Below are 54,929 nucleotides of genomic sequence, written 5' to 3'. Positions count from 1 at the left end.
ACGCGCATCGGTGTCGGGGCCCTGCCCGACCCTGTCGTGCCGCCCATGCAGCCATACGGCGGACCGTTCACGGTGGCGCTGCGGCCCGGGACTCTCGACGCCGACGGCTATCGTGCCGCGGTCGCCGCGGCCGTCGACCGAATCTGCAACCGCGACCTGAGCAAGGTCGTGATCGCGCGGGAGCTCGTGGGCTCGATGCCGCCCGGCGCCGACCTCCGCCGCGCCATCGAGGCCCTCGCCCTCGGCTACCGCGACTGCTGGACCTTCAGCATCGACGGGTTCTTCGGGTCGAGCCCGGAGACCCTGGTGAGCGTCGACGACGGGTCAGTCTCGGCACGGGTGCTTGCGGGAAGTGCGGCACGCGGCAGCGACGAGCGGTCGGACGAGGATGCCGCCACCGCTCTCGCGACGTCGCCCAAGGACCAGGACGAGCACCAGTTCGCCGTGCAGAACGTGCTGGCGTCCCTGCGCAGTCACAGCCCGAACGTCACGGCGAGCGAGATGCCGTTCACACTCAAGCTCCCCAACCTCTGGCACCTGGCGAGCGACGTGGAGGGCGAGCTCACCGACGGCTCGACCTCGCTCGACCTCATCTCTGCGCTGCATCCGACGGCCGCGGTCGCGGGCACCCCCACCGCGGAGGCCCTCCGCCTGATCGAGGAGCTCGAGCCCTTCGACCGGGGCCGCTTCGCCGGGCCGGTCGGCTGGGTCGGTGCCGATGGCGACGGCGAGTGGGCGGTCGCACTGCGCAGCGCCCAGGTCGACCCGGACGGCACCGTCACCGCCTACGCGGGCGCCGGCATCGTGGCCGGCTCGGTGCCGGAGCGCGAATTGGTGGAGACCAGGCTCAAGTTCCGGCCGATCGTCGAGGCCCTCGCCTAGCCGAGACGCCGCCCAACCGTCAACTGGCGAGCAGCCGCGCCTTCTCGGCGTCGACGTCGAAGTCGGCGAGCGGCCACTGCGGACGGAGCGCCCGTGTCGCATCGAGCAGGATCCGCTGCACGGCGATGCGCGCGTACCACTTGCGGTCGGCCGGCACCACGAACCACGGGGCGGTCTCGGTGGACGTCTCCTCCAGAGCCCGCTGGTAGGCATCCATATACTGCGGCCAGAGGTCACGTTCGTCGATGTCGCCCGGGTTGAACTTCCAGTGCTTGTCCTCGCGCTCGAGGCGCTCGAGCAGCCTCTGCTTCTGCTCGTGCTGGCTGATGTGCAGCATGACCTTGACGATCGTGGTGCCACTCGCCGCGACCTCCCGCTCGAACTCGCGGATCAGCTCGTAACGCTGCTCGATCACCGCCGGTTCGACGAGGCTGTGCACCCGCGCGACGAGCACGTCCTCGTAGTGCGAGCGGTCGAACACCCCGATCATTCCGGGCGTCGGCAGCCTCTTGCGAACGCGCCACAGGAAGTCGTGGGAGAGCTCCTCCGGCGTGGGCTTCTTGAATCCGTAGTCCTGCACGCCCTGGGGGCTGATGCCACCGATCACGTGTTTGACGATGCCGCCCTTGCCCGCGGTGTCCATCGCCTGCAGCACGAGCAGCACGGAGCGTTTGCCCTCGAACCGGCTCTCGGCCCACAGCCGCTCCTGCAGGTCGTCCAGTTCGGCGCGGTTCTCTTCGAGGATCGCGGCGCCGGTCTTTTTGGACGCCGAGATGCCCGGTGTGGATGAGGTGTCGACCTCGGCCAGGCTGAATCCCGGCCTCACGGTCAGCAGCGGCGCGGGGTCGGAGGTCCAGGTCAGTTCCATGCGCCGATGGTACCCGCTAGCGAACCAGCGGCACCTCGACGATGGTCGGGGAGTCGGATGCCGCGAGCGCCACGTCGAGTTCACCGCGGCTGGTCGCGGTGCGGTATTCCCAGCCGTAGGCCGCGGCCAGGGCGCGCAGGTCGACCGACTGCGGGGTGTAGAGCACCCGGTCCAGCGCGTCCCGGGGGGCCGTCGAGGCGACCTCGAGCCCGTCGAAGATCGTGCCGCCACCGTCGTTACCCACCACCACCTGGATGCGCGGCCGAACCTCGCCCAGCCCGAAGAGCAGGGCTCCGGCGTCGTGCAGAACCGCGAGATCGCCGAGCAACACCCTGGTCAGGCCGAGCGTGCCGCGGGATGCCCCACCCGAGTCGAGGCCCGGCTCCTGGCTCGCCAGGGCGATGCCGAGGCCGGTCGAGACGGTCCCGTCGATGCCGGCGAGGCCGCGGTTGGCGTGCACGGAGATCTTCTTGCCCTGCACCTCGGCATCCGCCACTCGGATGAGCCTGGACGCGCCGAGCACGAGCCGGTCGTGCGGCCAGGTGAGTCGCCACACCGTCTCGACGAGGAGACGCCGGGTGATGGGCTCCCGGAAGGCGGCCAGCTGCTCCCGCGCGAAGTCGCCTGCACGTTCCTCGGCCGCCGCGGGCTCCGGTTGCGCCGCGCGCTCGGGCAGCCGCTCGCGGCCCGCCTGCACCCAGGTGCCGAGCCAGCGGCGTGCGCCGAGCGACTCGTCAGGGCCGCCCTCGTGGGTGGCGAAGTCGTGCACGCTGCTCGCCCGGCGGCCCGGGTTGTACGGCTCCGCCCCCGGCGCCCGAATCACCTGCACGGTCACGCCGTCTCGCTCGAGCAGGGCCGGCACCTCCCGGCTGAGGGTGGGATGCCCGAACACGATCGCCCGCTCCACCCGACCGCCGAATTCTGGGTCGGAGAGCAGATCGCGGTAGGAGCCCACCAGGTTCGGGCCGAACCGGGAACCGCTCGAGACCTCCGCGATCAGCGGCACCCCGATCGATCGGGCGAGCGCCTCCGCCTGCGGCCCGGCGCCGTGCCCGGCGATGACCACCGTGTTCGGAGCGTGCTCCACCTCGAGCCCGCGCCGCAGCGTTCGCTCGGGCCACTGGTGCTCGTCGAGCTGGGGCAGCCGGGCGACCGGGCCCGAGAGCGGCTCGCGGAAGGCAAGGTTCAGTTGCACCGGCCCCGGCGTGGAGGAGTGGCCGGCTGCCGCGGAATACGCCTCGTGCGCCACCTCGCCCGGGTAGTCCGGATCGAACCCGGTGTGGCTCGGCGCCTCGACATCGCGTACCCAAGTGACCGCCGGCCCGAAGATCCCCACTTGCTCGGTGGTCTGATTGGAGCCGATCCCGCGCAACTCGAGCGGCCGGTCCGCGGTGAAGAGGATGAGCGGAACGCCGGAGTGGTGCGCCTCCAGGACCGCAGGATGCAGGTTCGCCACCGCGGTGCCCGACGTCGTGATCACGAGCACCGGAGTGCGGGTCTCGACGGCGAGTCCGAGCGCGAGAAAGCCGGCGACCCGCTCGTCGATGCGCACCCGAAGCCGAATCAGGCCGGCCTGCTCGAACGCCGCGGCGGCGAGGGCGAGCGCCTGCGACCGGGATCCCGGGCACAGCACAACGTCTCTCACGCCGCGACGAATCAGCTCGCCGAGAATCGCAACCGCGAACTCCGTTGCCGGGTTCGCGCCCGGCCGCTCCGGCAGCGCCACTAGTCTTTGCTGTTGTTCTGGTCGTCGTCGAGCTCGGCGAGGCGCTCCTCGAGCTGGCGGATGCGCTCCTCGCGCTGCTTGTCCTCGCCCAGCCTGCGCAGGAATTCCGGGTCGTCGTCCGGGGCGATCGGCCCGCGCGGCTGGCGTTGGGCCGGGCTGCGCGACGAACGGTCCTTGCCGATGGTGAACCACAGGACGGCGCCGATCACCGGGACGAGCACCACGATCGCGGCCCAGAGATACTTCGGCAGTGCGCGCACGCGAGTCCCGATCGTCATGATCACATCGATCAGGGCGAAGATCGTGAACGCCAGATAGGCAATCAGGAGGATTAGTGCGAGCCGGGTCATGCCCAGATTGTAAGCCGCGATCCTGATTGCTGCAGCGCAAATCGTACAGTCACGGTGCCTAGACTGGAAGGCGTGAAATCGTCTCGCCAGTGGCTGGTCTACACCGCGATCAGGGTCGGCATCTTCGCCCTCGCGCTCGCCGTGCTGCTCGTGATCGGCGTCACCGGTTGGATCGCAGCGATCGTGGCCGCGGTGATCGGACTGTGCGTGTCGTACATCTTCTTTCGCCCCCAGCGGGACGCCGTTGCGAAGAGCATCGTCGAGATCCGCGCGGCCAAGGACCGGGACGCCGACAACGAGCTCGAGAACGAGATGCTCGACCGCCTAGAAGGCAATGGCAGCCGCCAGGCCTAGCCCGAAGAGCAGCGCGGTGAGGCTCGTGAGTTTGAGCGCGAGGATGAACTCCGGCGCCGTCTTGCCGGTGAGCGTGATGATCACGGCGGGGATCGCCACGAGCAGGGTGAAGAAGACGTAGGGCGCCTTCTCGTAGAACACGGCGAAGAACACCAGGATCACGAACGGGATCGCCACGAACACGGTGAACAGCACGCGCGAGGCGCGGTTGCCGACGAGCACCGCGAGGGTGCGCTTCTTGGCCAGCCTGTCCTGTTCGAGGTCCCGCAGGTTGTTGACCATGAGCACCGCGCAGGCGAGCAGACCGGCGGCCGCGCCGGCGAGCCAACTCTCGGTGTTGACCGTGCCGACCTGGGTGTAGGTGGTGCCGGCGGTGGCGACGATGCCGAAGAACACGAAGACGAAGACCTCGCCGAGCCCGTAATAGCCGTAGGGGTGCTTGCCTCCGGTGTAGAAGTAGGCGGCGACGATGCAGGCCGCGCCCACCGCGAGCAGCCAGTAGAAGCCCGACAGCACCACGAGAACGACGCCGGCGACACCGCCGAGCGCGAAGAAGGCGAGCGCGACGGCCAGCACGGTCCGCGGTTTGGCCGCTCCGCTCCCGGTCAGCCGCGACGGACCGACTCGGTAGCGATCGGTGCCGCGGATGCCGTCGGAGTAGTCGTTCGCGTAGTTGACGCCGACCTGCAGCGCCACGGCCACCACGAGGGCGAGAAGCGCCCGCACCCAGTGCCAGCCCGGGGTGGAGAGAAGGAACGCGGATGCGGTGCCCAGAGCGACCGGGGACACCGCGAGGGGAAGGGTGCGCAGCCTCGCCCCGCCGATCCAATCGGAGGCGCTCGCCTTGCGCACGACGACGCGGGGCGGCTGGCCGCCGGGCTTGCCGCTCTTTCCGCTCGTGCCGCCCCGCCCGGCGCGCGGAACCTTCGCCGGGTCGATGCGTTTCTGGACGGGTCTGCTCGCGTTAGCCACGCACAAATCCTACTGACGCCCCACGTCGACTCCGGCCGAGGCCGCCGCGAGTTCGGCCAGGACCACGCGGTCCGGCTTGCCGCTCGACAGCAGCGGAATGGCCTCGACTCGCACGATGGCGGCCGGGGCGGAGGCCGCACCGAGCGTCCCGGACACGATCGAGCGGAGTTCGGCGAGCGGCAGCGCTCCCGTGCTGAAGACCACCGGCACCTCGCCCCAGGTGACACTCGGCGCTCGGACGGCCACGGCATCCGCGAGCCCGTCCAGCCCGCGCACGACTCGTTCGATCGCCTCGAGCGACACCTTGACCCCGCCGGAGATGAGGATGCCGTCGATCCGCCCGGTCACGGTCAGCACGCCGTCGACGATCTCGCCGGTGTCTCCCGTGCGGTACCAGCGGATGCCGTCCGCCTCGCAGAAGGCCGCCGCCGTTCGCTCCGGGTCACCGAGGTAGCCCTCGGCGAGCATCGGTCCGGCGAGCTCCACCTGCCCGTTCTCGATCCTGGCCTGGGCAGTGCCGATCGGCACACCGTCGTACACGCAGCCCCCGGAGGTCTCGCTCGAGCCATAGGTGCGGGTGACGTTGAACCCCAGTTCGAGCGCCCGCCCCACGAGCTGCGGCGGTGTGGCCTGGCCGCCCACGAGCATCCGGTCGAAGCGCCGGAGCGCCTCGAGCACACCGAGGTCGTCCTCGGCGGCCTCGACGAGCCGGGCGAGCTGTGCCGGCACGAGCGAGGTGAACCGCAGCTCGCCGTCGAGTCGTCCGCTCGCCGCGGCGAAGGCGACGGCGTCGAAGTGCCCGGACGGCATGATCACGGGCTGGGTCTGGGCGGCGATCGACCGCACGAGCACGTTGATTCCCGCGATGTAGTGCGCGGGCAGGGCGAGCAGCCACTGGCCGGGCCCGCCGAGCGCGGCCTCCGAGGCCGCGGCGCTCGCGAGGATGGCGTTCGCCGCGAGCGCGACCCGCTTCGGGGCGCCCGTCGAGCCACTCGTCTCCACGACAAGGGCCACGCGCTGTTCGACCGTCGCCGGCAGTCCGGAGCTCGGCGCCCCGGGGAGCACCGCCGGCCCTCCGGCGAGCGCGTCGCGCAGCGCCTCGAGCACCACCGCGGCGTCGTCGGCCGGCACCACCCGGAGCGGCCTGCTCACCGCAGCACCGCGCGCACTAGAAGCCCCCGCGCACTAGAACTGCCAGGGGAACGGCGACCAGTCCGGTTCGCGCTTCTCCAGGAAGGCGTCCCTGCCCTCCACCGCCTCGTCCGTGCCGTAGGCGAGTCGGGTGGCCTCCCCGGCGAACACCTGCTGGCCGACCATTCCGTCGTCGACGGCGTTGAAGGCGAACTTGAGCATGCGGATCGCCGTCGGCGACTTGCCGAGAATCTCGTTCGCCCACTCGAGCGCCACCCTTTCGAGGTCGGCGTGCGGCACCACCGCGTTGATCGCGCCCATCTCGAGCGCGCGCTTCGCGTCGTACTCCCGGGCGAGGAAGAACACCTCCCGCGCGGCCTTCTGGCCGACCTGACGGGCGAAGTAGGCGCTGCCGTAGCCGCCGTCGAACGACCCGACGTCGGCATCCGTCTGCTTGAACTTGCCGTGCTCCGCGCTCGCGATGGAGAGGTCGCAGACGACGTGCAGCGAGTGACCGCCGCCGGCGGCCCAGCCGGGGATCACGGCGATGACGACCTTGGGCATGAAGCGGATCAGCCGCTGCACCTCGAGGACGTGCAGGCGACCGGTGCTCGTCGAGCCGTCCGCGTACTGGTAGCCGTCCCTGCCCCGGATGCGCTGGTCCCCGCCCGAGCAGAATGCCCAGCCGCCGTCCCTCGCGCTCGGGCCGTTTCCGGTCAGCAGCACCACGCCGATCCGCGCGTTCTGGCGGGCGTCGTCGAGGGCCGAATACAGCTCGTCGACGGTGTGCGGCCGGAACGCATTGCGCACCTCCGGCCGATCGAACGCGATGCGCGCCACCCGGCCCGCCGTGTCCTGGTGGTAGGTGATGTCGGTCAGCGAGTCGAAACCGGCCACCGGCTTCCACGCGCTCGGATCGAACAGTTCGGAGACCTCAGGCATGGGGCAAGCCTACGAGTTGCCCAGGGCACGGAACAGCCAGACGAGAACGAGGGGGTTCGCCACGACGCTCACGACCATCGCCGCCGCACCCCACCGACGGCCGCGGCGCAGGGCGACGCCCACGAGCCCGCCGAGGAAGGAGACGATCGTCAGCGAGATGACGGCCCACGCGAGCACGGTTGCCGCCGCCCAGTGGCCGGTCGACCCGATCGACACCGCCACCGCCTCCACCACGACGAGCAGCACGGCGAGGGCGAGCGCGGCCAGCCCGGGCCACTGCCGCCTGGCCCACGGGAACGACTCGGTCGACATGCGCCCAGACTAAGGCACGCCGAGGGGTGCAGACTGGGCACATGCTGCCGACGCTGTCTGACATCCTTTCCACCGCGCGCGTCGTCTCCCTGCCGCTGAGTTCGAGGTTTCGCGGGATCGACACGAGGGAGGTCATGCTCTTCGAGGGCCCGGAGGGGTGGACGGAGTTCTCGCCGTTCCTCGAGTACGACGACCAGGAGGCGTGCGTCTGGCTTGCGGCGGCGATCGACTTCGGCTGGACCCCGGCGCCGGCGATCTTCCGCAGCAGCATCCGAGTGAATGCCACGCTTCCCGCCGTCGCCGCCGAGGAGGTTGCCGCCGTCCTCGACCGCTTTCCCGGCTGTCGAACCATCAAGGTGAAGGTGGCGGAGCCCGGCCAGACGATCGCGGATGACGTCGCGCGCGTCGCCGCGGCCCGCAAGTACCTGGGGCCGGAGGGCCGCATCCGGCTCGACGCGAACGGCGGCTGGAACGTGGACGAGGCCGAGCACGCCATCCACGCCCTGGCGCCGTACGACCTGGAGTACGTCGAACAGCCCTGCCCGACGGTCGACGAGCTCGCCGACATCCGCACGCGGGTCAAGTACATGGGGATGCCGATCGCCGCCGACGAGAGCGTGCGCAAGTCGAGCGATCCGCTCGAGGTGGCACGGGCGAGGGCGGCCGATGTGCTCGTAATCAAGGCACAACCCCTCGGCGGCATTCGCCGCGCCCTCGACATCGCGGCGCAGGCCGGCCTTCCCGTCGTCGTCTCGAGCGCCCTCGAGACCTCCGTGGGCATCTCGATGGGCGCGTACCTCGCGGCCGCCGTGCCGGAACTCGCCTACGACTGCGGGCTCGCGACCGTGAGTCTGCTGGCCTCGGACGTGACCGAGGACCCGCTCGTCCCGGTCGCCGGCTCGATCGAGGTACGCCGCGTGGTGCCGAGCGCAGCCCTGCTCGACGCGCGCGCCGCCGACCCCGTTCGAACCGCCTGGTGGATCGCCAGACTCGAACGCTGCTACGCGCTACTGGCCGCCTAGGCTCGCCGGCGGATGCCCGCCGGGAATAGCGTTGCCCATGACGATGTTCACGTCCATGCATTCGCATACAACACGACCTCGGAGAACACCATGGCGCACCAGCTGGAACTCGGCATCGACACCTTCGGGGACGTCACCAATGGGGTGGACGGCAGCCCGGTGCCCTACGCGCAGGTGCTGCGCAACCTCGTCGCCCAGGGCGTGCTCGCCGACCGGGTCGGACTCGATTTCATCGGTGTCGGGGAGCATCACCGCAAGGACTTCGCGGTCTCCGCTCCCGAGGTGGTTCTCGCCGCCATCGCCGCACAGACCGAGCGGATCCACGTCGGCACGGCCGTCACGGTCCTGAGTTCGGATGACCCGATCCGGGTGTTCCAGCGGTTTGCGACCCTCGACGGCATCTCGAGCGGCCGGGCCGAGGTGATCCTCGGGCGCGGGTCGTTCACGGAGTCGTTCCCGCTGTTCGGACTCGACCTCGCCCAGTACGAGAAGCTCTTCGAAGAGAAACTGGAGCTGTTCGCCGCGGTTCGCGAGCAGCAGCCGGTGAATTGGTCGGGCACGGTTCGCACCCCCGTCGTCGACAAGTCGGTGTACCCGACCGTGGAGAACGGACTTCTCCCGACCTGGATCGGCGTGGGCGGCAGCCCGGAGTCCGTGGTGCGCACCGCCCGCTACGGCTTCAACCTCATGCTCGCCATCATCGGCGGAGAGCCCGCCCGCTTCGCACCATACGTCGACCTGTTCCACCGCGCGCTCGCCCAGTTCGGGCAACCCACCCCGAAGATCGGCGTGCACTCGCCCGGGCACATCGCCGAGACCGACGAGCAGGCCCGCGAAGAGCTGTGGCCCCACCACTCCGAGATGGTCGGCCGCATCGGCAAGGAGCGGGGCTGGGGACCGATGACCCGCGAGTCCTTCGAACAGGAGGCGGACACCGGATCGCTCTACGTCGGCTCCCCGGAGACCGTCGCGCAGAAGATCGCCGGCACCGCGAGGGCCCTCGGCCTCGACCGGTTCGACCTCAAGTACTCGAACGGCACTCTCGCGCACGAGAAACTCCTGTCGAGCATCGAGCTCTACGGCACCGTTGTCGCCCCCCGGGTGCGCGAACTGCTCGCCTGACCGGCGCGACCGGCAGGCCGGCATCCCGGTCGCCGGAACCCGACGTGTCAGAATGTTGACATGAAGGAACAAGATCGGGTGGGCCACCTCACCGAGTCGCTCGGCTATGTGCTCAAGCAGTCGGCCAAGGCGCTACACCTCGCGACCGAAGAGGTGCTGCGCCCGTTCGACCTCACCGTCGCGCAGTTCTCCTGCCTCGAGCTGCTCGGTCGGCATCCTGGCCTGTCCAACGCCGAGCTGGGACGCGGCGCCTTCGTCAGCCGGCAGTCGATGAACCTCGTGCTGCGCGGCCTGCAGCAGCGCGGGCTCGTGACCCGCCCGGACACGGTGGCCACCGGCTGGGCCAGACCCACCCAGCTCACGCCAGAGGGGCGCGCGCAACTGCACGCCGCCGCAGAGTCCGTGCGCAAGGTGGAGAAGCGGATGATCTCCGCCATCCCCGAGAAGCGGCGCGTGAAGCTGCGCAAGGACCTCGCCGCCTGCGCCGACGCCATCGCGCCGTCGGCCCGGTAGGCGCATCCCGCCGCGACCCGGCGCATCCCGGCGCATCCCGCAATTGTGCCCGTTTGTCGTGATCGGGCCTGCTCGACCCGGCCCAATCGCGTCGAACGGGCACAATTGCGGTGGTGGGGCTGTGGTGGTGGGGCCCAAATGCGGTGCTGGGGCCCGTGGCGGGAGCCCGGCCGGGCGAGGGGCGTCCGCTAGGACATCAGGCCGCTGTACGCGTGCAGTCCCTTGAAGAAGAGGTTGACGATCGTGAAGTTGAACATCACGGCGGAGAAGCCGATGATCGCGAGCCAGGCCGAGCGTGAGCCGCGCCATCCGCGCGTCGCCCTGGCGTGGATGTAGCCGGCGAAGATCGTCCAGATGATGAAGGTCCAGACCTCCTTCGTGTCCCAGCCCCAGTACCGGCCCCAGGCGTGCTCGGCCCAGATCGCGCCGGCCATGAGGGTGAACGTCCAGAAGACGAAGCCCACCACGATCACGCGATAGGCGAGGTTCTCGAGGGCCACCGAGCCCGGGACCGTGTCGAGGAACTTGAGGCCGGCGAACCTGTTCGCCTCGCGCCTGGACTGGATCAGCTGCACGAGCGAGAGGCCGGCGCCGATCGCGAAGAAGGCGGTGCCGAGGGTGGCGACGAAGACGTGGATCACGAGCCAGTACGACTGCAGCGCCGGCGGAAGCGGCACGACGCTCACGTAGAAGCCGACCGTGCCGAAGCCGAGCACGATCAGCGCGAAGCCGGTGATGTACGCGCCGAGGAAGCGCAGGTCCTGCCACAGTTGCACGACGATGAAGACGCCGACGATGATGGCGGATGCGGTGAGGCTGAACTCGAACATGTTGGCCCACGGCACGCGGTGGGCGGCAACCCCGCGAAGCACTGTTCCCGCGACGTGCAGGAGCCAGCCGAGGATGGTGAGCGCGTACGCGACCCGCTCGAAACGACCGGACCGGCGCTGGATCGTGGGCGCGGCCGGTGCCGCGGGGCGCTCGAGGGTGGCGGTGCCTCCGGCGCTCGCCAGCTGGCCGACCCGCGCCGCCGGCACGGCCGTCACGGCGACGGGAGTCTCCGCCGAACGCTTGGCCAGGTCGAGCGTGAACGCGATGAACGCGAAGAGATAGACGGCCATCGCGGAGTAGATCGCGACGAGCGAGAAGGATGCCAGTTGTTCGGTCACGATGTCAGCTTAAGCCCGAGGCGCTGGGAGTGCCGCTCGGCGATCTCGGCCACCGCCGCGTCGAGTCCGGGATCCTCCCCGCGGGCGAGGCCGGCGTATTCGAGCCGCAGTCGGCCGTCCTCCTGCTCGATGACCTTCACCCAGACGCGGCGACGCGGAATGAAAAGCGAGGTGAGCAGTCCGAGCAGCACGCAGATGGCGAAGAACAGCACCCAGCCCTGGGTCGGGTCGCGGTGCACGTCGAACGAGGCGAACCGCGGCACGCTCTTCTCGAGGTCCGCGGCATCCGACTTCGGCGCCTTGTTGTCGAAGGTGATCGAGCCGAGTCCGCCCGGAATCTGGGCCGTCTGCCCGGGGGTGAGCCGCAGTGCGCCAGTTCGGGAGGCGGCCCCCGGTCCGGCGACCTCGGTCATCTTGTCGCTGTCGAGCGAGTAGACCGACTTCGGTGCGCCCTGATTGATGCCGAGATCCCCGGTGTAGAGCACCAGGGAGAGCATGGGATTCCGCAGGTCAGGATGGGTGGACGAGAAGGTGCCCGCCTCATTCTTGGCCGCGGTCGGGTAGAAGAAGCCGCGCATCCCCACCTGGGTGGAGAGCCCGTCCGGGATCTTGACGATGCCGATGGAGGTGAGGTTGGCGTCCTGGGCCAGGAACGGCACCGACTCGGAGAACACGACCTTGCCGTTCGGGTCACGAACCGTGATCGACGGCGCGTAGCCGTTGCCGAGCAGGTAGATCTCGTTTCCGCCGATGCGCAGCGGGTCGTTGACCTTGATCACGTCTTTCGTGGCCGCGCCGGCCGCGTCATAGGTGGTGACGTTCGCCGTGTAATCGATCGGCTGCCCGTAGGCGTTCCGGTTCTGCTCCTCGTACTTGGCGGAGAACTTGTTGAGGATGAGCCGGTACGGCACGAGCGCCGAGTCGGTGAAGAAGCGCCCGGGGTTGAACGAGTCGTAGGTGAGCCGCACGTTGGCGAACGCCTGCCCGGTCACGAGCACCTTCTGCCCCGTGTAGCCGAATCCTCCTCCGATGCCCACCGAGAGCAGGATTCCGATCAGCGCGATGTGGAAGACGAGGTTGCCGGTCTCCCGCAGGTAGCCGCGCTCGGCCGACACGGACAGGGTGCCACCGCCCGAGGACGCCGGACCGTCGAACAACCGCACGCGATAGCCGGAGCCCCGCAGCATCGCGCGCGCCGCCTCGGTCGCCGACGCCGCCGTGATCGGCGCGCCGGCGGAATCCGACTGGTCGGAGGCGACCTCGAACGCCCGGAACGCCCCGAGCCGGTCGAGCCTGGCCGGGGTCCTGGGCGGCGCGGACGCGAGCGCCTTCAGATGGAAGATGGTGCGCGGGATCACGCAGCCGATGAGCGAGATGAACAGCAGCAGGTAGATCGCCGAGAACCACGCCGAGGTGTACACGTCGAAGAGCTGGAGCTTGTCGAGCACCGGCGCGAGAGCCTTGTTGGTGCTGAAGTACAGCGTCACCCCATTGGGGTCGGAGCTGCGCTGGGGAAAGAGGGAGCCGGGAACCGCGGCGATGGCCAGCAGCAGCAGCAGGAACAGCGCGGTGCGCATGCTGGTGAGCTGGCGCCAGAAGAAGCGCAGGTAGCCGATCGGGCCGAGCCTGGGCTGCGCGACGTCGTCGCCGCGGGGGCGCGGCGCCGGGGAGTCGATGTGATCAGAGGGCCGGGACAAAGCTCGAGATCACCGCCTGCAGGTCGGAGACGAGAATGCGCCAGACGCCGGTGACCATGAGTGTTCCGATCGCGATGAGGAGCGAGCCGCCGATGATGTTGATCAGGCGGATGTGGCGCTTGAGCCAGGCCACGCTTCCGGTGACCCAGTCGAGTCCGAGCGCGACGAGCAGGAATGGGATGCCCAGGCCAAGACAGTAGAACACGCCGAGCAGCAGACCGCGCCACACACTACCGCTGTCCGCGCTGAGCAGGGACACCGCGGCGAGCGTCGGGCCGAGGCACGGCGACCAGCCGAGACCGAACACCACGCCGAGCAACGGCGCCCCGCCCAGGCCGGTCGTGGTGCGCCACTCCGGCTTGAAGGTGCGTTGCAGAAAACCGAACTGCCCGATGAAGACGAGTCCCATCACGATCAGCAGCACCCCGGCGACCCGTGTGATGAGATCGATCCACGGGATGAGCAGGGTTCCGGCGGCCGCGAACAGCACGTTGAGCGCGATGAACACCACGCTGAAGCCGAGCACGAACAGGCCGACGCCGAGAACCAGGCGCCCGCGACCGTTCCGCTCCTTCGTGGCCGCGAAGCCGCCGATGTAGGCGAGGTAGCCGGGCACGAGCGGAAGAACGCAGGGCGACGCGAACGCGATGATGCCGGCGAGCAGAGCGATCGGCAAGGCGAAGGCGAGGTTGCCGCCGAAGACGAGCTGTGAGATCGGGTTCTGCACTACTTGCCCTCGGCCAGGGCGTCGGAGATGAGGGTGTTGAGGATGGAGGCCGACTCGAGCTGGCCCACGATGCGGGCCGCGATGCGTCCCTTCGTGTCGATCACGTAGGTGGTGGGGGTGGCCGTCGGGGCGATCGCCCCGGCGAAGGCGATGCGCACCGAGCCGCTGTCGACATCCATCGCCGAGGGGTACTGCACCTTGTACTGCTCCTCGAACGATCGGGCGGTGGCCGCCTGGTCCACGGTGTTGACGCCGAGGAAGGCGACCCCCTGCGACGCGTATTTCGAATGCAGTGAGTTGAGGATGGGGGCCTCGGCGCGGCAGGGTGCGCAGCCGGCGTACCAGAAGTTGACCACCACGACCTTGCCGAGGAAGCCGGCCATCGACACCGTCGTGCCCGTCTCGTCCTTGGACGTGAAGCTGATGGCCTTCGCCCGGTCGGACGCCTTCACGATCACGGGGGCGCCGGAGTCATCCGTGTAGCTGGTTCCCGCTCCACTGCCGTAGTCGACGGCGAGCTTGTCGGTTGACGTGCACCCCGCAAGGAGGAGCGTCGCCGCGACGGAGAGGGCGACGACGGCTGCGCGCCTCATACCGCTCCCAGGTCGATCGAACGGGCGAGCAGGTCGGCGGCCGGGTCCCGGTAGCCCACCTGCACGAAACGGTCGCCGTGCTTCTCCACCGTGGTGATGCTCGACAGGCGGCAGCGGCGTTTGCGCGGGTCGTGGAAGAGCTTCTGGCCGGCGAGGGTGCGCTGCACCATCACGATGGGCATCTGGTGGCTCACCATGACGATCTCGCCGCCCTCCACCGAGTTCCAGGCGTCGTCCATCGCGGCGAGCATGCGCGTGGCGACGCTCGTGTACGGCTCTCCCCAGCTCGGCTTGAACGGGTTGACGATCCAGGGCCACACCCGGGGCTTCCCGAGAACGGCCGGGCCGAACTCGAAGCTTCCGCCCTCGAACCTGTTGAACGGCTCGATGAGCCGCTCGTCGGTGACGATCTCGAGCCCGAACGCGTCGGCCCACGGCTTCGCGGATTCCTGGGCGCGGAGCAGGGGGCTCGCATAGAGCCCGACGATCGGATGCCCGCTCAGGCCGGCCGCGGCAGCCGCGGCCATCTTCTTGCCGAGCTCCGAGAGGTGGTAGCCGGGGAGGCGCCCGTAGAGGATGCCCTCGGGGTTGTACACCTCGCCGTGACGGACGAGGTGAATCTGGGTTGCTGCCACCGCCCCAGTCTACGTTTTGCTTCGCTGCCAGATTCCCGTGAGAGCGCCGGCGTCACCCGCCCCGCTTCCGTGCCCGTTTGTCGCGATTGGTCCACGTCGACCCGACCCATCCACGACAAACGGGCACGATCGCGGGGCGGGGCGGGTTTCCGCGGCGGCGGGGCTCTGGCTCGACCCCGCGACCGGCCGTTCTGGCATCCGGGCTAAACTCGGTGACCGTGAGCGAACGCACCCTGATCAAGAACCTTGCCGCAGCAAATGACGGCCCCGTGAGTGTCTCCGGCTGGGTCGAGACGGTGAGGGACCAGAAGAAGGTGCAGTTCGTCGTGTTGCGCGACGAGTCCGGCGCCGTTCAGCTCGTGCATCCCCGCGCCTTCGGCGAAGACGGCTCGCCCCTCGACGATGAACTGGCCGACACGATCTCCGGGCTCAGCCAGGGCACCTTCCTCACGGCGACTGGCGAGCTCAAGCACGACGAGCGGGTGAAGCTCGGCGGTGTGGAGGTCAAGCTCGCCTCCCTCGCCATCGCCTCCGTCGCGATCGCCGAGACCCCCATCGCGGCCGACTCGAGCATCGACAAGCGCATGGACTGGCGCTTCCTCGACCTGCGTCGCCCGGAGCAGAACCTGATCGCCCGCGTGCAGACCACCTTCGAGCACGCGTTGCGCGGCTACTGGAACGACAACGACTTCATCGAGATCCACACGCCGAAGCTCATGGCGAGCGCGAGCGAGTCCAAGGCCGAGCTGTTCGAGGTCAAGTATTTCGAGGGCAAGGCGTTCCTCGCGCAGAGCCCCCAGTTCTTCAAGCAGATGGCTCAGCCGGCCGGATTCGGCAAGGTCTTCGAGGTAGGACCGGCCTTCCGCGCCGACCCGAGCTTCACGAGCCGCCACGCCACCGAGTTCACGAGCGTCGATGCCGAGATCAGCTGGATCGACAGCCACGAGGACGTCATGACCATGCACGAGAACCTGCTGGTCGCCGGTCTCACCGCCGTCAAGGAGAAGCACGGCGACGACATCAAGGCCCTCTTCGATGTGGAGGTGACGATTCCGTCCACGCCGTTCCCCCGCATCCCGCTCGCCGAGGCCAAGCGCATCGTCGCCGAGCACGGCTACGAGGTCCCCCGCCACGACGACGACATGGACCCCGAAGGCGAGCGCCGGATCTCCGCCTACGTGCTCGAGAAGTTCGGCCACGAGTTCGTCTTCCTCACCGACTACGCCTCGAGCATCCGGCCGTTCTATCACATGCGCCATGACGACGACCCGGGCCTCACCCGCAGCTACGACCTCATCTTCAACGGGGTGGAGATCTCCACCGGCGCCCAGCGCGAGCACCGCGTCGAGGTGCTCGAGGCGCAGGCCCGCGACAAGGGGCTCGACCCGGAGGAGCTCGGCTTCTACCTCGACTTCTTCCGCTACGGCGTGCCGCCGCACGGCGGGTTCGGCATGGGGCTCAGCCGCGTGATGATGCTCCTGCTGCACCAGGCGAACCTGCGCGAGGTCACCTACCTCTTCCGGGGTCCCACGCGACTTCTGCCTTAGCCGGACTGGTACCGTGACCATCATGGAAAACGGATCACCAGACAGCAGGAAGACGGCAGTGGCGGCGGGCCTCGAGCTCCTCGCCATTCTCGAGCGTCACATCAAGCTTCTCGAGACGGAGAAGGACCAGGATGACGCGGCGGTCGAGGTCGACCGCCAGCTCTGGGAGGCCGTCGCGGCCTACGGCGATGCGCTCGACGAGCTCTACGACGACGAGGACGAGTCCGAGTCCGAGGCGCCGGACGAACTCACGTTCACCGTGCGCACGCGCTACGACTACACCGTGATCGACGAGAAGGCGTTCCTTTCCGCCGGGAAGGGAGTCGGCGAGGCCGTGTTCGCCTTGCTGGAGCGGGCAGGCGGCCGGCCGATCAGCGCCCTCGAGGTGCCGTCGCTCGAGACCGGCAGCGGCATCCTCACCGTGCACCTCAACAACGAACCGCTCGTCTCGGCGGACTTCCAGGCGGCGGATGAGCCCACCGACCTGCTGCTCGTCGACCCGGACGAGACACTCGCCTACGTGCTCGACGAGCCGGTCTACGACTCGCGCGCCGAGGCCGAGGCCGCCGCGAAGCTTCGCGAGGTCTAGACGACGAAGTCCACGGTGGCCTGCTCGCTGACCACCGAGCGGATGTAGGCCCCCACCTTCTTGTGCTCGGGATGCACCTGGTATTCCTCGAGCCCTGCCTCGTTGTCGAAGTCGACGATGAGCGCGAGATCCCAGTGGTTGGGCCCGGTCAGCACGCTGGGGCCGACGTCGAGGGCGCGGATGGACGGCACCGTTCCCACGAGGGAGCGGAGGCCGTCCTCGATGCGGCCGATCGCGTCGAGCGACTCGACGCTGTCCGCATCCGCGATCTTCCAGCACACGACGTGTTTGAGCATTCGCTAAGCCTCCACTAGGGCGGCGCGAAGCCGGTCGGGGTCGACGCGCCAGATGTTGTGCACGCGGCCGTTGAGCAGCAGCACCGGGACCTCGTCCGCGTACCGGGCAAGCAGGTCCGGGTCGTCGAGGATCGACAACTCCTCGACCTGGATGACGGGAGCCGACTCGTTCGAGGCGAGTTCGAGCACGACCGCGTCGATCACCTCGCGAGCCGTGTCGCAGAGGTGGCACCCCGGTTTGCGGATGAGGGTCAGGACTGCGGTGGACACGTCTCCAGAGTAATGCGCCCACCGACACAAGCTGGCCACGCACAAGAAACGCCAGACCACTCGGGTCTGGCGCTCATGTTGTGCAGGTCACTCGCTGGAGTGCTCTACTTCTTGTTGCGACGCTGATGACGAGTCTTGCGAAGCAGCTTGCGATGCTTCTTCTTCGCCATGCGCTTGCGACGCTTCTTGATTACTGAACCCATACGCACCTCATAAATTTCTGGCTTCTACTTTTCGCGAACAGACGCCCGCGCCCGTTCAGAACCGCGGAAAAATTGCCTCGGGCCATTCTACCCGCATGCCGCGGCCCTGACGAACCGCTGCCGTGGATGCGGCTCAGCCCACGTCCGCGATGTGCGAGTCTACCGCCGCGACGACCGCCGACTCCGGCACGCGGAAGGACCGGCCGAAGCGGATGGCGGGGAGCTCACCGGAGTGCACGAGACGGTAGACGGTCATCTTCGAGACGCGCATCATGTCGGCGACCTCGGCAACCGTGAGAAAGCGCACCTCGGAGAGATCGCGTGTCATTTCGGTTGTGCCCCTTTAGGTTCCAGCGAGATTGGGAACGTGCGCACTCGTAACGGGTGTTACTGGAGTGCTAGATCGTAACTGTAGGGGCTATTGGGTCTCGGCGGCAACAGTCCGGCGGTCATTGTTGCGCGACGACTACCTGTCGTTGCGACCGAGCTTCTTCTTGATCGGCTCGATCACCCGTCGTTCGACCTCATGGGAGGCGTCCTGCAGCGCAGTCCTGGCCTGGAACGACGCGTCGGCGGCGGCACGGCCCACCGCGGTTCCCGCCTCGGCCGGATGCTGCAGCGTCTCTGCCGCGCGCCGGAGCGGCTCGGGCACCGGCACTCCGGACCACGCCGCGAATACGGTGGAAGCCGCGGCCTCCGACTCGTTGTCGAAGTCGGCGCTGAGAAACGGGATCAGCCAGTCCTCGAGTTCTTCGAGCGGGCTCGTGTCGACGCTGTAGTAGCGGTGCTGCCCCTCCTCGCGCACCGTCACCAGCCCGTGGTCCCGCAGCACCTTGAGGTGCTTCGACACGGTCGGCTGGCTGAGGCCCATCTTCTCCACGATCTCGCCGACGCTGATCTCGCCGGAATCCGAGTCGGAGGTGACGTAGCGGTCGAGGAGCACCTGAAGGAGGTCGCGTCGGGTCGGGTCAGCAACCACGTCAAAGATGTCAGCCATTCCCTCAGGTTACCGGGCGACGTGCGGGTAGTACCATGACATCCGTTGCGCAGGTCTCGGCGCGCGGCGCGGAGGGCGAGGGACCACATGGCCACCAGGTCCGTTTCGCGGGTCGGTCTGGCGCAGCGCGCGCTCAACGTCGTGGGCGATTTCGCGTCAGCCTTTCCGGCCAGGTTCGCCATCGGCGTCTTCTTCCTGCTCATCGTCGCCTTCACGCTGCTGCTCTCCTTGCCCGTCTCCCGAGCCGGGGCCTCGCCGACCCCCCTGGCCGACGCGGTGTTCACCGCGGTCTCGGTGATCTGCGTCACCGGCCTGGCCACCGTCGACATGGCGACGTTCTGGTCCCCTGTCGGCCACGGCATCATCCTGCTCGGCGTGGAGATCGGCGGCGTCGGCGCGCTCACCCTCGCCTCGATCCTCGGCCTGGTCATCTCCCGCAAGCTCGGGCTGCGCGCCAAGCTCATGGCCGCGAGCGACGGCAACCCGCTGCGCATCCAACGGGGGGCTGTCGCGGAGGGGCAGGCCGTTCGCCTGAGCGAGATCGGCGGCCTGCTGGCCACGGTCGCCATCAGCACAGTGCTGATCGAGGCGGCGATCGCCGTGCTGCTTCTGCCCCGCATCCTGCTTCAGGGGATCGCGCTTCCTGACGCCCTCTGGCAGTCCGTCTCCTTCTCGGCGATGGCCTTCACCAACACCGGATTCGTTCTCAGTCCGAACGGCCTCGCGCCCTTCAGGGGCGATGTCTGGTTTCTCGGGGTGATCATGGTGGGCGTCGTGCTCGGAAGCATCGGCTTTCCCGTGATCTACGTGCTGACCCGCAACCTGCGCCGTCCGAAGCGGTGGTCCCTGCACGTCAAGCTGACCCTCGTGACCACGGGCATCCTCCTCGCGCTCGGCGCGATCGCCTACTTCGCCCTCGAGTTCGGCAACCCGGCGACCTTCGGGCGAATGGATGCCGGCCAGCGCGTACTCCAGTCGATCTTCCTCTCCGTGATGACCAGGTCGGGCGGCTTCTCGACCGTGGACATCTCTCAGCTGAACGGATCGAGCCTGCTCGTCACCGACATGCTCATGTTCATCGGTGGCGGCTCGGGGTCCACCGCCGGCGGCATCAAGGTCACGACACTCGCCATCCTGTTCCTCGCCGCCGTCGCCGAGGCGCGCGGACACAGCGAGATGGAGGCCTTCGAGCGCCGCATCCCCACCGACGTGCTTCGCGTCGCCGTGAGCGTGACGCTCTGGGGCGCGACCACCGTCGCGGTCGCCACGGCCGTGATCCTGCAGGTCACCGGCGCGCCCCTGGAGTTCGTGCTCTTCGACGTGATCTCGGCCTTCGCCACCTGCGGTCTCTCCACCGGACTGATCGGGCAACTGCCGGACCCGGCCGTCTACGTTCTCGCGACCACGATGTTCCTCGGCCGCGTTGGTACAGTGACTCTCGCCGCGGCGCTCGCGGCACGAACGCAGCGACGGCTGTTCCGCAGAGCAGAAGAGAGGCCCATCGTTGGCTGAGACCATTCCGGCCGACGCTGCGGTGCTCGTGATCGGCCTCGGACGCTTCGGCGCCGCGACGGCGGGCGAGCTCACCCGCCTCGGTCGCGACGTTCTCGTGCTCGACGACGACGCGCAACTCGTTCAGGCCTGGTCGGAGATCGCGACCCATGCGGTGCAGGCGGATGCCCGCAACATCGACGCGTTGCGCCAGATCGGCGCCCAGGACTTCTCCATCGCCGTGGTCGCGGTCGGGTCGTCGATCGAGGCGAGCGTGCTCATCACGGCGAACCTGGTGGACCTCGGCATCCCGCAGATCTGGGCGAAGGCCATCAGCAAGTCGCACGGCACGATCCTCACTCGCATCGGCGCGAACCACGTCATCTACCCGGAGGCGGAAGCCGGCGAGCGCGTCGCCCACCTCGTGTCCGGCCGCATGCTCGATTTCATCGAATTCGACGACGACTTCGCCATCGTGAAGATGCACCCACCGCGCCAGCTCTTCGGAGTGTCGCTCGCCGACTCGGCGGTGCGCCGAAAGTACGGAATCACGGTGCTTGGCGTGAAGTCGCCGGGCCAGGAGTTCACCTATGCGTCCCCGGAGACGATCGTCGCCGAACACGACCTGATCATCGTGAGCGGCGACTCGGCGAGCATCGAGAGCTTCGCCAAGCTGCAGAAGGACTGACCGCCCCTGCCCCCGCTACCCGGCGGCGAGCTCCCGAGCCCGCGCCAGGGCCGCGGCCGTCGCGCGGTCGAAGACGGCACGCAGGTCGGCCGCCTCGAGTTCGGCGATCGCGCGCTCGGTGGTCCCCTTGGGGCTCGTGACCCGCCTCCGCAGTTCGGCGGGCTTCTCCCCGGAGGCCGCGAGCAACTCGGCCGCGCCGAGGAAGGTGCCGTTCACCATGGTGGCGGCCTCCGCCTCGGTGAAACCCATCCCCACCGCCGTGGCGGTGAGCTGCTCGATCAAATAGAACACGTACGCCGGACCGGATCCGGAGATGGTGCTGAGCGCATCGATGCGGCTCTCGTCGATTTCGAGCACCTCGCCCACGGTCTCGAAGACGGCTCGGGCGATCGCCAGGTCGTCCGCGGTCGACCGTGAGCCCGCGCTGAGACCGGTCACGCCGCGTCCGACGACGGCCGGGGTGTTGGGCATCGCCCGCAGCACCGCACCCGGCACGATCGCCTCCATCGTGGCCGTCGTCACGCCGGCGGCGACGCTCACCACGATGGCGCCCGGAGCGAGGGCCGGCGCGATCTCGCGCAGGAGGTCGGACACCATCGCCGGCTTCACTCCCACCAGCACGACCCGGGCGTCGCGAACGGCCTCGAGGTTGCCCTCCGGGGCGCGCTCGAGGGCGATGGACGTGACCCCGGGCGTCCGCAGCGCGGCCGCCTTCGCCTCGGTGCGGTTGGTGACGCGGATGCCGCCGGTCACGGTGACGGACGGCGCAAGAAGTCCGGAGAGGATCGCCCCGCCCATCGAGCCGGCTCCGAGAATGGCGATGGTCGGGAGGGTACTCATCCCACCATCCTAGGATTGACCGCATGAGCACACAGGGCAGCAACCGGGCGATCATCGCGGCTTTGCTCGCCAACCTCGCGATCGCCGTGACCAAGTTCGCGGCGTGGGCATTCTCCGGCTCGAGCTCGATGCTCGCCGAGGGAGTGCACTCCCTCGCCGACACCGGCAACCAGATCCTGCTGCTGCGCGGCGGCCGACGATCGATGAAGAAGGCCGACCAGCAGCATCCGTTCGGCTTCGGACGCGAACGCTACGTCTACGCGTTCGTCGTGTCGATCATCCTGTTCAGCGTCGGCGGTGTCTTCTCGCTCTACGAGGGCTTCGACAAGCTGCAGCACCCGCACGCGCTCGAGAACGCCTGGCTGCCGGTGGTGGTGCTCATCGTGGCGATGGTCGCCGAGTCATTCTCCCTGCGCACCGCCGTGCGCGAGTCGAACCACACCCGCGGCACGCAGAGCTGGGTCGCCTTCATCCGCCACTCCAAGGCGCCGGAGCTTCCCGTCGTGCTGCTCGAAGACGTCGCGGCCCTCACCGGGCTCGTGTTCGCCTTCCTCGGCGTGGTGCTCACGATCGTGACGGGTAACGGGCTGTTCGACGCGATCGGCACGCTGGCCATCGGCGTGCTGCTCGTGCTGGTCGCTATCATTCTGGGCATGGAGACCAAGAGCCTGCTCGTGGGCGAGGGTGCGAGCGCCGCCGACGTCGAGCGCATCAGGGACGCCATCAACGCCGACGACGAGGTCGAGTCGCTGATCCACATGAAGACGCTCTACCTCGGCCCGGACGAGATGCTCGTCGCGGCGAAGATCGCGTTCTCCGGCAAGAAGAAGCTCGCGGATGTCGCCACGGCCATCAACGCGCTCGAGGCGAGAGTGCGCGCGGCGGTTCCCATCGCCCGGGTGATCTACATCGAACCGGACGTCTACGTCGCTCCGGGCGCGGGCAACCCCTCAACCGAGGCGATCATCATCAAGGCGGCGGACTAGACGATGGCCCGGGTCGCGCTTGTCATCCGGCACCTGCCGATCGCCCATCTCGGCAACCTCGAACCCGTGCTGCTCGCGAACGACTACGAGGTGCACTACGTCGACGTGACCAGCGAGGAGCTGCCGGCCGAGGCGGCGGAGGCGCCGCTGGTTGTCGTCCTCGGCGGCGACATGGGCGTCTACGAGAAGGATGCCCATCCGTTCATCGCCCGAGAGCTCGCCTTTCTCGAGCGGCGGCTCGGCTCCGAGCGCGCCACCCTGGGCATCTGCCTCGGCGCGCAGATGATGGCGGAGGCCCTGGGCGAGACCGTGCGCAAGGGCAAGACCGTGGAGATCGGATTCCGCGAGGTGCGGCCGACGGATGCCGGTCTCGATTCGCCGTTGCGCCACGTCGCCGGGGTGCCGATGATGCAGTGGCACGGGGACACCTTCGCGCTGCCATCGGGTGCCACCCGGCTGGCCAGCTCGGCCGAGTACAGCAACGAGGCGTGGAGCCTCGGCGACCGCGCGCTGGCCGTGCAGTTCCATCCAGAGCTCACCGGCGCAATGTACGAGGAGTGGATCGTCGACGGGCTCCCGGAGCTCGAACGCCACGGCATCGACCCGGACGACCTCCGGGCCCAGGCCGCCCTGCACGGCGCTGCCATGGAGCAGGCGTCGATCGCGATGTTCGGCGAGTGGCTCGCCCTGCAGCCCTGACCGCGGTCAGAGTTCCGTGCGTGCCGCCCGGAAGAAGTCGGTGAGCAACTCGGCGCAGGCCTCTTCCTCCACACCGCCGTACACCTCGGCGCGATGCGGAAGCCGGCGATCCCGCAGCAGGTCGTAGACCGAACCGGCCGCGCCAGCCTTCTCGTCCCAGGCTCCGAAGACCACGACGGGCACGCGGGCGGCGAGAATCGCCCCGGCGCACATCGGGCAGGGCTCGAGCGTCACGACCAGCGTCGTGCCGGTGAGATGCCAGTCGCCCCTCGCCTCGGCCGCCTGCCGCAGGGCGAGGATCTCGGCGTGGGCCGTCGGATCCTGCCTCAGTTCGCGCTCGTTGCGTCCGGCTCCGATCGGGGTTCCGTCCGCGTCGAGCACGATGGCCGCGACCGGAACGTCGCCGTGCTCGAGGGCGAGCCTCGCGCTCGCCACGGCCTCGAGCATCCGCCGGGTGTACAGCACGGGCACCGCCACCACGAACCTCCCGAACCGTACGCCGACGCCATGGGCCGACAAGCTAGATTGAGCCTATGCGAGTCCACGTTGCCGACCACCCTCTCGTCACCCACAAGCTCACCGTTCTGCGCGACAAGAACACCCCGTCGCCCACGTTCCGGGCACTCGCCGAAGAGCTGATGACCCTGCTCGCGTACGAGGCAACGCGCGGTGTCCGGGTCGAGGCCGTCACCGTCGAGACCCCGGTCGCCACCGCCACCGGGCTCGCGATCAGCCAGCCCCGGCCGCTCGTCGTGCCGATCCTGCGCGCCGGTCTTGGCATGCTCGAGGGCATGGTCAAACTCATCCCTACCGCCGAGGTCGGCTTCCTCGGCATGGTGCGCGACGAGGAGACTCTGCAGCCCACCACCTACGCGGAGCGGTTGCCCGAGGACCTCTCCAACCGCCAGTGCTTCGTGCTCGACCCGATGCTCGCCACCGGCGGGTCCCTCATCGCGGCCATCGACTTCCTCCTCGCCCGCGGGGCGGTGGACGTGACGGCCGTCTGCCTCATCGCGGCGCCGGAAGGCCTCGCCGCGGTGGAGAAGGCGATGGAGGGCCGGGACGTCACGATCGTGCTCGGCGCCGTCGACGAGAGGCTCAACGAGGTGGGATACATCGTGCCTGGGCTCGGGGACGCAGGAGATCGGCTTTACGGCACCGTCTAGGCGCGAAACACGCGCCGGGGCCGGGGCGAGCTTGACTTTCCGGCGGCCCATGCAAGATAGTTGCTATATGACTATGAACGCGCATGACCTGACTGCCCTCGCGGCTCCCAGGGCTGCCGGCATGATGATGCCGGTCGGCGTCGTCATGTGTTGTCGAATGTGTGCTTAAACAGCCACTCCTTGTCGAGTTCGGCCCCGTAGCGGGGCAGGAACTCCCGGATGTCCGCTCCTCATAACGGGCGACGTCCTTACAGCACCACCTGAAGTATCCCGAAGGATCACACCCTCATCATTAGAGGCCCTTCACCACTCCCAAGGAATTCGACCATGTCTCTTGCTACTTTCGATCTCGCGCACCCGCTCACCGCCCCCCAGCCGTCTTCGCGCCGGCTCACCCCGGTGGGCCCCGTCTCCACACCGGCCACGCCGGCCGCCCCGGAGTCTCCGGCCCGCATCCGCGCCGTGCCGAACGGAACCGAGGCCCGCGGCTTCGTGCTTTACGTCGGGGTGGACGAGCTCAAGGCCGCCGAGGCCGGCACCGACCTCGGCCGGATCGTCGAGGCCCTCCGCAAGCTCACCGCGGAGCTCGTGCCGACCTCCGAAACCTACGCAGCGGTCGCCCTCGCCCCCCAGGGCGCCGGGGGCCGGGATGTCGAGGTCGTGCGCCTCGCCCTGCAGGACCCGTCGGCCCTGGCCAAGCACCGCCAGCAGCCGGAGGCGACCGAGAAGGAGCGCGGCGGCGTCGTCATCGACCTCTCCCGCAAGCGCCTCGTGCTCGACGACGAGACCGCCGCCCTCACCTATAAGGAGTTCGAGCTGCTGCAGTATCTCGTGCTGCGCGAGGGCCGCACGATCGAACGCGCCGAGCTCATCGCCTCCCTCTGGTCAGTCGGCGACGACGACGCCCCGAACGAGCGCACGATCGACGTGCACGTGCGTCGACTCCGCTCCAAGCTCGGTGCATACGAGGACATCGTGCGCACGGTGCGCGGGGTCGGCTACCGCTTCGACCGTCACGCCGACGTGTCGATCCGCCACACCTCCACGCCGAGCCCGGACATCTTCTAGGCCCGCCGCACGGCCCACGACACCGCTCAGGCCGACGGCAGCACGACGGCCTTGAGCGACCTCGGGTCGCGCCGGGCGAGCGTCAGGGCGAGCTCGGTCTGGTCGAGGGCGAAGCGGTGCGTGACCACCCGGTCGGTGTCGACGGCTCCCGAGGCGATCAGGGACAGGGCGAGCGGATAGGTGTTCGCATAGCGGAAAATTCCGGAAATGGTGAGCTCCCTGCCCTGCACGAGAGGGACATCGATGCTCACCGTGTCCGCCCCCATCCCCACCAGCACCACGCGGCCGGCAGGCGCGAGGGCGTTCATGCCGCCGCGAAGGGCGGCCGGTGCGCCGGAGCACTCGAGCAGAACATCGAACTCCCCGTCGAGCTCCGCACTCGCGGACAGCGCGCCAAGCCCGAGGTCGCTGGCCACCCCGAGCCGGAACTCGCTGACGTCGGTGACGGTCACGCTCCGGGCGCCGAAGGCGCGGGCGACCTGGGCGGCGAACAGCCCGATGGGACCGGCCCCGGTGACGAGCACCCGGTCGCCCGGGCCCACCCGCGCCTTGCGAGCCGCCCACACCCCCACAGACACCGGTTCGGCCATGGCCGCCTGCTCCACCGTGAGCGGCGCGGGCGCCGGGTGGGCGAAGAATTGGTCGATCACCACGAACCGGCTTATCGATCCGTCGAAGGGAGGCGTCGCGAAGAAGACGACGTTCGGGCACAGGTTGTACCGACCGGCCAGGCACTGCTCGCAGGTGCGGTCGGGCACGCCGGGCTCCATCGCGACCTGCTCGCCGAGGCGGGCCGAATCCACCCCATCCCCCAGCCCCACGATCACGCCGGCCGACTCGTGCCCGATCACCATCGGGGCGTCCACCACGTAGCGGCCGATGCGGCCGTGCTCGAAGTAGTGCACGTCCGAGCCGCAGATTCCCACGGCACCCACCTCCACCAGCACCTGGCCGGCGGCCGGTTCGGGCACCGGGCGGTCCTCGATCCGGAGGTCTTCCTGTGCGTACAGAACCGCGCTCGGGTTGGCCATCATGGGTCCTTTCGTGTGGGGAGTCAGGAGTACGAGCGCACCGTGGCGAGTGCGCCGCGCTCGAACAGGGAGGTGAGCGCGTCGAGGTAGGCGGCGGTGAACCGTTCGTCATCCGCGAGGTCGCCGAACAGCTGACGATTCTGGATGAAGGCGAGCGGGTTCTCACGTTGGGTCCGGGCGATCGCCACGAGTTCGTTGCGCAGCGGGTCGACGACGTCGATGGGTTCGCCCTGCTCGTCGACTCCCTCCGCATAACGCGCCCAGCTGGCGATAATGGCCGCCCCGCAGACGATCTCACCGCCACTCGCCAGCTGGTCGCGAATCACGGGAACGAGCCACTTCGGGATGCGGTCGGACGACTCGGCGCACAGCCGCGCGAGAGTGTCCCGCACCTCCGGATTGGAGAAGCGCTCGATGAGGGAGACCTTGTACGCCTCGAGGTCGATGCCGGGCACCGGCCGCAGGGTCGGGGTCGCCTCGCGGTCCATATACCTGGTGAGGAATGCAGCGATGGCCGGATCGGCGGTCGCCTCGTGGGCGTAGCGATAGCCGCCCAGGAAACCGAAGTAGCACATGCCCTGGTGGCACGAGTTGAGCAGACGCAGCTTCATGTACTCGTACGGCTCGACGTCGTCCACGAGTTGCACGTCGACCCTCTCGTATGGCGGACGGCCGAGGCTGAAGTCGTCCTCGATCACCCACTGGAAGAACGGTTCGCAGACCACCGGCCACGCGTCGTCCAGGCCGATCAGTTCCGCGGTCTCGGCGATATCCTCGGCGGAGGTGACCGGGGTGATCCGGTCGACCATCGCGTTGGGGAAGTGCACGTTCGCCTCGATCCAGGCGCCGAGCTCGGCATCCTTCAGTCGCGCGTAGGCGGTGAACATGCGCTTGGCCATGTCGCCGTTGGACTGGATGTTGTCGCAGGACTGCACGGTGAAGGCCGGCTGGCCGCGGTCCCGGCGGCGACGCAGCGCCTCCGTCACGAAGCCGAACGCGGTCGTCGGCAGGGCGCCGTCGCGCAGGTCCGCCACGATGCCCGGGGTGGTCTGGTCGAACTCGCCGGTCACCCGGTCGAAGTTGTAGCCGCCCTCGGTGATCGTGAGGGAGACGATGCGGATCTCCGAGCTCGCCATCTTCTCGATCACGGCCTCCGGATCGTCGGGGGCGAACAGGTAGTCCACGATGCTGCCGATCACCTGCGGCTCCCGGCGGCCATCCGCGTGCTTCAGCACCACCGTGTAGAGGCAGTCCTGCTCGTCGAACACCTGCTTCATCCGCCGGTCGGGCTCGAGCAGCCCGACCCCGCAGATCGCCCAGTCGAAGGCGAGGCCGGCGTTCATCAGCCGGTCGAGCGCGACGGCCTGGTGGGCGCGATGGAAGCCGCCGACCCCGATGTGCACGATGCCCGCGGTGAGCTGGGACCTGTCGTAGCCGGGGCGGGCGACGGTCGGAGTGAGGCTGGACAGCGTTTCGGCACTGAGTCTGGTCATGGAGGAGCGTGCTTCCTGTTGTGGGCGAATGGTCGACCGGGAGACGGGCTTACTTGACGGCGCCCATGGCGAGGCCGCGCACGAGCTGCTTCTGGGCGACCCAGCCGGCGATGATCACCGGCAGCACCGCGAGTGTCGACGCCGCGGACAGCACGGCGAGGAACTGCCCACGCCCGTCCACGAAGCTCGCGAGGAACGGCGGGGTGGTGCGCGCCTGGAAGGTGGTGAGCAGGGTGGCCAGGAAGTACTCGTTCCACGAGAAGATGAAGCAGATCAGGGCGACGGCGGCGATGCCGGGCAACAGGATCGGCAGCACAACCCGCACGAGCTCCGTACGCAGGTTGGCACCGTCGATCTGGGCAGCCTCCACGATTTCCAGGGGCACCTCGTTGAAGAACGACCTCATCATCCACACCGCGATCGGCAGGTTCATGGCGGCGTAGAGCAGCCCGAGTGCCGTGATGTTGTCGAGCGCTCCGATGGTCTTGAGGATGAAGAACACGGGGAGGATCGACGCCGCGGCCGGCAGGAAGCGAGTGGAGATGAAGAAGAACAGCACATCCTGAACCCTCTTGATCGGCCGGATGCTGAGCGCGTACGCCGCCGGAATGGCCAGCAGCAGCACGAGCAGGGTCGAACCGACGCTCGCGGTGAGCGAGTTGAGCAGGTAGGAACCCATGCCTCGGTTGAACACGATGGCGTACTGGTCGAAGCTCAGCGCGGCGATGAACTTGGGTGGGATGGATGCCGCGTCGCCCTCGGTCTTGAGGCTCGTGAACACCATCCAGGCGATCGGGAAGAAGAATATCGCCACCAGCACCCAGGTGGCCGCGGTGATGAGGGTGGAACGGATCTTGCGCATCAGCGCTCTCCTCCATTGATGAATACCTTGAACAGCGTGCGGAGGGCGATCGTCGCCACCCCGATGGTCACGGCCACGGTCACGACGCCGAACGCGGCGGCCTGTCCGACATCGAGGCCGATGAAGGCCCGCTCGTAGAGCAGGTACGACAACGTCTTCGTGCCGCCGGTGCCCTTCGTCATGATGGCGATGGGGTCGAAGGCCTGAAGGAGCATGATCGAGCCGAGGAGCGTCGCGATCTCGATGTACTGGCGCAGGTGCGGGAGGGTCATCCACTGGAAGGTGCGCCACGGGCCGGCTCCGTCGACCGAGGCGGCCTCGAGCACCTCGCGACTCTGGCTCTGCAGCCCGGCGAGCAGGATGAGCATCATGAACGGGGTGTACTGCCAGGTCAGCATCATGATGATGGTGACCACCGGCAGGTCGGTGTTCCAGGCGATCGCCGAAAGGCCGACCAGGTGCAGCGCCCAGTTGACCATGCCGACGTTGACGTCGAGCAATGACCACTTCCAGATGAGGGCGGCGGCGGCGGGCATCACCAGGAACGGGGTGATCATGAGGGTGCGGGCCAGGCCGCGGCCCACGAACTTGCGGTCGAGCAGCACCGCGAAGAAGAGGCCGAGCAGCAGCGAGAGGATCACGGACGAGCCGGTGATCACCACGGTCGCGAACAGCGACGGAAGGAAGTCGGGACCGGTGAAGACCACGGCGTAGTTCTTGAACCAGGCGAACTTGATCTCGCTCGGCCGCAACTGGTTCCAGTTGAGCAGCGAGAAGTAGATGGTGACCAGGAAGGGCACCTGGGTGAGGATCACGGAGAAGACCAGTGCCGGGAGCACGAGCGCCCGGGAGGCCCTGGCCTTCTTCTTGTGGGCGATCCCGGCCTGGGTGGCCCGGTGCACCTGAGTCGCGGTGGGGACTTCGATTGTCGTTGTCATAGCCATTCCCTCGTCGTTGAGGTGGGGCCCGGGGCCGGCCGGTTCATCCGTCCGGCCCCGGGACTCACGATCGCGGTGCGATTATTTCTGTTTGTCGCCGGCGGCCTGGGCGATGACCTGGCCCTTGTCGAGGGCTTCCTTCACCGTGGTGCGGCCCGCGATCGCGTCGGCGACGAGCTGCGCGACCTGGTTGCCCACGTCCTGGAACTCGGGGATCGTCACGTACTGGATGCCCACCCATGGCTGCGGCTTGAGGCCGGGCTGCTTCGGGTTGACAGAGTTCATCACATCGAGCGTGATCGGCGCGAAGGCCTTGGCGGCCTCCTTGTACTCGGGGATCGAGTAGGTGGAGGTGCGCGCCCCTGGCGGCACCCGAGTCCAGCCGAGGGTCTTCCCCACGAGCTGCTGGTAGTCCTTGCTCGTTGCCCACTTCACGAACTTCTCCGCGGCGTCGGCGTTCTTCGAGGTCTTCGGAACGGCGAGGTTCCACGACCACAGCCATCCGGATTCCTTGGTCTTGTAGACCGGCGCGTGCACGTAGCCCATCTTGCCGGCCACCTTCGAGGTCTTCGGGTCTTCGAGGATGGAGGCCGCCACCGAGGCGTCGTACCACATGGCCACCTTGCCGGCGCTCAACTGGTTGAGGCACTCGGTGAAGCTGTTCGAGACCGGGTCCTTCTCGCCGGCCGTCTTGAGCAGGTCGACATAGAAGTTGACCCCCTCGACGAACGCGGGCGAATTGACCTGTGCCTTCCACTTGGAGTCGTACCAGGCGCCACCGAAGGTCTGCACGACCGTGGTCAACGGCGCGAACAGGTCGCCCCAGCCCGGCTTACCGCGAAGGCAGATGCCCGCGTGGTCTGCCGTGTTGAGGATCTTCGCGTCGGCCGCGACCTCCTGCCAGGTCGGGTGATCCGAGATGGTGAGGCCGGCGTTGGCGAACATCTCCTTGTTGTACATGAGGATGGACGACTCGCCGTAGAACGGCACCGCGTACTGCTTGCCATCCACCGAGAGGGCGTCGCGTACCGGCGGCAGGATGTCGCCCACGTCGTAGGACTTGTCGTTCTTCAGGGTCGAGGTGAGGTCCTTCAACCAGCCCTGGGCGCCCCACTGCGGCACCTCGTATGCACCGACGGTGACCACGTCGTATTGGCCGGCACCCGACGCCACATCGGCGGTGACCGCGGCGCGGAGGTCGCCCTCCTCCATCTGGACGAAGTTGACCTTGATGCCCGGGTTCTCCTTTTCGAAGGTGCCCTTGAGCTGCTCCATGTCCTTCATCTGCGGATTGTTCACCGTGGCGAGGGTGAGCGTGACCGACTGCGATTTCGCGCCGGCCCCCGCGCATCCGCTGAGTGCGAGGGTGGTGACCACCAGGCCCGCCCCCAGGATCAACAGGCGTTTCTTGACAAGCATTGGAACTCCTTTGTCTTCGTTGCTTAAGTGGTGCCCCGTGCGGAGTCGACCCGACGGAAGGGGTGGAGAAACGCGCCGGAGTCCGGCGCGAGCGCAGTGGCCAGCTGCGTGTGCTTGGTGCGGGTTTCGAGCGTTCGTGCTTTGCCCCGCGATTGAAAGCTATTCGCCACGGATCGAGAGAAACAGTCCGTACGCGCTGCGCTTCTGATACTTTCTTTCCAAGCCGGGCCGACTACCGGGGACGATGGCAACAATTGCCATCGCCGCCGCGCACCGTCCTGGCCCCATAAGTGCCGGATTGGCGGGAAACTCCCACCGGTGGCCCGCGGAACCCCGCTCGCCACATCGTTTGGACAGGACACGACGACGTGATAAAACCGTTACCGAACCCGCGCGAGGCGCCGAACCGGGTGACCAGGTGGATCGATCGCCCGGCCGCCCGGGAGGTGATCCCGCTCCTTCCCGGCGAGTCATTCCGCTGGCTCGAACACGACTATCCGAGCGAGATCGCCCGCTGGAACTACCACCCGGAATACGAGATCCACCTCATCAGGAAGGGGACCGGGAGTTACATCATCGGCGACCAGATCGGGGCCTTCGGGCCGGGCCAGGTCGCGATGATCGGATCCGAGCTCCCCCACGACTGGATGAGCGATCTCGAGCCGGACGAGGTGATCATCGGACGGGATGCCGTCGTACAGTTTGACGCCGAATGGCTGGAGCGCTGCATCGGCGTGCTGCCCGAGGTGAGCGCCGTTCGGGAGCTGCTCGAACTCTCACAGATGGGAATCATTTTCGGGGGACAAACGGCGCTCGACGCCGCCGAGCAGATAGAGCTCGTCGGCCGCACCTCGGGCTCCAGGCGGCTGTCCCATCTGTTCGCCCTGCTCGCCGTCCTCACTCACGCCCCGAAGGAGGAGAAGATGCTCGTGACGCGGGCCTGGTTCTCCGCCTCGGAGGGACGGGAAGGCAAGGCGGCGGTCGAGGCGGGCCTTGCGTACATCTTCGCGAACCTGAACGACCGCATCCGGATGTCGGAGGCGGCGCACCTCGCCCACATGTCAGAACCCACGTTCTCCAAGTATTTCAAGCGGGCGAGCGGGCTCACCTTCAGCGATACGGTCAAGAAGCTTCGCATCGCAAACGCCTGCCGGCTGCTCGCGACCTCGGAGTTGCCAGTCTCGACAATCTGCACCGAAGTGGGGTACAGCAACCTCGCCAACTTCAACCGGCAGTTCCTCGCCGAGGTGGGGATGACGCCCCGGGAATACCGCAACCTCGACGACGCGGAACGGCCGAGCGGGATGTCCCCGCGCCTGGGCCTCGGCACCGCCAACCGGCTGGTCGAGCACGCCCATCCCTGACCTCCTCCGCCTCGCCTGCCACCCACCGTCGTCGCACCGGGAGCGACCGCGGCGATTGCGGAGATTGCGCGCGTTGGTGCCCATTCGTCGCGTTGGAGCCCATTTGTCGCGTTGGAGCCCATTCGTCGCGTTGGAGCACGGGCGCCGAGGCCCAAACCTGACAAAGGGGAACAGTCGCGCGCGGAGGGGCCCTGGGCTCGCACAAAGATTCTTAGGAAAATAACGGTTTGATAACTAGCGCTCCGTTATCTCACCGTTATATAGTTCAAGAGCAGAAGTTGTTTGCTGTGGCAGCTTCTGCGGAATGTGATTGCAGGACACTCTTGGTGCAAGGGAGAGGGTCGGTTTCTAGCCTCTGAAACCGACCCTCAATCCTGTTTAAGGCCCCCGGTCCCGCCTAGAGCCCCAGTCCGTCGCCGCCTTTCTGCCTGGCGGCCTCCCCGGTCCGTAGAGTTGTGGTGTGAGCAAGTCGACAAATGCCGTCTCCGCTTGGGAGGCGCTGTTCCGGGCGCAGGTCTCGGTGATGCGCTACCTGCAGTCGGACTTTCCGAACGGCGACCTGTCGCTCAACGAGTACGACGTGCTCTTCAACCTCTCCCGCCAGCCGCAGCGGCAATTGCGCCTCAAGGACCTCAACCGTCACCTGCTGCTCACCCAGCCGAGTGTGAGCCGGCTCGTCGACCGCCTCGCGGCGCGCGGGTACGTGACGAAGCTGCATGATCCGGATGACGCCCGCGGCATCATCGTACGCTTGAGCGACGAGGGCTTCGAGCTGTTCCGCCTCGTCGCGCGCAGCCACATCGAGTCGATCGCCACCCGGGTGGGCGGTGCGCTCTCCGACGAGGAACTCGTGACCCTCCAGACCCTCTGCGACAAGCTGCGCCTCAGCGGAACCTAGGGACCGCGGCGCGGGATCGATGCCCGCCTTACGCTTGTGGCGGCGCCGCCAGCTGCTGTCGTCGGTGGCGGGCTCGCGAGCCGGCGACCACCGCGAACGATCGCGGTGAAGCGAGAAGCGCCAGCATCACCCGCTTCGGATGCCGTCGAAAGATGCTGCGGAAGCCCGCGAACCGTCGCCCGGGCGGTGCCTCGAACAGGGACACCGCGAAGATCAACGAGTCGCTCACATGCGCGATTCCGAGTCGCGCCTGGCAGTACACCACGCTCGGCAGAGTGATCTCCCCGACGCGAACGCCGATCGCCATCAGAAACGGCCGCAACGGCTCGATCCCCTCCACCTCCGAGACGAGCCGCACGAATGCCTCCTGCTCCCGGGGCGTCAGGCTCGTGCGGAACATCGACACGAAGTAGTCGATGTTCGACACGGAACGCTCGTTACGGGCGAGTGAGCCGAGCTGGTCGTGACCGGCGACGAGGACGGTGCTCACCCGATCCAGGGACGACACCGCGGTGCGCCCGAGGGTCAGTGTCGCTCGACGCGACCACAGTCGTTCGAAGACCTCGGCCGGCGGCGCATAGAACCCGGGAAAGATGTCGTAGATGTCGAGCGGACAGACCAGTCGTGGGTGCACGACCCGGGTGAAGACGGGAGGCAACAGTCCGCCGGTGTTCGACTGCGTCACTCGCGACCACCCCTCGCCCTCGAGCGCCAGAACGAGCTGGAGCTGGTGCATGGGGTCCACGATCACTGTCGCTGTGGGCGACACTCGGGGCGAGATCAGTCCGAGCTGGGCGAAGATCGGTCCGCCGGCGGCCAGGCAACGGATGTTGTGCTCTCGCGAGATCAGCTCGATGAGCGCGGCGACGCGCACCTTGTCGGCGCGGAGCCTCGCCTGGTCGGACACGCTCGACGGCCCTGCCGGTTCCCGCACTGCCGAAATTGTCATCGATTCGCCCCTCCCCGCCCCCACCGTAGTCCAGTGGAGGCTCCTCGGCGGAGACGCCGTACTGTGGAGGACGTGACCGGCACGTCAGAGCACCCCACCATCGTCTGGTTGCGGGACGACCTGAGGGTGGCCGACAACCCGGCGCTCCGGGCCGCGGTTGATCGGGGCCGTCCCGTGGCGCTGCTCTACCTTCTCGATGAGGTGAGCCCCGGCATCCGTCCCCTCGGTGCTGCCAGCCGATGGTGGTTGCACCACAGCCTCGCCGCCCTCGGCGCCGATATCGCGGAGCGGGGCGGCACCCTCCTCCTTCGCCGCGGTGCGGCCGAGACCGAACTGCCGCGGCTCGTCGACGAACTCGGGGCCGGGGCGGTGCTCTGGAACCGCCGCTATGGCGGACCACAACGACGGGTGGATGCCGCCCTCGAGTCGACGCTGCGCGAGGCAGGCCTCGAGGTACAGAGCTTCCAGGCGAATCTGCTCGTCGAGCCGTGGACCGTCACCACGGGCGAGGGCAATCCGTTCCGGGTGTTCACCCCGTTCTGGCGGGCCTGCCTCGCGAAGGGTGCGCCCCGCGATCCGGTCGAAGCACCGGCTTCGATCCCCGGGGTCGGGGGCGTGGCCGGCGACGATCTGGAGGACTGGGCCCTCCTGCCCTCCCACCCGGACTGGGCCGGCGGGCTGCGAGAGGCGTGGGCGCCCGGGGAGGCCGGCGCGCACTATCGCCTGGACTCCTTCGTCACCGACGGGCTCGACGACTATGCGAAGGGCCGGGACGAGCCGGGAACGGACTCCACCTCGCGCCTCTCACCGCACCTGCGATTCGGGGAGATCAGCCCGTTCCAGGTCTGGCAGCGCACCCAGCGCGGCGACCTGAGCGCCGACGCCGAGGGCAACGTCGGCAAGTTCCTCAGCGAGCTGGGCTGGCGCGAGTTCAACTGGAACATCCTCTTCCACTTTCCCGACCTGCACGAGCGCAACTTCCGCAGCGAGTTCGATGCCTTCCCGTGGGAGACGCCGGCTCCGCCCGTGCTCCAGGCCTGGCGGCAGGGCCGCACCGGGGTGCCGCTGGTCGACGCGGGAATGCGGGAACTCTGGCAGACGGGCTACATGCACAACCGGGCACGCATGGTGGTGGCATCCTTCCTGGTGAAGAATCTGCTGGTGGACTGGCGGGTGGGCGAGAAGTGGTTTTGGGACACCCTCGTCGACGCCGACGAGGCGAGCAACCCCGGCAACTGGCAGTGGGTGGCCGGCTCGGGTGCGGATGCCGCCCCCTACTTTCGCGTCTTCAACCCGGTGCTGCAGGCCGCCAGATTCGATCCCCGCGGCGACTACCAGCGGCGCTACCTTCCCGAACTCGGCACCGACGCGTATCCCGATCCGATCGTCGACGTGAAGGCCTCCCGGGCCGAGGCGCTCGAGGCCTACGACTTCGTCAGGCGGGGCGACCGCCGATAGTCGCGACCGCTCGCGCACCGGCGAGCACACCGGCGCGGGCCGCGCCGGCGGCGTCCCCCGTGCGAACCCACTGGTCGAGGAAGCCGGCCGCGAACGCATCTCCGGCCCCCGTCGGGTCCACTATCTCGGTGTCGATCGCGTCGATCCTGATGGGTTCGGTGACCATGTTCTCGCCGGGGTTCTGCGCGACCAGCACCCCGTCGGTGCCGAGGGTGAGAACCACGACCGCGAAGTCCTCGGCGAGCCGGGCGACGATCTCCTCCGGGGTGGCCAGCCCGGTCAGGGCGCGGCCCTCGTCGAGGCTCGGGAAGAGCACGTCCGCCCCGGCGACGGCGGAGAGAAACCGCTGGGCGCCGAAGTCGGCAAGGAATCCGGCCGAACCGGGGTCCACGGAAACGAGGACCCCGCGAGCCTTCGCCCGCGCGATGAGGGACCGCAGCGCGGTGTCGTCCGGTCTACCGAACAGGCTGTAACCGGTGAAGTGAACTATCGCCGCGGCGTCGAGCAGGTCGTCGGCGACGGCATCCGGCGTCATCGCGGCGTTCGCCCCGGTCTCGGTGAGCATGGTGCGCTGCTCCCCGTCGACGATCACCACTATCGACCCGGTCGGCAGGTCGGGGTGGCCGGTGAGGTGCGGGGTGACGCCCGAGCGGGCGAGCAACTCCCGGTGGCGCTCGAGGTCGTCGACGCCGACCATCCCGACGAAGTCCACGGCGGCGCCGAGCCTTCCCAGCCAGGCCGCGGTGTTGGCTGCCGACCCGCCGGCGCGACGGCGGATCGAGGAGGCGGTGTCGGTGTCCGCACGGATGGGGCCGCGCGGCACGACCACGACGTCGTCGATCACGTCGCCGAACACGACGATCCGCCGTCGCTCAGGCACGGGCGCCCAGTGCCCATTCGATCGCGATCTCCGCGGCGAGCCGCACGTTGTTGCGCGCCAGATCGAGGTTGACCTCGAGGCTCCGACCCTCCGAGGCGGTGACGATGAAGCCGAGCAGGAACGGCGTCACCGCCTTGCCGTGGATGCCCGCGGCGTCCGCGGCGGCGAGGGCCTCGGAGAGCACCCGGTCGTGCTCGGTCGGATCCCACTGCTGCTCACGCGGGATGGGGTTGGCCACGACGATCCCCTGGCCGTGGCCGAGCGCGTCCTGGCTGCGCATGATCGCCGCGACCTGGGCGGCGGAGTCCACCGACCAGTCGAGCTCGTGGGCGGATTCGGTGAGCCAGAAGCTCGGGAAGACGGTGGTGCGGAAGCCCACGACCGGCACGCTGAGCGTCTCGAGCCGCTCGAGCGTCGCCGCGATGTCGAGCACCGACTTGACGCCGGCGCTCACCACCGTGACGGGGGTCACCGCGAGCGTCGACAGGTCGGCGGACTCATCGAAGGTGTGGCTGGCTCCCCGGTGCACACCGCCGAGACCGCCGGTGGCGAACACCCGCACGCCGGCGAGGGAGGCGAGGTGGGCGGTGGCCGCGACCGTGGTGGCCCCGGACGCTCCGGTCGCGGCGAGCACGGGCAGGTCGCGCACGCTGGCCTTCGCCAGGTCCTCCTCGGCGATGCGGCGGACGCCGTCCGCATCCAGCCCGATGCGCGGCACGCCGTCGAGCACCGCAATCGTCGCCGGCGTCACGCCGGCGTCACGCAGAATCCGTTCGAACTCCTTCGCCGCCTCGTGGTTGCGGGGACGCGGCAGCCCGTGCGAAATGATCGTGGACTCGAGGGCCACGACGGGGGAGCCGGCGGCGAGCGCCGCGGAGACCTCGGTCGAGACGATGAAGGGCGTGGTCATAGGCACCACACTATCGGCGGGGTGCTGCACGGATAGTGCCGGTGAACCGGATGCCCCCGGCCGTCGTTTAACAGTCAATCGGGAGCGCGTGCCTCACCGCCCGGGTTGGGAGTCGAAGGATATGAAGACCTACAGGACTGCGATCATTGCGGCAGCGGCGGCGATCCTGCTGTTGGTGGCCGGATGCTCGTCCGGCGGCAGCACGAGCCCGTCGTCGGGCACCAGCCAGCCGCCCGCCGCGAGCGCTTCGGCGTCGGCGTCCACGTCGGCCGACGCCATCCTCATCAAGGACTTCACCTTCATGGCGCCGGCCTCGGTGGCGCCGGGCGCGACCGTGACGGTGACGAACACGGACAGCCAGGCGCACACGGTCACCTCGGACGACGGCGCGTCATTCGACGTGACTATCCAGGGCGGTGCGACGGCGACGTTCACCGCGCCGTCGACCCCGGGCAGCTTCGCCTTCCATTGCACGTTCCACCGAAACATGCACGCCACTCTGGTCGTGAAGTGAGCGGGCGCGGCGCGGGATCGCGGGTCGCGGATGGCGTGCTCCGCCTGCTGGTCGCCGCCGCACTAGTCACCGACGCGGCGGTGCACATCCTGCTGGCGCCGGGTTACCAGCTCGCGAATCCGGGCGGGATCGGGCAGGGGAACCTGTTCTATCTGGAGTCGGCCGCCGCCGTGCTGGTCGCCCTGTACGTGCTGATCCGGGGCAGCCGCCCGGCCTACTTCCTCGCCCTGGTCGTCACGGCCAGCGCCCTCGCCGCCGTGCTGATCTCGAGCCTGGTTCGACTGCCGGCGATCGGCCCGATCCCCTCGATGTACGAGCCGATCTGGTTCTTCGAGAAGACTCTCACGACCGTCGTCGAGGGGGTGGGGGCCGTTCTCGCTCTCGTCGGGCTGATCGTCGGCCGGCCGGGCGCTCGCCGAACGAGCCAGGACCCCGGTCAGGTGGCGCGCAGAGTCTCCGCGTGATCCGGAACGTGCCGGTGCAGCTCACGGGGCGGACGCTCGTAGTCGTCGGCGCGTGGTCGAGGCGGGATCTCCACGCTCTCCGGCTCCAGCGACTCGTACGGCACCTGGCCGAGGAGATGGTTGATGGCGTTGAGCCGCGCCGATCGCTTGTCGTCGCTCTCGATCGTCCACCACGGTGCCTCCGGGATGTCGGTGTACGCGAACATCTCGTCCTTCGCCCGGGAGTAGTCCTCCCACCGGCTGATCGACAGCAGGTCTGTTTCGGAGAGCTTCCAACGCCGCATCGGGTCGTTGAGCCGCGACTTGAATCTCGCCTCCTGCTCTGCGTCTGAGACCGAGAACCAGTACTTGATCAGGATGATCCCGTCGGCGACGATCATTCGTTCGAAGTCCGGCGCCTGCTGGAGGAAGAGCTCGTACTGCTGCGGAGTGCAGTAGCCCATGACGTGCTCGACACCCGCTCGGTTGTACCAGGACCGGTCGTAGAGCACGATCTCACCGGCCGTCGGAAGCCGCTCGATGTAGCGCTGGAAGTACCACTGTCCGCGTTCCCGCTCACTCGGCATGGGGAGCGCCACGACCCGGGCAGTCCGCGGGTTGAGGTACTGCATGATGCGCTTGATGGCGCCGCCCTTGCCCGCGGCGTCGCGGCCCTCGAACACCACGACCACGCGCGCGCCCGTGGCGTTGACCCACTGCTGCATGCTCACGAGCTCGATCTGCAGTCGCTCGAGCTCGGCCTCGTAGGCCTGCCTCGCCACTCGCCGAGCCGAGGGCTTCTTCTTCGTCTTCTTTGACCCGGCCATGTTTGCCACAGTACGCGGGATGGGCGACTCCCTCAACGATCCGAGTCGGGCGGTGGGCATGATTCGTCGCTGCGCAGCCCGTCGACCCGTGGCACCCGACCGAGGGGCGCTTCTTCGGGGGCATAGGCGGTGGAGGCCCTCCGCCGTAGATTTGATGCCACGACACAGCGGGGCGTGACCGAATGGACAGCAGGAATGGTGGGGACGACGGTTCGTCCTGGCGCACGATGGTCGTTCGCGTGTGGTCGGAACCTCACAGCGACCATGGCTTCCGGGCGAGGGTGACGATGGAAGAGCTGCCCAACATCGAGCCCTCGGTCGTCTTCGCCACGGACCCCGAACAGGTTCTGAATGCCGTCCGTGACTGGCTTTCCCACCCCGCGGAACCGGCCACGGCCAAGCCGGAGCGCGCGCGCGACTAGTTTCACCATTGACAAACTGAGGCGATCTAGCCATAGTGTTGCCGTGCGCAGAACAGTCTGCCAACCCGACAGCGCCGACTCTGTGCCCCGTCCGTCATTCGCGGTAGCGAAGGAGACTGGCTGTGATAGCACGTGCTGCACCGAGTTGGGAGCTCACCCTACTCAACTGCTGGCAGTTGAGTCTCGACGGCGAGGCCGCCAGCGTGAGCAGCCGGCAACAACGCCTCATCACCGCGCTCGCACTGGCCGGCACCCGCTCCAGAACCTACTTCGCCAACCTCCTCTGGCCGGATTGCTCCGAGTCGCAGGCGGCCGGTAGCCTCCGGGCCAGCCTGCACGCGATCACCCACCAGCAGCCCGGGCTCCTCCACCCCTCATCCAACCCGCTGGCCCTGGATCCGTCCGTCGTCGTCGATGTGAACCGGGTGCGCCGGACCATCGCCGAGATCGACAGGCTCCACTCCGTTGGCGTCGATGCCATCCACGATCTCCGGGGTGCCGACCTCCTGCCGGACTGGTACGAGGACTGGGTGCTGTTCGAACGAGAGCGGCTGGACTCCCAGCGGCTCCTCGCGCTCGAGACCCTCGCGGAGCACTACCTCGCCATCGCAGACATCGGCCGGGCGCTGGATGCGGCGAGCGCAGCCGTCGAGATCGAACCGCTCCGCGAGAGTTCCCACCTGCTCCTGGCGCGCTGCCACCTGGCCCTGGGCAACAGCGCCGCCGCCATGCGCCTCTACCATTCGCTCGAGGAGCGACTCCTCGAGGAGATGAGCATCGCGCCATCCCCGCGGTTCGCGGAGCTCCTCGACGGCGTCCTCACCAGTCGGCACGCCCGGCGCTGAGGCGCCCCCGCGCATCAGTCCCATCGCACGATCCAGGCACGACCGAACAGGAATTGAGGCACAGGAATGCTTCCCAGGAAACTGATCACCACCGCCGGCATGGTTTCTCTCCTGACCGGCGCGCTTCTGGTGGGGATGATCGCGGGCCCCACCGCCGCCGAGGGCTCGGGTCACACCGATGTCGACCGCCTCGTGGGGGTTGGCCGCTTCGACACCGCGTCGTCCGCGATTCCCACCGCGGCCCAGCCGACGGCGGCCGATCGGGTCGATGCCACGGCGCACGCCGGCCGGAACGCGCCGAAATCGGTGGCATCGGCGGTCGCGACGAGCAATTGCGACGGCTGCCAGGGCACAGCCACCACCTTCCAGGTCGTCTACTTCGACGGTTCGGGTCCGGCTCTCGCCGACAACACGGCCACCGCCTGGTCGAGTTGCGCCAGCTGCGGTGCCTCGTCGGTGTCGGTGCAGCTCGTTGTGGTTCGCCGAGCCCAGCCCATCACCGTGAACAACCGTGCCCTCGCCCTCAACGTGGCCTGCACCGGGTGTTCCACGTCGGCGGCGGCCATCCAGTTCGTGATCGCGGGGGGCACCCGCCGAGAGCTCTCCGCCCAGGCTCACGCGCTGATCGACCAGATCCAGACCGAACTGGCCGCCAGTCTCGCCCCCGCTCCGCAGTCGAATTCGCGACGCCTGGCCGCACCACAACTTGAGAGTCTCGCCACCCAGGCCGCCGACCGACTTCAGAAGATCATCGTGTCTGGCACCGGCGCCGCGAGCGTCCAGCGAAGCATCGACCTCAAACTCGGCGGGTAACGGAGAGGTAACGGCGCGATAACGCGGCCGTACCTTCGGCGGGAGTTCACTGGCCTCACCCGATTCGAATTGGAATCGCCCGAGCCCGCAAAGGGGGTGATTGAAATGGAAAAACTCACGATCAGGGAACTCGAAGGCCAGTCGGTGGAGTTGCTGCCGACGAGAGAAACGCTCTTCTGGAACTCCAACCTCAACTGGGCAGCCGTCTACGCTTCGAACTCCTCGATGGCGATCAACGCGGCGACATTGTGGTCCCAGGCCAACAGCGCGGCAATGCAGGCCATTAGCGTCTCGCAACACTGATTCTGAGTCGCGCCTGGCGTCGCCCGCGCGGCGCCGGGCACGACGGAAGGGTGAAAGTCATGAAGGCAACAACCGCCCTCAGCCCCGACGTTCTCGATCTCGAGACCGCGGAACTATTGCCTGCTCGCGAGACGCTGTTCCTTGATTTCAACATCAACGTCTCCCCCGTCATCGCAGTGAACCTCGCCCTGGCGATCAACGCCGCGACGATGGCCTCGACTGCGAGCGCGAACGCGTTGCAGCACCTCGCGTTGGTCCATCCGTAGCCTCACCGGTTCGTCTACTCGGCGGGCACGTTCTACCGGGCGTGCCCGTCGTTGACGCACGAACGCACAGACACGAATGCATAGACACGAATGCACAGAGACGTGCACCATGACATCAGACACGAAAGACATCGACCGGGCAATCTGGCGTCGCGCCCCCGGCGTGCACTCGCTCGGTCTGGTGTCCGGATCCGGACTGACGAAGCCGACCTATCTCGTGCAGCGCCGCGACGAACAGGTGGTGCAGCTCTCCGAACTGCTGAACCTCGTGCTCGAGAAGGCGGGCAACGGTCGGGCCGCTCCCGAACTCGCCACCGCCGTGAGCGCGACCTTCGGCAAGGAACTCACCGTGGACGGCCTGCATCACCTCATCGAGACGAAACTCGGCCCCCTGGGACTCATCGAGGACGTGACCGGCCGGGCGCCGGCGCCCGAGCATCCGGCGACCGCGCGCCCCCTGCTCAGCCTGAGCCTTCGCGGCACGATCCTCCCCGCGTCCGTCGTGCGTCGGATCGCGGGGTGGCTCTCCCCCCTCTATCTCGCACCCGTCGTGGTGGTCGCGGTGCTCGCACTGATCGTTCTGGATGCCGTGCTGCTGGCGACCGGGGACTTCCAGAACGCGGTGCGGCAGATTCTGATCACCCCGACCCTGCTGCTCGCCCTCTTCGCGCTGCTGACCCTCGGTGGGCTCATCCACGAACTGGGGCATGCGACGGCGTGCCGTTTCGGCGGCGCCGAACCCGGGGTGGTCGGCTTCGGGCTCTATCTGGTCTTCCCGGCGTTCTTCACGAATGTGACCGACTCGTACCGCCTCGGCCGGGCGGGCCGCGTGCGCACCGACCTCGGCGGGCTCTACTTCAACGTGTGGTGCGTTCTGCTGGCCGGGGCGGGTTACCTCATCACCCGCGACGGCATCTTCTTCCTCTTCGTGATCGCCACGCAATTCCAGATGCTGCAGCAACTCCCGCCCACGATCAGGCTCGACGGCTATTTCGTGCTCGCCGACCTCGCCGGGATTCCGGACCTGTTCTCCCGGGTGGGTCCCGTGCTGCGCAGCCTGCTGCCCGGCCGCGAGCCGGATCCCCGGGTGACCGAGCTTCGACCGGCGGCCCGGCGAATCGTCACCGTGTGGGTGCTCACGGTGATCCCGCTCCTCGTCGTGGCGTTCGGCTGGTTGCTCTGGAACCTGCCGGCCATCATCGCGCAGACGGTGGGGGCGATCGCCTCCCACACGGCGGCGACCGGCGCGGCCTTCGCCGCCGGGCGGGCGCCCGAGGCAGCTCTCGGCGCGCTGTCCGTGATCCTTCTTGTGCTTCCCCTCGCCGGGCTCGCGCTCGTGCTGGGGCGCAGCCTCGTCGCGGCGGCCGGGGCCGCCGCCCACCGAATCGGCCCGGTTCACTCCGGGCCGTCCGAACGACCCGAGAGGACATCCATCGTGAACGAGAACGCACCACAACCCACCCCCGACGAACCGTCCGCGGGCACCGACCCCACAGAGGTACGACCGGTCGCGACCCTCATGCCCCGGCCATCGCCCGCTCCCTGGCTGATGGCGCCCGCCCGAAAGTCGGACGAGCCGGTGCGCGACGAGCCCCCCTCGACGCTTCGGCCCGCCCGTGTATCGTTCCTCACCGAGTTGGACGTGGAGCCACCGGCCGTGGACGGCTGGCGCGGGCTGGTGGCCCGAGCGACCGGACTCCAGGTTCCGCCCACGGAGTCGGAACTCGAGCATCGCCGCCGCGTGCAGGCGGTGAGCCGGCACTGGTCAGGACCCCGGGGGATCGCCGTCGTCAACGGCAAGGGCGGCGTGGGCAAGACCGTGACCAACGCGATGCTCGCCGCCGTGTTCGCCCGGAACGGGGGCTCCGGCGTGTTGGCCTGGGACAACAACGACACTCGGGGCACGCTGGGCTGGCGCACCGAGAAGAGCGACCACGACGCGACGGTGCATGATCTGCTGCCCGAGACGGAACGTCTCCTCCTGCCGGATGCGAGGGTGTCGGATCTCGCTCCCTTCGTGCACCACCAGACCAGCGACAAGTACGACGTGCTGCGATCGAATCCCGAGCTTCTCGCCACCGGGCAGAGAATCACCCAGGCGGACTTCGACGCGCTGCAGGTGGTGGTCACGAAGTACTACCGCATGGTCTTCTTCGACTCGGGGAATGACGAGTCGGCCCCGCGCTGGCTGCGGATGATCGACCACACCGACCAGCTCGTGGTGGCCACCACCGCGCTCGGCGAGGCGGCGGAGTCCGGTGCGCTGCTCCTCGAGGCGCTTCAGGATCGGGATGAGCACTCGGCGAGACTCGCGGAGAACGCGGTGGTAGTGGTGCTGCAATCCGAGCGGAACGGAGGCATGGCCGCAGCCCAGCGCATTGCCGAGGGTTTCGCGACCATCGCCAGGGCGGTCGTTACCATCCCCTTCGACCGAGCGCTGCACGGCGGTGCGCTTCGCTTCGATTCCCTGAACCGCGCCACCCAGGATGCCTGGCTCGCGGCCGGAGCGGCCGTGGCGGACGGCCTCTGATCGCGCCGCACTCCCCGCGCACTCTCGCGCGGATCACCGCCGTGCGAGGATGGCGCTGTGAGGTCGGGCGCGAGGCGGGCAGGGCGGGTCGTCGTCGCGTGGCTCCTCGTCGCCCTCCTCGTGTTGCTCGTGCCTGCGGCGACATCAGGAGTGCTGTCCCCCGGGGCGGCGCTCGCCCCGACCCCGCCCATGGGTTGGAACAGCTGGAACCAGGTCGGCTGCTCCGGTCTCGACGAGAAGGTGGTCAAGGCCGCCGCCGACGGACTCGTCGTCTCGGGGCTGGCCCGGTCCGGTTACCGGTACGTGGTGGTCGACGACTGTTGGCAGGGGCCGCGTGACACGGCGGGCACCCTCACCGCCGACGCGTCGCGATTCCCCTCCGGCATCCCCGCCCTCGCCGCCTACGTGCACGCCCGGGGCCTGAAGTTCGGTCTGTACGCGGTGCCCGGCAGCCAGACCTGCGCCAACTACTACGCGCAGTACCCGGTGCGGGGCATCGGGAGCCTCGGGCACGAGACGCAGGATGCCGCGACATTCGCACGCTGGGGCGTGGACTTTCTCAAGTACGACTGGTGCCGCGCCGACCTCACCGACGGCCTGCGCGAGCGGCCCGCCTTCGCGAAGATGGGCGACGCGCTCCGGGCGACCGGTCGTAAGATCGTGTACTCGATCTCCGAGTACGGGGTGCAGAAGCCGTGGCTGTGGGCGCCGGGGCTCGCGAACCTGTGGCGTACCAGCCATGACATCCACCCCACCTGGAAGTCGATCGCCGACCGCATCGACGCCCAGGCCCCCCTGGCTCACTACTCGCGACCCGGCGCGTGGAACGATCCGGACATGCTCGAGATCGGCAATGCCGGGCTCACCGAGGCGGAGACGAAGACCCACTTCGGCATGTGGTGCATGCTGTCCGCGCCGCTGATCCTGGGCACCGACATCGGCGCGCTCCCCCGATCGACCGTCGGCGTACTCCGCAACGCGGGCGTGCTCGCCCTCGACCAGGACCGCCTGGGCCGGCAGGCCTTCCGCGTCAGTCGGGCGGGCGGGCACGAGGTCTGGGCGAAGTCGCTCGTGCACGGCGACCTCGCCATCGCGCTGCTCAACACCACCGCCGACGCGGCGACAATTCGCACCACCGTGTCGGCCGTCGGGCTGCCCCCTGGCCGGTGGCTCGTGCGCGACCTGTGGTCCGGCGCCGAGACGTCGAACGGCTCCGGACGTCTCGCCGCCGTCGTGCCGGCGCACGGGCTGGTGCTGCTGAGGCTCTCGCCGATCAGCCCCTGATCAGCGTCGCACCAGCCGGATGAGGATGCCGTGCTCCGGGTTCAGCACGGGCATCGGAAGGCCGACCTCCGCGAGGAAGAGGCCCGAGGCGGTGATCCCGTCCGGAATCCAGCCCACATTCGTGATCGCCCGGTACGGCGAGCTCAGAGTGGGGAAGATCACCGTCGCCTCGTAGTCCGCCAGAGGGTCGAGGCCGGGGAAACCTACCTGGCCGGGGATCTCGTCGAACGAGGTCGCGACACTCACGAAGGCAAAGAGCGCCTCCGAGCGGTCCGACGCCACCACACCGCTGAGCGAGTAGGCCGGGTCCGCGAGGTCGGCGTGAACCGCCGTTCCCGAGTGGATGAGACCGCGGTGGGTCTTGTAGAGGTCGACCGCCTGGCTCAGCTCCGAGAACTCCGCGTCGTCCAGGCCTCGCACGTCCCACTCGATGCCGAAGTGGCCGAACATCGCCGTGACGGCCCGGAACGACAGGGAATGCGTGCGGTGCGTCGTGTGTGCCGTCGTCGGCCCCACGTGCGTTCCCACGAGCTCCGGCGGCAGGATCGCCTCCGTCCAGCGCTGGATGGTCTGGCGCTCGAGCGCATCGTTGCAGTCCGACGCCCAGACCCGGTCCGTGCGTTCGAGCACCCCCAGGTCGACCCGCGCGCCCCCGGAGGAGCAGCTCTCGATCTCCACGGAGGGATGCGCCAGCCTCAGCTCGTCCATGAGACGGTAGGCGGCGAGCGTCTGTTCGTGCGTCGATGCCGCCCCGGCGTGCCCCATCTCGGTGAGGTCACGGTTCTGGTCCCACTTGAGGTAGGAGATCTCGTTCTCGGACAGAAGCGCGTCGAGGCGGGAGAAAACGTAGTCCCACGCGTCGGGGTTCACGAGGTCGATCACCTGCTGGTGGCGCCACTCGACCGGGGTGCGGCCGAGGCCGGGCCCGCTCAGCCAGTCCGGATGCGCCCGGATCACATCCGAGTCCTCGTTCACCATCTCGGGCTCGACCCAGAGTCCGAAGTCCATGCCGCGGGAGCGCACATCGTCGATGAGCGCGGTCAGGCCGTTCGGCCAGACGTCCTCGTCCACATACCAGTCGCCGAGCCCGGCGGTGTCGTTGCGACGGTGCCTGAACCAGCCGTCGTCGAGCACGAAGCGTTCGACGCCGATTCGCTGCGCGGCCTCGGAGAGCTCGAGCAGGTTGCCGATGTCGTGGTGGAAGTACACCGCCTCCCAGGTGTTGAGCACGACCGGCCGCGGGGACGCCGGATGGCTCGGCCTCGACCGCAGCCACCGGTGGAAGGTCTCCGTGACCCCGTCGAGCCCGCGCGCGGAGTGGGCGGCGTAGGTCCACGGCGTGGCGTGCGACTCGCCGGGCGCGAGCACGACCTCGCCGGGGGAGAAGAGCTCGGAGTTGCCGATCAGGGCGGGACCGGATGGCGTCTTCTCCACGGTCGTCGCCCGATTGCCGCTGAAGCCGAAGTGGGTGGCCCAGACCGCGCCGGACCGGTTGCCGAAGCCGGCCGTGCCGACCGCGGTGAAGAGCGAGGAGTCGTGCCCGGTGCGACCGTGGCGGTACTCGCGCAGCCAGGTTCCCTGTCTGAGGGACTGACGCTGGGGATGCTGTTCCCGGCACCAGCGGCCGGAGAGGTCGAGGATCTCCGCGGCTCCGAGCCCGGTGGGCACCGAGTTGGTCAGCGACAGCAGTGAATAGGAGGTGTCGCCGAGGTTCTGCAGGGTGCTCCGCAGGCGCAGCATCCCCTCAGCCGTGAGATGGATCTCGATGATCAGCTCGATCGCCGCGGCGTCATCCGACATCGTGATTTCGTGCCCGTGTTCGCCGAGGGCCCGTGAACCCGTGGTCACCAGCGACGGAGAGAACGCCCGGCCGTCCGGCCGGTGGCCCTCGACGGCCGGCCGGCCGCGCCATCCGCTCGAGGCCTGGGGCACCAGTTCCCGCCGGTATGGGCTGCCCACCGACGAGGGAGGCACCGGATGACTCGAGACGGCGAGGCGTGCAGGCTCCCCCAGGTCAGACCCCCAGTGCACCACCTCGGGCGTCGCGCGGGACAGGTCGATGATGAACGCGGAGTCTCCCCCGCGCAGAGTGACGAGGTCGTTCACCGCGCGGACTCCCGCACCACCGCGACGCCCCCGGCGGCGACGGTGAGCCGCCCGTCGGTGATGGTGTCGGTCAGCAGGTCGATGCCGTCGACGTGCACGACGCCGACGGAGTCTCCGTGGTTGATGGCGAAGGTCCAGGTGTGTTCGCCGTCCGAGCGGCGCACGACCTCGACCTCTCCCGTCACGGTGTGGGCCGGCGTGACGCCAGCCTCGCCGACGATGTCGGAGATGAGTTGCAGCACCCCCGCCTCGGTGAGCGAGGTTCCCACGTAGTAGGCCGAGCCGCTGCCGAGGCGGTTGCGGCTGACCGCCGGGGAACCGGCGGTCGGTCCGCCTGCATACTCCGCAAGCACCTCCGCGCCGGTGGCACGGCCGAGCTCGCTGAACCGGAGACCCGGGCCGTACCGGCTGAGCGGCACCTTCTCATCCGCCCGAAGCGGGAAGAACTCCTCGATGCGAATCCCGATCAGGTCGACGAAGGCGCCGGGGTAACCACCGAGACGAATGTGGTCGTCCTCGTCCACGATGCCGGACAGGTAGGTCACCACGACCGTGCCGCCGGACTCGGCGAAGGCGCGCAGGTTGCGTGCGCCGTCATCCGTCATGAGGTATTGCATCGGCACGACCACCAGGCGATAGCCCGCGAGGTCGTCGGTGGAGCGCCGGAAGTCGGTGGTGAGGCCCAGGCGGTAGAACGCGTCATGCCAGAGTCGCGTCTCCGCCATCGCGTTCGTGTCGACGCTCGGATGCGCGTCGAGCTCGCTCGCCCAGCGGGCGTCTGTGTCGTGGATGATCGCGACATCGGCTCCCACGACGCGCGAGCCCACCACCTCGGCGATCTTCTTCAGCGCCGAGCCGAGCCCGACCACCTCCCGCCAGACCTTCGAGTCGGTGCCGGCGTGCGGCAGCATCGCCGAGTGGAACTTCTCCGAACCGGCCTTCGCGGCTCGCCATTGGAAGAACAGGGCGGCATCCGCCCCCCGGGCCACGTGCTGCAGCGAGTTGCGCAGCATCTCCCCCGGGGCCTTCGCGATGTTGCGGGGTTGCCAGTTCACGGCGGAGGTCGAGTGCTCCATGAGCAGCCACGGTGCCCCGGAGGCCAGGCTCCGGATGAAGTCGGCGGTCATCGCCAGCTCTTGGAAGTTGCGCGGGTCTTCGGCGATGAGATAGTGATCGTTCGACACCACATCGAGGTGGTCGGCCCACTTCCAGTAGTCGATGGGCTTGTCGAGTCCCATCATGAATCCCATGAAGTTCGTCGTGACCGGATGCGGCGAGTGTTCACGCAGGATGCGCGCCTCCGCGTCGTAGCACTCGAGGAGCTCGTCCGAGGAGAACCGGGCGAAGTCCAGAACCTGGGTGGGGTTGATGAAGGTGCCGGACTGGCGGGGCGGGGTGATCTCGTCGAAGTGGTAGTAGTGCTGCGACCAGAATGCGGTGCCCCAGGCCTCGTTGAGCGCGTCGACGGTGACGTACTTCTTTTCCAGCCAGCGTTGGAAGGCAGCACCGGAGACGTCGCAGTAGCAGGGCTGATTGTGGCAGCCGTACTCGTTGTGCACGTGCCACATGATCACGGCAGGGTGCTCGGCGTACCGTCTGGCGATCTCGGTGGTCAGCGCCGCGGCCGCCGCCCGGTATTCGGGGCTGGAGGCGCAGAACGCCTGGCGCGACCCGTAGCCGAGGCGCACCCCCGTGGCTGTCACCGGCAGCGACTGGGGGTATTTGTGTGAGAACCACGGCGGCGGTGAGGCGCTCGCGTTCGCCAGGTCCACCCGGATTCCGGACTCGTGCAGGAGGTCCAAAACCGAATCGAGCCAGCCGAACTCGTACCGGCCCTCCGACGGCTCCAACAGCGCCCAGCTGAAGATCCCGATGCTCACGAGGTTCACCCCGGCCACCTTCATCAGGGCGACGTCTTCCTGCCACACCGACGGATCCCACTGCTCGGGGTTGTAGTCGCCACCGAAACCGAACGCGGTGCCGTCGTTGTCGGAAAGCCGTGACGAGATGGAGTGCATTGTCATCCTTTGCTGGCGCCGAGGGTGAGTCCGGCGACGAACTGGCGTTGAAGCGCGAGGTAGATCACCAGGGTGGGGATCACCGTGATGATCGCCCCGGCCGCGAGCAGGTTGTAGTTGGAGAGGAATTGGCCCTGCAGGTTGTTGAGGCCGGTGGTCACGGGCAACAGGCTTCCGCTCTGGATGAAGAGCAGCGGCCAGAAGAAGTCGTTGTAGATCCAGATCACCTCGAGGGTGCCCAGGGCGGCGAGCGCCGGCCGGGTGAGCGGCATGATGATGTTCCAGTACTGCCGCCAGACCCCCGCGCCGTCCACGAAGGCGGCCTCGGTCAGATCCTGGGGAAGTGCCTTCATGTAATTGGAGAGCACGAAGGTGCAGAAGCCGACCTGGAATGCCGTGTCCACGGCGATCACCGCGAAGTAGGTGTTGAGGAGGTTCCCCGATCCGCTGATGCTGTAGGGAAGGCTGAAATGCTTGAACATCTCGAACAGAGGTGCCGCGAGCACCTGGGGCGGCAGCAGGTTGCCGGCGGTGAACATGATCAGCAGCGTGATGTTGAACTTCCAGGAGAAGCGGCTCACCGCGAACGCCATCATCGAGGCGAAAAGCAGGGTGAGGATCACGCTTGGCAGCACGATGATCAACGAGTTGGTGAACAGCCGCGCGAATCCGCCCTGGTTCCACGCGGTCACGAAGTTGTCGAAGTTGAACGCGCCGCCGAAGCTGAAGTAGCCGAACCTGTCGGTGTCGGCCTTCGACCGGAGAGCGGTGAAGACCGCCCAGCCCAGCGGGATCAGCCAGAGGATCGACATCAGGATCAGGAACAGGTGGATGCCGTAGCGCGGCCGCTGCATCGAGCCGACCTTCGCCGTGCGAACCTGGGCCACACCGGCGGCCGGTTTCGTCGGGGTGCTGAGCGAGGACATTCAGGCCTCCTTCTTGAAGGTGCGGCTGAGGTAGATGATGATCGGCACGAGAGAGACCACGAGCAGGATGGTGGCGAGGGCCGAGCCGACGCCGATGACCTGTCCCTCCCCCACCAGGTTCTGGATCACCAGGGCGCTGATGAGTTCGAGTCCGTTGGTACCGCGGTTGATGATGTAGACGATGTCGAATGCCCTCAACGATTCGATGATCGTGATGACCACGATCACGATGTTGATCGGCCGCATCACGGGAAAGACCACCCGGAAGAAGGTCTGCACCGCGTTGGCCCCATCGAGGGACGCGGCCTCCCGAAGCGACGGGTCCACGCCCTTCAGACCCGCCAGATAGAGGATCATCACGTAGCCGGCGTGCCGCCAGGTCGCGGCGATCAGGGCCGCCCAGATGTTGACGTGGGGATCCCCGAACCAGTCGACCGCCCTGGAAGTGCCCGAGGTGCCGAGCAGGAAGTTGAGCAGGCCGTTGTTCTGCGAGTAGAACAGCTGCCAGATCACCCCGATCAGCACGAGCGAGAGCATCACCGGGGCGAAGAAGATGCTCTGGTAGATGCGGGTTCCCCGGATGTTCTGGTCGAGCAGGATGGCCAGCAGCAGGCCGAGCGGTGTTGCAATCACCGCCAGGAACACGAGCCACAGGATGTTGTGCTGCAGCGCCGGCCAGAACGGCGGGTAGTCCCGGAAGACATAGGCGTAGTTGGCGAATCCGCCCGGGCGGATGTCGGAGAACGCGAGTCCGTTCCAGCGGACGAACGAGAGCATGACCGAGATCACCGTCGGTATCCAGATGAGAAGCAGCTGGATCAGGGTGGGCACGAGGACCATTGCCCCGAGGACGAGCTTGTCCCGCGTGGAGAGCAGGCTGTAACGCCGGCGGCGCCGGCCAGGGGTCGCGATGCCCCTGGCCGACGACGTCACGCCGAGTGTGGTGTCGGCCATGATTGTCTCTGTCTTCTGTTACTGGGCCGCGTACAGCGCCTTGGCCTGCGCCTCGAGGTTCGCCGTGTCGATCGTGCCGTCCTTCAGGAAGCCCTGGAGGGCGGGGATCATCACGTTGTTCGCCATCGCGGGCAGGGCGTCGCGGTCGAAGAACTGACTGATCGACTTGGCGTTGGCGATGACACCGGCGAGCTTCTTGTTGAATTCGCTGTAGCCGGAGGTGTCGGCTCCCTTCGCGGTCATCAGGTTCGACTTGTCCACCGAGAAGTAGGCCTCCTGGCCGGCCGGGGTGCCCATGAACGCGAGGAAGTCGCGCGCGGCCTTGTTCTCGCCGCCCTTCTTCGAGAGCATGAGCCCATCGATCGGCGCCTCGACGGCATCCATTCCCTCCGTGGCGATCTCGGGGAACGGGAAGAAGTCGACATCCGCCAGCACGGCCGGGTCGGTGAACTGCTGGGTCACGAACGATCCGAGCAGGTACATGCCGGCCTTGCCAGCGCCGAGGAGCTGGGCGCCCTCCTGCCAGGTGAGGCCGAGGGCGTTCGTCGACTGGTAGGGCAGCAGCTGCTTCCAGTTGTCGAACACGTCCTTGACCTTCTTCTGGTCCCAGGACTCCTTGTGAGCCGTGAGGTCCATGTGGAACTTGTAGCCGTTGGTGCGCATGTTGATGTAATCGAACGTTCCCATGGCCGGCCAGCCGTCCTTGTCCGCGAAGGCGATGGGAACGAGGCCATCCGCCTGCATCTGCTTGGCGAGGGACACGAGGTCGTCGAACTTGGTCGGAACGGTGTAGCCCTTGGCCGCCCACACGCTCTTACGGTAGAAGAAGCCCCAGGGGTAGTTGTAGTTGGGCACGAAGTACTTCTTGCCGTCGTCTCCGGTGGACGCCTTGGTCAGGCCGGCACTGAAGTTCTTGCCGATCTTGTCCCACACGTCATCGATCGGGGCGACGAGGTCCTTGCCGGCGTAGTAGCGCATGCGATATCCCGCGAACCACGTGAACGCATCGTCGGGGCTGCCCTGCAGGTAGGTGTTGATGTTGTTCTGGAAGTCGTTGTGGGCGACCGTGTTGGTGGTGACCTTGTCGCCCGAAGACTTCTCGAACGCCGCGACCACGGCCGCGTACGCCCGCTTCGGAACGTCATCGGAGGAGCCCGAACCGAAGGTGAGAGTCTTCGAGGCCGTTGAGGTCCCGGAACTGCCACCGGGGGTGCAGGCCGCGAGGACGGAGATCGCCGCGGCGCCCACCACCCCGCTCAGGATCACGCGCCGGTTCACCTGGGTCTTCGCTATCGCACCAAAGGCGGTGAGTTTCTCAGTAGTCACTGTAATTACTCCTTTGTAATCGATCCCGCGGAGGACTGGCCGCGATTCCGGCCACTCCGGATGCAATGAGATCTGCACCTGTTGTGCTCGCGGACAAGACGAGCGATGCCGACCTCACTAGCAACGTACACGAGCAATGCGCGTTTGAATATACTCCAGTAGATTTTCGCGCCGATCGCTCCCAGGGTGGGCTTGAAGTCCGTCTCGGTCGGCGGCTGTATCGCTACTCGGACAGCTCGCGGGCGGGGGCATCGCACCCACAGGACCGTCGCACGACCAGCTCGGCGCGGAAGGTCTGGTGGTTGGTGATTCCCGTCACCCCGTGGCCGAGCGCCTCGATCGCGGCCTTCGCCATGTCGGCGACCGGCTGCCGCATCGCGGTGAGCGGTGGCCAGCTGTACTCGGACTCCGCCGACCCGTCGAAGGAGATCACCGCGAGGTCCTCCGGCACCCGCACGCCGGCCTCGTGCACCGAACGGAGCAAGCCGATCGCCTGCATGTCGGAGAGGGAATAGATGGCCGTCGGCCGGTCCGGCAACGACAGGAGCTGCCTGCCCGCCTCATAGCCTCCGATGCGGCCGAAGTCGGCTCGCACCATCGGTCCCTCCGGCAGACCGGCCGCGGCCAGCGCGTCTGCCCAGCCGAGCTCCCGGTCCCTCGTTGTCGCGCCCCCGGTCAGGCCCGAGATGATCCCGATCTTGCGATGGCCATGCAGGATGAGATGCTCGACGGCGAGGCGCGAGGCCTCCCGAAAGTTCACGCCCACGCTGGAGAATCCCTCCTCGGGCCCCGCGCGGTCTAGGAGGACCACCGGGATGTGCGCCTCTCTGGCACTCGCGAGGTCGGGGTCGTCCTCCGTGCTCGCCAGGAGCAGACCGTCGACCTGCCGCGAGATCAGCTTCTGCACCAGCTGGTGTTCGAGGGTGGCCGAGAGGGCGGAGTTGGTGAGGATCACGGACAGGTCGATGACCGCCGCCTCGCTCTCCACGGCGCGTGCGTAATCGGCGAAGAAGGGGTTCGTGTTGTCTGAGACGACCAACCCGATGATCCCGCTCACCCCGAGCTTCAGGGCGCGTGCCGCGGCGTTCGGGCGATAGCCCAAATCCCGAATGGCATCCAACACGCGCTCCCGGGTGGCCGGAGCCACGTTTCGAGGTCCCGCGTTCACGACATAGCTCACCACCGCCGTGCTGACACCGGCGTGGAGCGCCACATCACCGCGAGTGACCGGGCGCCTGCGCTCTGGTGTCGGCTTCACGGCGTGTTTCCTTCGGTTGGGGTTCGAGCCTCGGCAC

Annotated in this window: 59 protein-coding genes (1 of these 59 cut by a window edge); 25 read left to right on the top strand and 34 right to left on the bottom strand. The window is 68.1% G+C overall.

Translation table 11 applies throughout. From position 1 onward, the window contains the following. Window positions 1-882, top strand: the 3' portion of a protein-coding gene (locus FVP33_RS01790) for an isochorismate synthase (protein ID WP_147781919.1). It extends 378 nt beyond the left edge of the window; 882 of the gene's 1,260 nt are visible here — the last part of the coding sequence; the start codon falls outside the window, past its left edge; it ends in the stop codon at window positions 880-882. A 19-nt stretch (window positions 883-901) separates the two neighbouring features. Here FVP33_RS01790 and FVP33_RS01785 read toward each other — a convergent pair whose 3' ends face one another. From FVP33_RS01785 to FVP33_RS01775, 3 genes are read right to left on the bottom strand one after another with little or no spacing between them, the layout of a single operon-like run. Next, the gene (locus tag FVP33_RS01785) at window positions 902-1,750 is read right to left on the bottom strand and encodes a polyphosphate kinase 2 family protein (protein ID WP_147781918.1); all 849 of its coding nucleotides are present in this window, start codon (window positions 1,748-1,750) and stop codon (window positions 902-904) included. Between the two features lie 16 nt (window positions 1,751-1,766). Next, entirely contained in the window at window positions 1,767-3,476 is a 1,710-nt protein-coding gene (gene menD / locus FVP33_RS01780) for a 2-succinyl-5-enolpyruvyl-6-hydroxy-3-cyclohexene-1-carboxylic-acid synthase (RefSeq protein ID WP_246142125.1), read from the bottom strand. Next, window positions 3,476-3,826 (bottom strand): PLD nuclease N-terminal domain-containing protein, encoded by a 351-nt coding sequence (locus FVP33_RS01775; protein ID WP_147781917.1) that lies wholly within the window; start codon window positions 3,824-3,826, stop codon window positions 3,476-3,478. The genes menD and FVP33_RS01775 overlap by 1 nt, the downstream gene beginning before the upstream one ends. A 72-nt stretch (window positions 3,827-3,898) precedes the next feature. On the opposite strand from FVP33_RS01775, the gene FVP33_RS01770 reads away from it, so the two are divergent. Then, entirely contained in the window at window positions 3,899-4,180 is a 282-nt protein-coding gene (locus FVP33_RS01770; protein WP_187270539.1) for a DUF4229 domain-containing protein, read from the top strand. Here the strand turns inward: FVP33_RS01770 and FVP33_RS01765 are convergent. The 4 genes from FVP33_RS01765 to FVP33_RS01750 are packed head-to-tail and all read right to left on the bottom strand — an operon-like array spanning window position 4,151 to window position 7,537. After that, window positions 4,151-5,152: a 1,4-dihydroxy-2-naphthoate polyprenyltransferase gene (locus tag FVP33_RS01765; protein ID WP_425460923.1), complete on the bottom strand. Its 1,002-nt coding sequence runs from the start codon at window positions 5,150-5,152 to the stop codon at window positions 4,151-4,153. The two genes, FVP33_RS01770 and FVP33_RS01765, sit on opposite strands and share 30 nt — an antisense overlap. A 9-nt stretch (window positions 5,153-5,161) precedes the next feature. Next, window positions 5,162-6,304, bottom strand: a complete 1,143-nt coding sequence (locus tag FVP33_RS01760) for an AMP-binding protein (RefSeq protein WP_246142124.1) — start codon at window positions 6,302-6,304, stop codon at window positions 5,162-5,164. A gap of 33 nt (window positions 6,305-6,337) precedes the next feature. Continuing rightward, on the bottom strand, window positions 6,338-7,225 hold the full coding sequence (locus FVP33_RS01755; protein ID WP_147781915.1) for a 1,4-dihydroxy-2-naphthoyl-CoA synthase: 888 nt from the start codon (window positions 7,223-7,225) through the stop codon (window positions 6,338-6,340). 9 nt (window positions 7,226-7,234) lie between these two features. Beyond that, entirely contained in the window at window positions 7,235-7,537 is a 303-nt protein-coding gene (locus FVP33_RS01750) for a hypothetical protein (protein WP_147781914.1), read from the bottom strand. Between the two features lie 41 nt (window positions 7,538-7,578). Here FVP33_RS01750 and FVP33_RS01745 point away from each other — a divergent pair, with 41 nt between their 5' ends. The 3 genes from FVP33_RS01745 (at window position 7,579) to FVP33_RS01735 (ending at window position 10,194) form a co-directional block, all read left to right on the top strand. Beyond that, window positions 7,579-8,559, top strand: coding sequence for an o-succinylbenzoate synthase (locus FVP33_RS01745; RefSeq protein WP_147781913.1), 981 nt, complete (start codon window positions 7,579-7,581; stop codon window positions 8,557-8,559). Between the two features lie 90 nt (window positions 8,560-8,649). Then, entirely contained in the window at window positions 8,650-9,681 is a 1,032-nt protein-coding gene (locus tag FVP33_RS01740) for an LLM class flavin-dependent oxidoreductase (RefSeq protein ID WP_147781912.1), read from the top strand. Window positions 9,682-9,741: 60 nt separating this feature from the next. Continuing rightward, window positions 9,742-10,194 (top strand): MarR family winged helix-turn-helix transcriptional regulator, encoded by a 453-nt coding sequence (locus FVP33_RS01735; protein WP_147781911.1) that lies wholly within the window; start codon window positions 9,742-9,744, stop codon window positions 10,192-10,194. A gap of 188 nt (window positions 10,195-10,382) precedes the next feature. Here the strand turns inward: FVP33_RS01735 and ccsB are convergent, their stop codons facing one another. The 5 genes from ccsB to FVP33_RS01710 are packed head-to-tail and all read right to left on the bottom strand — an operon-like array spanning window position 10,383 to window position 15,015. Further along, window positions 10,383-11,363, bottom strand: a complete 981-nt coding sequence (gene ccsB / locus FVP33_RS01730; RefSeq protein WP_246142123.1) for a c-type cytochrome biogenesis protein CcsB — start codon at window positions 11,361-11,363, stop codon at window positions 10,383-10,385. After that, window positions 11,360-13,060 (bottom strand): cytochrome c biogenesis protein ResB, encoded by a 1,701-nt coding sequence (gene resB, locus FVP33_RS01725; RefSeq protein ID WP_147781910.1) that lies wholly within the window; start codon window positions 13,058-13,060, stop codon window positions 11,360-11,362. The genes ccsB and resB overlap by 4 nt, the downstream gene beginning before the upstream one ends. After that, window positions 13,044-13,787, bottom strand: a complete 744-nt coding sequence (locus FVP33_RS01720) for a cytochrome c biogenesis CcdA family protein (protein WP_147781909.1) — start codon at window positions 13,785-13,787, stop codon at window positions 13,044-13,046. Before FVP33_RS01720 ends, resB begins: the two co-directional genes overlap by 17 nt. After that, window positions 13,787-14,380, bottom strand: coding sequence for a TlpA family protein disulfide reductase (locus FVP33_RS01715; protein ID WP_147781908.1), 594 nt, complete (start codon window positions 14,378-14,380; stop codon window positions 13,787-13,789). The genes FVP33_RS01720 and FVP33_RS01715 overlap by 1 nt, the downstream gene beginning before the upstream one ends. Next, window positions 14,377-15,015 carry a histidine phosphatase family protein gene (locus FVP33_RS01710; RefSeq protein ID WP_147781907.1) on the bottom strand — a complete coding sequence of 213 codons (639 nt, stop codon included), beginning with the start codon at window positions 15,013-15,015 and terminating at the stop codon, window positions 14,377-14,379. The genes FVP33_RS01715 and FVP33_RS01710 overlap by 4 nt, the downstream gene beginning before the upstream one ends. 218 nt (window positions 15,016-15,233) lie before the next feature. Between FVP33_RS01710 and aspS the strand changes: the two genes are divergently transcribed. Both aspS and FVP33_RS01700 read left to right on the top strand, forming a co-directional pair. Next, window positions 15,234-16,562 (top strand): aspartate--tRNA(Asn) ligase, encoded by a 1,329-nt coding sequence (gene aspS, locus FVP33_RS01705; RefSeq protein WP_147781906.1) that lies wholly within the window; start codon window positions 15,234-15,236, stop codon window positions 16,560-16,562. A 22-nt stretch (window positions 16,563-16,584) separates the two neighbouring features. Next, window positions 16,585-17,151: a hypothetical protein gene (locus FVP33_RS01700; RefSeq protein WP_222706598.1), complete on the top strand. Its 567-nt coding sequence runs from the start codon at window positions 16,585-16,587 to the stop codon at window positions 17,149-17,151. Here FVP33_RS01700 and FVP33_RS01695 read toward each other — a convergent pair. From FVP33_RS01695 to FVP33_RS01675, 5 genes are all read right to left on the bottom strand, one after another. Continuing rightward, window positions 17,148-17,447: a Dabb family protein gene (locus tag FVP33_RS01695; RefSeq protein WP_147781904.1), complete on the bottom strand. Its 300-nt coding sequence runs from the start codon at window positions 17,445-17,447 to the stop codon at window positions 17,148-17,150. The genes FVP33_RS01700 and FVP33_RS01695 overlap by 4 nt on opposite strands. A 3-nt stretch (window positions 17,448-17,450) precedes the next feature. Beyond that, on the bottom strand, window positions 17,451-17,717 hold the full coding sequence (locus FVP33_RS01690; protein WP_147781903.1) for a glutaredoxin family protein: 267 nt from the start codon (window positions 17,715-17,717) through the stop codon (window positions 17,451-17,453). A 104-nt stretch (window positions 17,718-17,821) separates the two neighbouring features. Then, entirely contained in the window at window positions 17,822-17,920 is a 99-nt protein-coding gene (locus tag FVP33_RS01685; RefSeq protein ID WP_003792170.1) for a 30S ribosomal protein bS22, read from the bottom strand. Between the two features lie 133 nt (window positions 17,921-18,053). Next, complete coding sequence (locus FVP33_RS01680) at window positions 18,054-18,248, bottom strand: helix-turn-helix domain-containing protein (protein ID WP_147781902.1); 195 nt, start codon at window positions 18,246-18,248, stop codon at window positions 18,054-18,056. Between the two features lie 138 nt (window positions 18,249-18,386). Continuing rightward, window positions 18,387-18,917, bottom strand: coding sequence for an ArsR/SmtB family transcription factor (locus FVP33_RS01675; RefSeq protein WP_147781901.1), 531 nt, complete (start codon window positions 18,915-18,917; stop codon window positions 18,387-18,389). An 87-nt stretch (window positions 18,918-19,004) separates the two neighbouring features. Here FVP33_RS01675 and FVP33_RS01670 point away from each other — a divergent pair, with 87 nt between their 5' ends. Continuing rightward, window positions 19,005-20,429, top strand: coding sequence for a TrkH family potassium uptake protein (locus FVP33_RS01670; RefSeq protein WP_147781900.1), 1,425 nt, complete (start codon window positions 19,005-19,007; stop codon window positions 20,427-20,429). Then, window positions 20,422-21,096, top strand: coding sequence for a potassium channel family protein (locus FVP33_RS01665; protein ID WP_147781899.1), 675 nt, complete (start codon window positions 20,422-20,424; stop codon window positions 21,094-21,096). The genes FVP33_RS01670 and FVP33_RS01665 overlap by 8 nt, the downstream gene beginning before the upstream one ends. A 15-nt stretch (window positions 21,097-21,111) precedes the next feature. Here the strand turns inward: FVP33_RS01665 and proC are convergent, their stop codons facing one another. Next, complete coding sequence (gene proC / locus FVP33_RS01660) at window positions 21,112-21,936, bottom strand: pyrroline-5-carboxylate reductase (RefSeq protein ID WP_147781898.1); 825 nt, start codon at window positions 21,934-21,936, stop codon at window positions 21,112-21,114. Between the two features lie 23 nt (window positions 21,937-21,959). Here proC and FVP33_RS01655 point away from each other — a divergent pair, with 23 nt between their 5' ends. Together FVP33_RS01655 and FVP33_RS01650 are read left to right on the top strand one after the other, a co-directional pair. Then, the gene (locus FVP33_RS01655; protein ID WP_147781897.1) at window positions 21,960-22,922 is read left to right on the top strand and encodes a cation diffusion facilitator family transporter; all 963 of its coding nucleotides are present in this window, start codon (window positions 21,960-21,962) and stop codon (window positions 22,920-22,922) included. 3 nt (window positions 22,923-22,925) lie between these two features. Beyond that, a complete protein-coding gene (locus tag FVP33_RS01650) occupies window positions 22,926-23,621 on the top strand; it encodes a glutamine amidotransferase (protein WP_147781896.1) in 696 nt (231 codons plus the stop codon). Window positions 23,622-23,627: 6 nt separating this feature from the next. Here FVP33_RS01650 and FVP33_RS01645 read toward each other — a convergent pair whose 3' ends face one another. Beyond that, a complete protein-coding gene (locus FVP33_RS01645; protein ID WP_147782065.1) occupies window positions 23,628-24,068 on the bottom strand; it encodes a nucleoside deaminase in 441 nt (146 codons plus the stop codon). A gap of 86 nt (window positions 24,069-24,154) precedes the next feature. Here FVP33_RS01645 and upp point away from each other — a divergent pair, with 86 nt between their 5' ends. Both upp and FVP33_RS01635 read left to right on the top strand, forming a co-directional pair. Then, window positions 24,155-24,787, top strand: coding sequence for a uracil phosphoribosyltransferase (gene upp / locus FVP33_RS01640; RefSeq protein ID WP_147781895.1), 633 nt, complete (start codon window positions 24,155-24,157; stop codon window positions 24,785-24,787). Window positions 24,788-25,114: 327 nt separating this feature from the next. Continuing rightward, window positions 25,115-25,855, top strand: coding sequence for a winged helix-turn-helix domain-containing protein (locus FVP33_RS01635; RefSeq protein WP_147781894.1), 741 nt, complete (start codon window positions 25,115-25,117; stop codon window positions 25,853-25,855). Window positions 25,856-25,881: 26 nt separating this feature from the next. Here the strand turns inward: FVP33_RS01635 and FVP33_RS01630 are convergent, their stop codons facing one another. The 5 genes from FVP33_RS01630 to FVP33_RS01610 all read right to left on the bottom strand — a co-directional run bounded on the left by FVP33_RS01630 (window position 25,882) and on the right by FVP33_RS01610 (window position 31,598). Beyond that, window positions 25,882-26,886: an NAD(P)-dependent alcohol dehydrogenase gene (locus tag FVP33_RS01630; RefSeq protein ID WP_147781893.1), complete on the bottom strand. Its 1,005-nt coding sequence runs from the start codon at window positions 26,884-26,886 to the stop codon at window positions 25,882-25,884. 23 nt (window positions 26,887-26,909) lie between these two features. Further along, window positions 26,910-28,379: a mannitol dehydrogenase family protein gene (locus FVP33_RS01625; RefSeq protein ID WP_147781892.1), complete on the bottom strand. Its 1,470-nt coding sequence runs from the start codon at window positions 28,377-28,379 to the stop codon at window positions 26,910-26,912. 49 nt (window positions 28,380-28,428) lie between these two features. Further along, complete coding sequence (locus FVP33_RS01620) at window positions 28,429-29,241, bottom strand: carbohydrate ABC transporter permease (protein WP_147781891.1); 813 nt, start codon at window positions 29,239-29,241, stop codon at window positions 28,429-28,431. Next, window positions 29,241-30,179: a carbohydrate ABC transporter permease gene (locus FVP33_RS01615; protein ID WP_147781890.1), complete on the bottom strand. Its 939-nt coding sequence runs from the start codon at window positions 30,177-30,179 to the stop codon at window positions 29,241-29,243. Before FVP33_RS01615 ends, FVP33_RS01620 begins: the two co-directional genes overlap by 1 nt. An 81-nt stretch (window positions 30,180-30,260) precedes the next feature. Then, complete coding sequence (locus FVP33_RS01610) at window positions 30,261-31,598, bottom strand: ABC transporter substrate-binding protein (RefSeq protein WP_147781889.1); 1,338 nt, start codon at window positions 31,596-31,598, stop codon at window positions 30,261-30,263. A 410-nt stretch (window positions 31,599-32,008) separates the two neighbouring features. Between FVP33_RS01610 and FVP33_RS01605 the strand changes: the two genes are divergently transcribed. Then, entirely contained in the window at window positions 32,009-32,962 is a 954-nt protein-coding gene (locus FVP33_RS01605) for an AraC family transcriptional regulator (RefSeq protein ID WP_147781888.1), read from the top strand. Window positions 32,963-33,422: 460 nt separating this feature from the next. Continuing rightward, window positions 33,423-33,860, top strand: a complete 438-nt coding sequence (locus FVP33_RS01600) for a MarR family winged helix-turn-helix transcriptional regulator (protein ID WP_246142122.1) — start codon at window positions 33,423-33,425, stop codon at window positions 33,858-33,860. A gap of 28 nt (window positions 33,861-33,888) precedes the next feature. Here FVP33_RS01600 and FVP33_RS01595 read toward each other — a convergent pair whose 3' ends face one another. Further along, complete coding sequence (locus FVP33_RS01595) at window positions 33,889-34,809, bottom strand: hypothetical protein (protein ID WP_147781887.1); 921 nt, start codon at window positions 34,807-34,809, stop codon at window positions 33,889-33,891. A gap of 72 nt (window positions 34,810-34,881) precedes the next feature. On the opposite strand from FVP33_RS01595, the gene FVP33_RS01590 reads away from it, so the two are divergent. Beyond that, on the top strand, window positions 34,882-36,267 hold the full coding sequence (locus FVP33_RS01590) for a cryptochrome/photolyase family protein (protein ID WP_147781886.1): 1,386 nt from the start codon (window positions 34,882-34,884) through the stop codon (window positions 36,265-36,267). Here FVP33_RS01590 and FVP33_RS01585 read toward each other — a convergent pair. Together FVP33_RS01585 and FVP33_RS01580 are read right to left on the bottom strand one after the other, a co-directional pair. Beyond that, the gene (locus tag FVP33_RS01585) at window positions 36,245-37,147 is read right to left on the bottom strand and encodes a carbohydrate kinase family protein (RefSeq protein WP_187270538.1); all 903 of its coding nucleotides are present in this window, start codon (window positions 37,145-37,147) and stop codon (window positions 36,245-36,247) included. The genes FVP33_RS01590 and FVP33_RS01585 overlap by 23 nt on opposite strands. Further along, the gene (locus FVP33_RS01580) at window positions 37,140-38,057 is read right to left on the bottom strand and encodes a pseudouridine-5'-phosphate glycosidase (RefSeq protein WP_147781884.1); all 918 of its coding nucleotides are present in this window, start codon (window positions 38,055-38,057) and stop codon (window positions 37,140-37,142) included. Before FVP33_RS01580 ends, FVP33_RS01585 begins: the two co-directional genes overlap by 8 nt. Here FVP33_RS01580 and FVP33_RS20200 point away from each other — a divergent pair. Beyond that, the gene (locus FVP33_RS20200) at window positions 37,972-38,571 is read left to right on the top strand and encodes a cupredoxin domain-containing protein (RefSeq protein ID WP_425460922.1); all 600 of its coding nucleotides are present in this window, start codon (window positions 37,972-37,974) and stop codon (window positions 38,569-38,571) included. The genes FVP33_RS01580 and FVP33_RS20200 overlap by 86 nt on opposite strands. After that, on the top strand, window positions 38,568-39,035 hold the full coding sequence (locus tag FVP33_RS01570; RefSeq protein ID WP_147781882.1) for a hypothetical protein: 468 nt from the start codon (window positions 38,568-38,570) through the stop codon (window positions 39,033-39,035). The genes FVP33_RS20200 and FVP33_RS01570 overlap by 4 nt, the downstream gene beginning before the upstream one ends. On the opposite strand, the gene ppk2 is transcribed toward FVP33_RS01570, so the two are convergent. Beyond that, window positions 39,008-39,841 carry a polyphosphate kinase 2 gene (gene ppk2 / locus FVP33_RS01565; protein WP_147781881.1) on the bottom strand — a complete coding sequence of 278 codons (834 nt, stop codon included), beginning with the start codon at window positions 39,839-39,841 and terminating at the stop codon, window positions 39,008-39,010. The genes FVP33_RS01570 and ppk2 overlap by 28 nt on opposite strands. A gap of 182 nt (window positions 39,842-40,023) precedes the next feature. On the opposite strand from ppk2, the gene FVP33_RS01560 reads away from it, so the two are divergent. From FVP33_RS01560 to FVP33_RS01530, 7 genes are all read left to right on the top strand, one after another. After that, entirely contained in the window at window positions 40,024-40,263 is a 240-nt protein-coding gene (locus tag FVP33_RS01560) for a hypothetical protein (protein WP_147781880.1), read from the top strand. A 122-nt stretch (window positions 40,264-40,385) separates the two neighbouring features. Further along, entirely contained in the window at window positions 40,386-41,108 is a 723-nt protein-coding gene (locus FVP33_RS01555; protein ID WP_187270537.1) for an AfsR/SARP family transcriptional regulator, read from the top strand. A 66-nt stretch (window positions 41,109-41,174) separates the two neighbouring features. Next, entirely contained in the window at window positions 41,175-41,921 is a 747-nt protein-coding gene (locus FVP33_RS01550) for a hypothetical protein (protein ID WP_147781878.1), read from the top strand. Between the two features lie 105 nt (window positions 41,922-42,026). Beyond that, the gene (locus tag FVP33_RS01545) at window positions 42,027-42,224 is read left to right on the top strand and encodes a hypothetical protein (protein WP_147781877.1); all 198 of its coding nucleotides are present in this window, start codon (window positions 42,027-42,029) and stop codon (window positions 42,222-42,224) included. Between the two features lie 59 nt (window positions 42,225-42,283). Next, the gene (locus FVP33_RS01540; RefSeq protein ID WP_147781876.1) at window positions 42,284-42,490 is read left to right on the top strand and encodes a hypothetical protein; all 207 of its coding nucleotides are present in this window, start codon (window positions 42,284-42,286) and stop codon (window positions 42,488-42,490) included. A gap of 109 nt (window positions 42,491-42,599) precedes the next feature. Next, window positions 42,600-45,020 (top strand): AAA family ATPase, encoded by a 2,421-nt coding sequence (locus FVP33_RS19735; RefSeq protein WP_246142120.1) that lies wholly within the window; start codon window positions 42,600-42,602, stop codon window positions 45,018-45,020. Window positions 45,021-45,077: 57 nt separating this feature from the next. Continuing rightward, window positions 45,078-46,304 (top strand): glycoside hydrolase family 27 protein, encoded by a 1,227-nt coding sequence (locus FVP33_RS01530; protein WP_222706596.1) that lies wholly within the window; start codon window positions 45,078-45,080, stop codon window positions 46,302-46,304. Here FVP33_RS01530 and FVP33_RS01525 read toward each other — a convergent pair whose 3' ends face one another. The 6 genes from FVP33_RS01525 to FVP33_RS01500 all read right to left on the bottom strand — a co-directional run bounded on the left by FVP33_RS01525 (window position 46,305) and on the right by FVP33_RS01500 (window position 54,892). Further along, window positions 46,305-48,410 (bottom strand): alpha-galactosidase, encoded by a 2,106-nt coding sequence (locus FVP33_RS01525; RefSeq protein ID WP_246142119.1) that lies wholly within the window; start codon window positions 48,408-48,410, stop codon window positions 46,305-46,307. Further along, the gene (locus FVP33_RS01520) at window positions 48,407-50,428 is read right to left on the bottom strand and encodes a beta-galactosidase (protein WP_147781875.1); all 2,022 of its coding nucleotides are present in this window, start codon (window positions 50,426-50,428) and stop codon (window positions 48,407-48,409) included. Before FVP33_RS01520 ends, FVP33_RS01525 begins: the two co-directional genes overlap by 4 nt. A 2-nt stretch (window positions 50,429-50,430) precedes the next feature. Then, a complete protein-coding gene (locus tag FVP33_RS01515; RefSeq protein WP_425460927.1) occupies window positions 50,431-51,282 on the bottom strand; it encodes a carbohydrate ABC transporter permease in 852 nt (283 codons plus the stop codon). Window positions 51,283-51,354: 72 nt separating this feature from the next. After that, window positions 51,355-52,308 (bottom strand): carbohydrate ABC transporter permease, encoded by a 954-nt coding sequence (locus FVP33_RS01510; RefSeq protein WP_147781873.1) that lies wholly within the window; start codon window positions 52,306-52,308, stop codon window positions 51,355-51,357. A gap of 18 nt (window positions 52,309-52,326) precedes the next feature. Beyond that, window positions 52,327-53,634: an ABC transporter substrate-binding protein gene (locus FVP33_RS01505; protein ID WP_147781872.1), complete on the bottom strand. Its 1,308-nt coding sequence runs from the start codon at window positions 53,632-53,634 to the stop codon at window positions 52,327-52,329. 223 nt (window positions 53,635-53,857) lie between these two features. Continuing rightward, entirely contained in the window at window positions 53,858-54,892 is a 1,035-nt protein-coding gene (locus FVP33_RS01500; protein ID WP_147781871.1) for a LacI family DNA-binding transcriptional regulator, read from the bottom strand. Between the last annotated feature and the right edge of the window lie 37 nt (window positions 54,893-54,929).

Origin of the sequence: Lacisediminihabitans profunda (assembly GCF_008040105.1) — a bacterium.
Lineage (GTDB): Bacteria > Actinomycetota > Actinomycetes > Actinomycetales > Microbacteriaceae > Lacisediminihabitans > Lacisediminihabitans profunda.
Note: the sequence above shows the minus strand (reverse complement) of the source record. Positions and strands in the feature narration are given on the sequence as shown.

Bases quoted from the DNA above. Each gene is read 5' to 3' on its own strand.
- FVP33_RS01785 (WP_147781918.1), bottom strand. From the start codon at position 1,750: ATGGAACTGACCTGGACCTCCGACCCCGCGCCGCTGCTGACCGTGAGG.
- FVP33_RS01775 (WP_147781917.1), bottom strand. From the start codon at position 3,826: ATGACCCGGCTCGCACTAATCCTCCTGATTGCCTATCTGGCGTTCACG.
- FVP33_RS01755 (WP_147781915.1), bottom strand. From the start codon at position 7,225: ATGCCTGAGGTCTCCGAACTGTTCGATCCGAGCGCGTGGAAGCCGGTG.
- FVP33_RS01750 (WP_147781914.1), bottom strand. From the start codon at position 7,537: ATGTCGACCGAGTCGTTCCCGTGGGCCAGGCGGCAGTGGCCCGGGCTG.
- FVP33_RS01745 (WP_147781913.1), top strand. From the start codon at position 7,579: ATGCTGCCGACGCTGTCTGACATCCTTTCCACCGCGCGCGTCGTCTCC.
- FVP33_RS01740 (WP_147781912.1), top strand. From the start codon at position 8,650: ATGGCGCACCAGCTGGAACTCGGCATCGACACCTTCGGGGACGTCACC.
- FVP33_RS01735 (WP_147781911.1), top strand. From the start codon at position 9,742: ATGAAGGAACAAGATCGGGTGGGCCACCTCACCGAGTCGCTCGGCTAT.
- FVP33_RS01715 (WP_147781908.1), bottom strand. From the start codon at position 14,380: ATGAGGCGCGCAGCCGTCGTCGCCCTCTCCGTCGCGGCGACGCTCCTC.
- FVP33_RS01700 (WP_222706598.1), top strand. From the start codon at position 16,585: ATGGAAAACGGATCACCAGACAGCAGGAAGACGGCAGTGGCGGCGGGC.
- FVP33_RS01695 (WP_147781904.1), bottom strand. From the start codon at position 17,447: ATGCTCAAACACGTCGTGTGCTGGAAGATCGCGGATGCGGACAGCGTC.
- FVP33_RS01685 (WP_003792170.1), bottom strand. From the start codon at position 17,920: ATGGGTTCAGTAATCAAGAAGCGTCGCAAGCGCATGGCGAAGAAGAAG.
- FVP33_RS01680 (WP_147781902.1), bottom strand. From the start codon at position 18,248: ATGACACGCGATCTCTCCGAGGTGCGCTTTCTCACGGTTGCCGAGGTC.
- FVP33_RS01675 (WP_147781901.1), bottom strand. From the start codon at position 18,917: ATGGCTGACATCTTTGACGTGGTTGCTGACCCGACCCGACGCGACCTC.
- FVP33_RS01670 (WP_147781900.1), top strand. From the start codon at position 19,005: ATGGCCACCAGGTCCGTTTCGCGGGTCGGTCTGGCGCAGCGCGCGCTC.
- proC (WP_147781898.1), bottom strand. From the start codon at position 21,936: ATGAGTACCCTCCCGACCATCGCCATTCTCGGAGCCGGCTCGATGGGC.
- FVP33_RS01655 (WP_147781897.1), top strand. From the start codon at position 21,960: ATGAGCACACAGGGCAGCAACCGGGCGATCATCGCGGCTTTGCTCGCC.
- FVP33_RS01650 (WP_147781896.1), top strand. From the start codon at position 22,926: ATGGCCCGGGTCGCGCTTGTCATCCGGCACCTGCCGATCGCCCATCTC.
- FVP33_RS01645 (WP_147782065.1), bottom strand. From the start codon at position 24,068: ATGCTCGAGGCCGTGGCGAGCGCGAGGCTCGCCCTCGAGCACGGCGAC.
- upp (WP_147781895.1), top strand. From the start codon at position 24,155: ATGCGAGTCCACGTTGCCGACCACCCTCTCGTCACCCACAAGCTCACC.
- FVP33_RS01635 (WP_147781894.1), top strand. From the start codon at position 25,115: ATGTCTCTTGCTACTTTCGATCTCGCGCACCCGCTCACCGCCCCCCAG.
- FVP33_RS01630 (WP_147781893.1), bottom strand. From the start codon at position 26,886: ATGGCCAACCCGAGCGCGGTTCTGTACGCACAGGAAGACCTCCGGATC.
- FVP33_RS01625 (WP_147781892.1), bottom strand. From the start codon at position 28,379: ATGACCAGACTCAGTGCCGAAACGCTGTCCAGCCTCACTCCGACCGTC.
- FVP33_RS01620 (WP_147781891.1), bottom strand. From the start codon at position 29,241: ATGCGCAAGATCCGTTCCACCCTCATCACCGCGGCCACCTGGGTGCTG.
- FVP33_RS01615 (WP_147781890.1), bottom strand. From the start codon at position 30,179: ATGACAACGACAATCGAAGTCCCCACCGCGACTCAGGTGCACCGGGCC.
- FVP33_RS01610 (WP_147781889.1), bottom strand. From the start codon at position 31,598: ATGCTTGTCAAGAAACGCCTGTTGATCCTGGGGGCGGGCCTGGTGGTC.
- FVP33_RS01595 (WP_147781887.1), bottom strand. From the start codon at position 34,809: ATGACAATTTCGGCAGTGCGGGAACCGGCAGGGCCGTCGAGCGTGTCC.
- FVP33_RS20200 (WP_425460922.1), top strand. From the start codon at position 37,972: ATGATCGTGGACTCGAGGGCCACGACGGGGGAGCCGGCGGCGAGCGCC.
- FVP33_RS01580 (WP_147781884.1), bottom strand. From the start codon at position 38,057: ATGACCACGCCCTTCATCGTCTCGACCGAGGTCTCCGCGGCGCTCGCC.
- ppk2 (WP_147781881.1), bottom strand. From the start codon at position 39,841: ATGGCCGGGTCAAAGAAGACGAAGAAGAAGCCCTCGGCTCGGCGAGTG.
- FVP33_RS01560 (WP_147781880.1), top strand. From the start codon at position 40,024: ATGGACAGCAGGAATGGTGGGGACGACGGTTCGTCCTGGCGCACGATG.
- FVP33_RS01550 (WP_147781878.1), top strand. From the start codon at position 41,175: ATGCTTCCCAGGAAACTGATCACCACCGCCGGCATGGTTTCTCTCCTG.
- FVP33_RS01545 (WP_147781877.1), top strand. From the start codon at position 42,027: ATGGAAAAACTCACGATCAGGGAACTCGAAGGCCAGTCGGTGGAGTTG.
- FVP33_RS01540 (WP_147781876.1), top strand. From the start codon at position 42,284: ATGAAGGCAACAACCGCCCTCAGCCCCGACGTTCTCGATCTCGAGACC.
- FVP33_RS19735 (WP_246142120.1), top strand. From the start codon at position 42,600: ATGACATCAGACACGAAAGACATCGACCGGGCAATCTGGCGTCGCGCC.
- FVP33_RS01520 (WP_147781875.1), bottom strand. From the start codon at position 50,428: ATGCACTCCATCTCGTCACGGCTTTCCGACAACGACGGCACCGCGTTC.
- FVP33_RS01515 (WP_425460927.1), bottom strand. From the start codon at position 51,282: ATGCAGCGGCCGCGCTACGGCATCCACCTGTTCCTGATCCTGATGTCG.
- FVP33_RS01510 (WP_147781873.1), bottom strand. From the start codon at position 52,308: ATGGCCGACACCACACTCGGCGTGACGTCGTCGGCCAGGGGCATCGCG.